We start from the raw sequence: 57,671 nt of genomic DNA, 5'->3' as shown, positions 1-57,671 counted from the left end.
GAGAGACCATCAAGCTCGATACCGGCTGTCTCGTCGCGATGACCTCCTCGGTAGATTATAATATCGAGATGGTCAAAGGTGTGAAAACTGCGCTCTTCGGCGGCGAAGGCCTGTTCTTCGCCACCCTGCGCGGACCGGGCAAGGTATGGGTACAGTCACTGCCGTTCAGCCGGATGGCGGACCGGATTCTGTCCGCAGCCGGACCTTCCGGGCGCAAGGAAGAGGGCAGCATCCTCGGCGGTCTGGGCAATCTGCTGGACGGCAAGTAAATAGAGCGGTAATGAAATAAGCAGGCATTTCAAATTCAACCGTAACAATTGGCCGCCTCGCCGGATTTCCTGGAATGCAGCCGCAACCTCGCCAGGTTCTCCGGTATGTGCAGCCGCCGCCTCACCGGATTCCCGGGAGGCGGCTGTTTGGTCTGTTGAGGGAAGCGGACTGAGATTCCCCTATTTCGCGAATAAGCCTTCTTTTACGGCTGAAACGGACTGAGATTCCGTTATCTTGCTCTTTTTAGCTCAAAATGAGGGATAACCGCACCCATAACGGAATCTGAGTCCGCTTGCCCCGTGAAATCACCAGATTTGCACAAATAGCGGAATTTCAGTCCTCCTCACATGCTGATGAGTTATGAAGACCCCGCAACATTGTTTCTCGAATGCTATACCGGCTAATTCTTCACCGCAGACAGCAGCAGGAACATCGGGCGGCGGGTTTCCTCCTGCCAGGCGGCATTGTTCTCCAGCATATCCGCAGTCGGCTGCAGCTCGGAGATCCGGGTCAGGCTGAAGCCGCATTCGATCAGCGTATTAATGTAGGTGGCGGCATTACGGTGGTATTTGGTGACTTCATGATCGAGGAAACTAGCCTGCCTCGGCCCTTCGAGATGATAATTGTCAACAGGCCAATGCTGCTTCCCGCCTTCAGGGCTGTAATGCCAATCCTGCGCGGCGAGCGCGGTGAAGATGGGATGCTCGACCGAGAACACGAAGGCTCCGCCAGGCTTCAGGCAATAGTAGACCTGGCGGCAGAGGCTGGCGAAATCCTCTACATAGTGAATGGCAAGTGAACTGATGACTGTATCAAATTCATCCGCACCGAAAGCGGCATCTTCAATTGCCAGCTGGAGGTATTCAATCTTCGGATCGCGGGTCATTGCCCTGGCCCGCTCCAGCATATTCGCAGAAAGATCGATGCCCACGACAGAGACAGCCCCCTGCTCACGGGCATACCGGCAGTGCCAGCCGAAGCCGCAGCCCAGATCCAGTACCCGCTGACCCTGCAGGTCAGGCAGCAGCGTGCGGAAGGTCCCCCATTCTCCGGCAGCCTCAAGCCCGCCTGTGGAGCGGGGCATCAGGCTGTAATTTTCAAAAAAACTGGCCTCATCATATTTGTTTTGCTTCATCTGGCGTACCTCCGTAACGGATTTTGAGCCCGTGATTTCTCGGAACAGGAATTGCATCTGCATACAGGCTTCCCGGAAAGTATACCGCAGATTTGACTGAAAGGCAGGTACTGTATATATTATGGGGCAAACCCCTTAGACTATTAAGGCGGCAACCGGAGGGCTACGATGTTCAAAATATTTATTATTGAGGATGACAAGGGACTGGTAACCCTGCTCCAGGACTACTTACATAAGTTTGGATACGAAACACGGGCGGTGCATGATTTTGAAGCAGTACGGACCGAGTTCGAGGCGTTTGCCCCGCAGCTGGTGCTGCTGGATGTGAACCTGCCCAAATTCGACGGATATTATTGGTGCCGCCAGATCCGCTCGGTCTCGACTTGTCCCATTCTGTTCATCTCCGCACGCGACGGGAAGATGGATCAGGTCATGGCGCTGGAGAATGGAGCGGATGATTATATTACGAAACCTTTTGATTACGAGATTGCTATGGCCAAAATCAAAAGTCATCTGCGCCGCGCCTACGGCTCCTACGCCGGGGGCGGCACTGAACGCAGCCTCACAGTTTCGGGACTGATGCTGGATGTAGAACGCCTGATTCTCACGCGGGGTGGAGACAGAATCGATCTCAGCCATACCGAGGCCAAGATTCTCGATGAACTGATGCAGAAATCCGGTACCATTGTTACGCGGGACCGGCTGCTGGAGAAGATTTGGGATACCGAAGCTTTTGTGGATGACAATACGCTTAACGTCTATGTGACCCGGGTGCGCAAGAAGCTTGCTGCTCTGGGTATTATGGAGGGACTGCAGACGGTGCGCGGTCAAGGATACAGGCTCACCGGGAATTGGGAGGAGGGGTAACATGAAGCTGTTCATGCGGGAACAGACGCCTTTGATCATAGTCTATCTGGCTCAGCTTATGATGATCACGCTGGTCTACCGGCTGGACGGGGGCAGCGGAGTCACGGTGAGCCTGTATGCGGCGCTGCTCAGTACGATTCTGCTGCTGGGTTATCTTGCCTACCGCTATCTCGCAAACCGTACATTCTATGAGCGGCTTATGACGGTACCGGCGTCGCTGGAGGATTCCGGCGGGCCGGCGCAGAACACGCCGCTGGCCGCGAGTCTGCGCATGCTGCTGGCACAGCAGTTCCGGCTGTACCAGAACGACCTGCACAATTACCGCCATAAACTGGAGGAGCATATCCACTTCATCAACCAGTGGGTGCATGGCATGAAGACGCCGCTCTCAGTAATCCATCTGATTATTCAGGATAAGGACGGCTCTCCGTTCACAGCTATCGGCGATGAGCTGGACCGGCTGAAGAAAGGGCTGGAAACTGTACTTTACACCGCCCGGCTGGATACTTTCGAGCATGATTTCTACGTGGAGCGTCTGGACCTTGGTGCAGTGGTGCGGAGTGTAACGTCGGAGCAGAAGCGGCTGTTCATCCGCAAGCGGGTGTTTCCGGTTATTTCCGTGGAGAGCGGTATTTCAATTACCTCGGACGAGAAATGGCTGTCATTCGTACTGACCCAGCTGATAACCAATGCCCTGCGCTATACAGTGGAGGAGGGGAAGTTTGTGCATTTCCACGGGTATCTCCAGGAGCAGGGCAGGGCTGTGCTGGAGGTGCGCGATGAAGGCGTGGGCATCCCTCCGGGTGACCTGCCGCGGGTATTCGATCCTTATTTTACCGGCGTCAACGGGCGCAGCTTTCAGGAATCCACCGGCATGGGCCTGTATCTGGTGAAGCAGATCTGCGGCAAGCTGGAGCATGAGGTGGAGATAACCTCTGAGGTGGGCAAGGGGACGACAGTGCGGATTGTTTTTTGACACAGGGGGCGGCGGTGCTGCCTATTTACTGCTTGCCCGGTAGCGGATAATCAGGAGGACGACCGTGGTCACAACCGCCATCGACAGGGAATTGGTGATCAGAAAAGCAAGCCCAACCCCGTGGGCGGCCAGATTAACCGCATAGGCCTCCATCAAGGCAATGCCCAGAAGCATCAGCAGGTAGGATTTCAAGCTAAGGTCTGTGACAGACCGGGTCTTGATAATTTGCAGAATTTGTGGAATCCAGCCTACAGAGAGAATGATACCGCCAATCAGCTGCATTACCGTGAATAACATGCGTGCACCCTCTATTCTTCGTTTAGTACGTTGTATGCACAGGGGGCGGGTGAGGTTCGGTTCATATCAAAAAACCCGGGCGCCCTTATAAGGGACGCCCGGGTTCACTTCACCCGGCAGGCTCTCTGCCCGGGTCTATTGCTGCTTCAGCTGTACAAGCTGTTCCAGCAACTGCTGCGTATCGGCTATAGGAAAGGCCTCCTGTAGCACTTCTTTTACGGTCACCTGTGCACGGTCCACCTTATTCTGACCGATGTCAGTCAAAGAGGTATAGATGCTTCTGCGGTCATCGTCACAGACCTTGCGCTCCAGCGCGCCGCACCCTTTGGCTTCGAACCGGCTGACCAGCCGGGATACAGCGCTCTGGCTCAGCCCGACCATGGACTCAAGCTGCTGCAGCTTCAGCTTCTTCTCAGGTGCCTCGGACAGAAACAGCAGGACGTAGAACTCCTTGAGCGATAACTGATAGTTCTCTGTCAGCTTCGCTTCAAGTGCAGCGGCAACATTCATTTGTATATGAGAGAGTGACAACCAGCTGGTTATCAGGTCATTTGCAGGGGTGTTCTTCATGTCTTCAATCCTCCCGGTGCATGCCATTCATGAATATATATTTCACTTTAGTATATCATCTGGAAGAAGAGAAGGACATCTCAGAGAATGCTGAATTATTTGGCGGCCCGGGGAAAACCGAACTCATACTGCTTGGGAACGCCCGCGTCTTTGCCGAGCACTACACCCGCTTCCAGCGTCCAGTAAGGGTTTCTCAGCATGCCCCGTCCAACCGCTACGAGATCAGCCTCTTCATTGCCGATGACCGCATTGGCGAGTACCGCTTCATCCAGCCGGCCGACGGCAATTACCGGTACATTCAGCTCCTGCTTGATAGCTCTGGCCAGCGGTACCTGATAGGCTGCATGTGTGCCCGGTCTGCCGGCGGCAGCAATCGGACCTTCACCGCCTGCGCTAATGTGGAAGATATCAGCTCCGGCTTCCTTATAAGCTCTGCTGATTTCCAGGCTCTCGGTGATGCCATAGCCGCCTTCAACATATTCCTGCGCGGAAATGCGCATGATCAGCGGCATATCCTCAGGCATTACACTCTTCGCGGCAGCAATCACTTCCCGGCCGAACAGCGTCCGGTCCTGTCCGTACTCATCCGTTCTCTGGTTGGTCAGCGGCGAGTGGAACTGGTGAATCAGATAGCCGTGGGCACCATGCAGCTCAATGACATCGAAGCCGGCCTGGACAGCCCGCTGCACTCCAAGCTTGAATTTGCCCACCATAGCTTTCACTTCTTCCGTAGTCAAGGCATGCGGAGTAGTGGACTTGTCGTCAAAAGGAATAGCGGAAGAGGAGACAGGAAGCACAGCATCCTCGGCCTTGCGTCCGGCATGGGCGACCTGAATCCCCACTTTGGCACCGTAGGCGTGGCTGGCCTCTACGATACGAGCCAGAGCAGGAATCTGTTCATCAGACCAGAGTCCAAGATCATAGTCGGTGATACGGCCATCCGGGTCAACATCAGCCATCTCTATAATAATCAGTCCGGCACCGCCGACTGCACGGCTCACATAATGGTTATAATGCCAGTCTGTAGCGATTCCATCTTTATTGGTGACCGAATACTGGCACATGGGCGGCATAACTACCCGGTTCTTCAGCTTCAGGCTCTTAAGCTCATAGGGGGTAAACAGATCCTTCATTATTCGTCGCGCTCCTTCGTTCAATCTGGAATTGGCATGCGGCAGAAGATGATCAGGTTACAAAATCAGCTCCCGATAATTTAAATGCATGCTCATGCATCTAAATATAAGCTTTTACTTCTGCACTGTCAACTGTCAACTATAACTGTGCTTACAATACTGTAAGGAAGCTGTAAGTTTCAGAAATAGCAGCACGAGTTTACAGTTTGTATAATGTAAGCAATCCAGGTGAAAGAGGAGCGGTAGCCCTTGCCACTATTAGACGTACACAATTTATCCAAAATATATGAAGGCAAGGTATCGATTCACGCGCTGAACCATATCCGGTTCGCTGTGGAGAAGGGGGAATTCGTCGGAATTATGGGCCCGTCCGGCAGCGGCAAAACCACGCTGCTGAATGTCATCGCCACGATTGATGAACCCACCTCGGGCCAGGTGATGATCAGCGGCAGGGATCCGAATCTGCTGGCGCGCAAAGAGAAGGCGCTGTTCCGCCGCAAGGAGCTGGGATTTGTGTTCCAGCATTTCAATCTCCTCGACACACTTACGGTGGAAGAGAATGTAGTACTGCCGCTGACGTTAAGCGGGAGTTCCGTTGCGGAAATGGAGAAGCGGCTGGCTGAAGTAGCCTCCAGGCTGGATATTGCTGAGCTGCTGCACAAACGCACCTATGAAATCTCCGGCGGCCAGATGCAGCGGGTAGCGATTGCCCGGGCGATGATCCACCGCCCTTCACTGATTCTGGCGGATGAACCTACCGGCAGCCTGGATTCCAAGGCATCGGAAGAGGTGATGGGGCTGCTGGCTGAAGTGAATGAAGCCGAAGGAGCGACAGTGCTGATGGTTACGCATGACGCGGTGGCGGCCAGCTTTTGCCACCGGGTGATTTTTATCAAAGACGGACGTTTCTACAGTGAGATGTACCGGGGCAGCAGCAGAGCCGCATTCTTCCAGAATATTATCGACATGCTGTCACTGCTGGGGGGAGCGGGCCATGACCTTTCGGCAATTCGCCTATAGGAATGTAACCCGGAGCAAGCGCAAGTATGCCGCCTACTTCGTCAGCAGTGCTTTTTCGGTGATGATTTTCTTCCTGTGCGCGTTGTTTATCTTTCATCCGGTTATTTCAGGAGATCTGATTCTGGATACCGCAGCCAAGACAATGATGATGGCGGAAGGAATCATCTATGTATTCTGCTCTCTGTTCGTCCTGGTATCAGTGGGCTCCTTCCTGCAGTCCCGCAAGCTGGAGTTCGGGATCCTGCTGATGCATGGCATGACCAAGCAGCAGCTCAACAAGATGGTTTTCCTGGAAAATATGCTGATTGGCGGCTCGGCCATCTTCACCGGCACACTGCTCGGGATGCTGCTCGGCAAGCTGTTCCTGATGATCGGCTCCGCCTTTCTCGGCATCCCTCCGCTGGAGTTTTATTTCAGCTGGCAGGCACCTGTGCTGACCATTATCAGCTTTGCACTGCTGTTCGTGCTGATCTCGCTGTGTACCTTCGTCTTTATCGGCAATGAGTCGCCGCGGGGAATGTTCCAAGGGGGACGTAGAGGAGATGCAGAGCGGCGCGTTCACCGCTGGCAGGCGCTGCTCTCCGCCTTGCTGCTGCTTGGCGGTTATGTGCTGGCAGTGCTGACTACAGCCACCTCGGTTGAGGTGATGATGTTCCCGGTAGTGGCTATCACGGTTGTCGGCACTTACCTGTTCTATACACAGCTAAGCCTATACGTGGTGGAACAGCTGAGAAGATTCCGGCGCTTCTATTGGCAGCGGATGCGGATTATTACCTTCTCGGGCTTATCCTACCGCTGGAAGGATAACGGGCGGATGTTCTTCATGGTGACGATCGTCTCGGCGGTATCCTTCACTTCGGTGGGCGTTTTCGCTTCGATTCATACCCTGTCCCGTGAGCTGAAGCTGGATTATCCCGCAGCCGTAGGCTACGTCGCCAAAGGCGGAGCGGGCAGCTCCACGGCAAGGCAGGATTTGGACGGCATCGAGTCAGAGCTGAAGCAGTTGGGACTAGCGTATGATACCTTGTCGATCCCAGTGAAATATGCCGATGTGGCCTCACAGAGCGGACCGGACCATACCGAACGGCTGCCGCTCATGGCGTATAGTGACTACAGGCTGGCTCTGCAATATGCCGGATTCGATTCCTCTGAACCTCCGCTTGAGGGAAACGACGGTCTGGTGATGATCGGTTCCCAGCGGGACCGCAGCCTGATCAGTGAGCGTGTCAGAGCCACGTATACGCTGGAGCAGGGAACAGATATCCGGGAAATTGGCTACACACAGCATGTGCCCGTTGCCGAATATCTGTTGCCGGAGCTGGACGGGCGGGGCGGAGGGGATTTCAGCGGCCTGGTGGTCAGCGACAGTCTCTATAACTCCATAGTTCCGGTCCAGCAGGACATGTACTATGGCTTTTACATGGAGGATTTCCCCCAGACGTTAGGCATTGCTTCAAGTCTTGCGGACGGCGGCAAGGTCGCCTATGAGCATAAGGCAAATTATGCTGTAGTGGTCAGCGGAACACTGTTTGAGATTCAGCGGACGCTGTACAGTACGATGCTGTTTGCTTCCCTCCTGGTGGGGACCGTCTTCTTCATCGCGGCAGGAAGCTTTCTGTATTTCCGGCTGTACATGGATCTGGAGCATGACCGCTTCCAGTATTCTGCGTTGTCCAAAATGGGCTTCACCGATCAGGAGCAAGACCGCAGCGTCACCCAGCAGCTGGCCCTGATGTTCTTCGTTCCGGTGCTGCTGGCCATTCTGCACAGTGTCTTTGCTTTCATAGCCCTGCAGCGCCTGTTCTATCTGTCGATTGCAGCCGAGACAGGGGCGGTGCTGGCCGGTTATCTGGCAGCCCAGGGAATCTATTTCTTCTTCATCCGCAGCCGTTATTTACGCAATCTCAAGAAAAATCTGCTCTAAACAGGAGGCCCGCATATGCAAACATGGATTACGGAGTTTATGGAGCAGTTCGGATACTTTGGCATCTTTCTGATGCTGGCGCTGGAGAATGTTTTTCCGCCCATTCCCTCAGAGGTCATTCTCCCCTTCGGCGGATTCATGACCACTACGACTGACATGACGATTCCCGGTGTGCTGGTCGCATCGACCGCCGGCTCGCTGCTGGGTGCAGTGATCCTGTACTGGATCGGACGGATGCTGGATGTGGAGAGACTGGAGCGGATCGTAGACCGCTGGGGCGGCCTGCTGCGGATCAGCGGGAAGGATATCCGCAAGGCGGACGCCTGGTTTGACAAATACGGCTACTGGACCGTGCTCTTCTGCCGGATGATTCCGCTGGTACGCAGTCTGATCTCCATCCCCGCAGGGATGTCCGGTATGAAATTCGGCGTATTCATGCTGTTTACAACGATCGGAACGCTGGGCTGGAATGTGCTGCTGGTTCTGCTGGGGGCCGCACTGGGGGAATCCTGGGAAGATATTGCTGGTATTATCGGCACTTATTCCAGTGTCGTATACGCGATTATTGCCGCAGGACTATTGTTGCTCGGATTTCTGTACTACCGTAAAAGACTGAACACCGGCAAGGCACGGGGATAATTTTCATCAACTAAAGGAGGATAACCATGGAGCTTCTGACTATTATCAAAGCAGTAATACTGGGAATTGTAGAAGGACTGACTGAATTTGCTCCGGTATCCTCAACAGGCCATATGATCATCGTGGATGATATGTGGCTTAAATCGCAGGAATTTCTGGGAAAATATACGGCGAACACGTTCAAGGTAGTTATCCAGCTCGGCTCCATCCTTGCTGTAGTGATCATTTTCCGTAACCGGTTCATCGATCTGCTCGGGCTGAAGAAATTCAGCCGCAAGGAACTGACGGTGGTGCCTGAGGGGCAGCCGCAGGCACCTGCCGAAGGCCGTCTGAAGTTAGCCCAGGTGATCGTAGGCCTGATTCCGGCCGGGATATTCGGTTTTCTGTTCGAGGATTACATTGATGAGCATCTGTTTTCCACTTCTACAGTGCTGATCGGACTGGTTGTTGGTGCTGTATTTATGATCTGTGCCGACCGGTTTGCACCCAAAACCATCAAAACAGAGAGTGTTGACCAGATTACATATAGGCAGGCGCTATCGGTCGGATTGATCCAGTGTGTCTCCCTCTGGCCGGGGTTCTCACGGTCCGGCTCGACGATTTCCGGCGGCGTGCTGCTGGGAATGAGCCACCGCGCGGCTGCCGATTTCACCTTCATCATGGCTGTGCCGATTATGGCCGGAGCGAGCCTGATTTCACTGCTGAAGAATTGGCAGTACTTCACGCTGGATGCCCTGCCGTTCTTCATCGCCGGCTTTATTAGCGCCTTCCTCTTCGCGCTTCTGTCCATGCGCTTCTTCCTGAAGCTGATTAACAGAATCAAGCTGCTGCCCTTCGCCATCTACCGGATTATTCTCGCCGGTGTGGTCTATCTGGTCTGGTTCTGAGTCCGTCAGCACGGTTGCCACAGCCGCACCTCCTTCAATGGAGAGTGCGGCTTTAATTATGTTTGTGGGGGAATTTAATTTTGTTATAAGGAATCTGTATAGCCAAACTCCCCGGAATCTGTTGCGGACCGCGGAAAATGTGAAGTAAGATGGCAGCAGATTAAGGACGCAGCACCTAACTTAACCCAAGAGGAGCGGACATAAATGAGCAAAGGGATAAAGACAAGCAGCCTCGGCTATCCGAGAATCGGCAAGAACCGCGAATGGAAAAAGACATTGGAAGCTTACTGGGCCGGGAAAATAGATGAGCAGACTTTCCGCTCGCAGATGGAAGAAATTCAGCTTCAGCATTTGCAGACCCAGCAGCAGGCCGGCATAGAGCTGATTCCGGTGGGCGACTTCACCTTCTATGATCATGTGCTGGATACAGCAGCGATGTTCGGAATTGTACCGGCGCGCTATGGTTATCAGGGCGGAGATATTCCGCTCGACCTGTATTTTTCCATGGCCCGCGGCAATGCGGGAGCTACGGCCTGCGAGATGACCAAATGGTTCAATACGAACTACCATTACATCGTTCCTGAGATTGGCAGCCTGACACCTGTCCTGACAGAGAATAAGCCGCTGGCTGCCTACCGCTTCGCCAAAGAACGGGCAGGCATAGAAGGCAAGCCTGTTATAGTAGGACTCTATACCTTCCTCAAGCTGTCCAAGGGATTCCCGGCTGCCCAAATATCCGCTGTCGCTGCCCGCTTCCTGCCGGTATACGTGCAGCTGCTGCAGGAGCTGCAGCAGGAAGGAGTGGCCTGGGTACAGATCGATGAGCCGGCAATTGTAACGGGCTTAACGGCAGAGGAGATCGCATTGCTTAAGACCATCTATGGAGAGATCGCCGCTTCAGTACCGGGACTTTATGTCATTCTGCAGACGTATTTCGAAGCAGCTGAGCCGCTGGAGGCATTGCTGGAATTGCCGGTGCAAGGCCTTGGACTGGATTTCATCCATGATGGGGGCAAGAACCTGGAGTCCATTGCCCGTCTGGGCTGGCCGAAGGATAAGATCTTGGGTGCCGGAATTATCGACGGACGCAATATCTGGCGTTCGGATATAGATGCCAAGCTGGAGCTGGTTGCCGGGCTGCAGAAATATGTGCCTCAAGAGCAGCTGATCCTCCAGCCCGCCTCGAGCCTGCTGCATGTGCCGGTTACAGTGGAAGGGGAAGACAAGCTGAAACCGGCGGTCAAGAACGCATTAGCCTTCGCCAATGAAAAGCTTGCGGAGCTGGTTCTTATTGCTGCAGCAGCAGACGGGGGGACTGAACGTTATGCAGCGGAGCTGGCCGCGAACCGTGAGGTGCTGGCTGTATTCCGTGCCCTTCCGGAACGCGGGCGTGAGGATGTAGCCGAGCAGGTACGCTCGTTGGAGAAGCTGCCGGACAACCGCAGTCTTCCTTTTGCAGAGCGGGTGAAGGTTCAGCAGGAGAAGTGGCGTCTGCCGCTGCTGCCGACAACCACCATCGGAAGCTTCCCGCAGACGGCTGAGGTCCGCCAGGCCCGGCTGAAGTGGCGCAAGGGGGTATGGACCCAGGAGCGTTATGACGGGTTCATCAAGCGTCAAATCGCTGAGGCCATCACCCTTCAGGAGGAGCTAGGGCTGGATGTGCTGGTACATGGTGAGTTCGAGCGGACGGATATGGTCGAATTCTTCGGAGAGAAGCTGGCCGGTTATCTCTTCACCGGGGGCGGCTGGGTTCAATCGTATGGCTCACGCTGCGTGAAGCCGCCCGTTATCTATGCCGATGTTGCTTTTATCCAGCCAATGACGGTCAAAGAAAGCTTGTATGCCCAGTCGCTGACGAAGCTCCCGGTCAAGGGGATGCTGACGGGGCCGGTCACGATCCTGAACTGGTCCTTTGTCCGCGATGATCTCAGCCGTGAAGCCGTCGCAGGGCAAATCGCACTTGCGCTGCGCCATGAGGTGACAGCCCTGGAAGAGGCGGGCATTGAGATGATCCAGGTCGATGAACCGGCCATCCGCGAAGGCTTGCCGCTGAAGGCGGGAGATCATGAGCATTACCTGAACTGGGCCGTGAAATCGTTCCGGATCGCGACGAACCATGTCAAGGATACGACCCAGGTGCATACGCATATGTGCTATAGCGAATTCAACGACATGATCGGTTCGATCTCGGCGATGGATGCCGATGTCATCTCGATTGAGACCTCCCGCAGCCACGGGGAGCTGATCGTCAGCTTCGAGGAGCAGGAATATGACAAGGGCATCGGACTCGGAGTGTATGATATCCACAGTCCGCGGGTTCCGGTTGTTGAGGAGATGACTTCAGCTATCGAGCGGGCGCTGCGCGCTCTGGATGTGCAGCAGTTCTGGATTAATCCGGACTGCGGATTGAAGACTCGCGGATGGGAAGAGACCACAGCCGCACTGCGTAATATGGTGAAGGCGGCGGTCCTTGTACGGGAGAAGAGCGGGGCAGTCAGCCGGTAAACGTTTTAGCTAATCTGTGGTAGCTGCCTGACATAAATAAATCACTATATCCAGGGTAATCCACTCTGGTTATAGTGATTTATTTTCATTTTTTCGCAAGAAACACTTGATAATAATTATCATTCTTGATAAAATGAGAGAAAGAAAAGAAGGAACCGTGGAGGGTCCCTTCAATATTCTTCAGACATTATTTGCTTTCGAAGGTTTTGCAATCTGTTTCTTCAGACTGAGTAGGTTCTTTCGAGCTGTGGTAAGCAACGAAGATGGACTCAGCTTTGCATTTGTTTTCTTCAGCCCAGTAAGTACAGGAGTTAACTGCACACAATACGTCTTTTGCCATGAGGGTTCACCTCCTCTAATAGTAAGTTGGCATCATAAATCAGTTAGCAATTGAATAGATCTGTCCGGCAAGGTGGAGCTTGTCCGAACAGTACCGTACCCTAATTCCTAGTGAATTGAGGGTATTTGGTGTTTTTTGTCTAATTCAGACACTACAATTGTAACAAATAAAGAGCTATTACGCAAACGGGATCATTCAACTGCTGAGTGGTCCTGTTTGGCATTTTTACCGATATGGGAAAAAACACAAAAAAAGGTTGTCATCCTCCTAATTGTCTGCAACCTTCCAGCTTTTGGAACGTCAAAGGGTATAAGCGCGGAAGAGTTCTATAAATATAACAGCCTTTCGCAATCATACTTTTGGAGGAATGAACATGCGAAAATGGGGTCTGCATTACTTTTTGTGTTTTATTGTTTTGGCAGTGGTTCTGGCGGGCTGCGGTGCGGGGAATAACAATTCCAATTCGGCGGCGGATACAGCAAACAGTGCGATGAATGCTGAATCAGCGGCGGCAGTGGAAGACGGCTCAGCTGCGAGTGTACCGGCGGCGAAGGAAATGACCGAGCAAAGCTTCAACTCCACCACCACGGTGGCTGTGAATGATCAGAATGCGGTGCAACAAGGTGGCGCTGCGAATCCTGCAGTCCCTAATCCGGGAGCAGAGCAGGCGGCAGACGCTACAGCCGGATTCACGGGAACCGATGTGGTGGCAGGGCTGAACAAAAAGCTGATCTATAAGGCTAACCTCAACATGGAGGTAGCCGATTACGGGGCGGCACAGACCGAAGTACGGAATATGATTACACTGGCAGGCGGATATATCATTGAATTCTCAGAGAATATGTCTGAATACGAACAGGGCGGAACCTTCATCCTCAAGGTGCCGGCATCGGGCTTTTCTTCTTTTCTGAACAATCTGGAGAAGGTCAAGCATGAGAAGCTGCAGAGAAGTATTCAGGGGCAGGATGTCTCGGAAGAATACGTGGATCTGGAGTCACGCCTCAAGGCTAAGCAGATGATGGAAACGCAATATATCGATTTTATGAAAAAAGCGACCAAACCGGCAGATCTTGTGCAATTTGCCAACCAGCTTGGTGCAATACAAGAACAAATCGAACAGATCAAAGGCAGAATGCGTTATATCGACCAGAACGTCTCCTTCTCGACTGTGGAGCTTCGCCTCTATCAGACAGAGGAGAGCAATGCCGTCGCGCAGGTGAAGACACAGGGGCCGCTGGGTGAACGGGCTTCGGAGGCGCTGCAGGGCAGCATGAAGGCATTATCTGTGATGTTCCAGTGGCTTGTAGTAGTGCTGGCGGCTGCGCTTCCGGTGCTGATTGTGGCTGCAGTGGTTGTGGCCATCGTGATCTGGGCCCGCAGAATCTATATGCGGCGGGAGCGGGAGCACCTTAATCGGGTACGTCAGGGCAACCGTGAGCAGAACCGTGAGCTGCTGAACCGTGACGTTGAGGCGCCTGTCGCACCAGCTGAAATAGAGAGTGATACTGAGAAAGACAATAAATAAGCAGCTGAATGGTCAGGTTCAGAGTTTGAAGTGATTAAGGGGAAATCGGGCTTTTACAGTCAGTTTGGATTCCGGGAACGGCCTGCCGGGGCACCCGGAATGAGTTTGTTTTTATAAGCGCAATAACAACAAGCATGTAAAAAGCCTCCAAACCCGTTTTTACCGGGCTGGAGGCTTTGTGCTGTAGCGATGACTGACTATGGGTTGATGAGGCGGCCGTTAATCCCCTGCATCAAGCATGCTGAAAAAGAACGCGGTACTCGCCGTAGCCTTCCTTCTCCAAATCTTCTTTGGGGACAAAGCGCAAGGCCGCCGAATTGATGCAGTAGCGCAGTCCGTTTGCACCGGGACCGTCATTAAAGACATGGCCGAGATGGGAATCGGCTGTTTTGCTGCGCACTTCGGTGCGGATCATGAGATGGCTGAGGTCAGTTTTCTCCTTAACCGCATAATCGCGGATCGGACGCATGAAGCTCGGCCAGCCGCAGTCGGAATCGAATTTATCCTGTGAGCTGAACAGGGGTTCGCCGGAAACAATATCCACATATATGCCATCCCCGTGATGATCCCAGAATTCGTTGCGGAAAGGGGACTCGGTAGCGCTGTTCTGCGTAACTTCATACTGCAGCGGAGTCAGGCGCTCCTTCAGGCTTTTTTTGTCTTCCTTGTGGGTCCAGTGGGTCTCGATAAAAGCTTCCCGCCCGGAGCCCTTGCGGTAACGCTTGTAATGGCCGGGATTCTTGTGGTGATAGCCCTGGTGGTATTCTTCGGCAGGATAGAAAGGCTTAGCCGGCAAAATAGGGGTCACAATAGGAGCTGAGAAACGTCCGCTGGCCTGCAGTTCTGCCTTGGATGCTTCAGCCTGCTGCCGCTGCTCTTCGGAGTGAGTAAAGATCGCCGTTCCGTAGGAGGTACCGCGGTCATGGAATTGTCCTCCGGCATCGGTAGGATCTATCTGCTGCCAGAACAGCTCAAGCAGCTTGGTATATGGAAAAATATCCGGATTAAACGTAATCTGCACAGCCTCGACATGTCCGGTCGTTTCCGAGCAGACTTCCTCGTAAGTCGGATTAACGGTATGACCGCCTGTATAGCCGGAGATTACCTCGACAATACCGGGAAGTTCTTCAAACGGGGATACCATACACCAGAAGCACCCTCCGGCGAACGTTGCTTTTTCCGTCTTGACGTTTATAGAATCAGATTGAAATTCACTCATTAATATCCCTCCATCTATAGAATGCAATTAAATAGATCACAATTTATTATAAATCAAATAGCTGCGCTCTGCCAGCTTGATGGGTCCCCCTCAGATTTTAGCGGACCGTGGACACAAGGTGAATCCGGCTGCTGCAAGCACTGCGACATAGAGAATTACAGCAATGGCTGCGCTGCGAGGATGCTGGAACATCTGGCCGCCAAGGAAGGCGTACAGGGTAATTCCAGGGATTTTACCAATACCGGTTGCGGCAAGATAACTCCAGAAAGGCAGTCCGGCAGCGCCTGCGTAGATATTCACGGCCATTTGCGGAATTACAGGTGCCAGCCGGGCGAGAACTACAGAGGCAAACGGACGCCGCTGCACAGCACCGGTGAATTTATCCAGCGCTGAAATTGACTTCAGATAAGTCATGGATTTGCTCTGGAACATATATTTAACCAGACCATACACGATTGCTGCAGCCAATGTGGTTGCGGTCCAGCATATTACAGCGCCTGCCAGACTTCCATACGCATAACCGAACAGGCCGATGATCAGCTTGTAGGGAAGTACCGGAAACAAGGCCAGTACAGTGGCTGCAAGCATGGACAGAAACAGGTTATGGTCCTCTTTGAGCCAGGCCAGAATATCATACCTGTAGATAAACGCGAGGATTATGCACGAAACATATAGAATTACTGTCAGCCATTTTCTCATTTTACTATGCCCTTTCTTCACTCCATACATTTCATCATACTGAAAAAAAAGTGATTATTGAAGCAAAGATCATTGTCCCCGCCGCTTGTCACGGTATAATACACCTATAAGGGATAGAAATCCCCCAATATTTAAGGGAGATACCTCAATGAATATACCTGTACGCAAAAGAGTGGCATTAATTGGCATCGGTGATATTGCCCGTAAAGTCTATCTGCCGCTGCTCTCCCGTCATGATCAGGCGGAAATTGTAGGGGTACTCAGCCATTCATCTGCGACGGTACAGCGGGCCGTTCAGACTTATCGTCTTCAGAAAGGGACAACAGACCTGAATGAGCTGTTATCCTGGGATCTTGATGCTGTATTCGTGCATAGTCCAACACCTACACATTATGAACTTGTTACCCGTTGCCTGGAGCATGGGGTGTCCGTATATGTGGACAAGCCGCTGTCTTATGATCTGGAAGAATCCCGGCGGATGGCTGAGCTCGCAGAGATCAAGGGACTGCTGCTGGGGGTTGGCTTCAACCGCCGCTATGCTCCGATGTATATGGCGGCCAAGTCCTGGCTGCTGAAAGCCGGAGGCATTAGCCAATGCAGCGCAATCAAGCACCGGACGAAGCTGCAGCAGGGTACAAGCCATGAAACCATTCATGATGATCTGATCCATATGCTGGATCTGCTGCTATGGCTGTGCGGCGGCGATTATGAATTGCTTCACAGCAGCCTGAAGACAGATACAGAAGACAGATTGCTGCAGTCAATGGGGCAGCTGGACTGGAAGAGCGGAGCAACCGGAATATACAGTATGGTGCGCGATGCCGGTGCTGATCTGGAGAAGCTGGAGCTGCACGGAAGCGGCAGATCGGTCGAAGTGACAGATATGGAACGGGCGACATTATATGAGCAGGGTTCCCTGCCGCGCACGCAGAATTTCGGCAGCTGGGACACTATACTGGAGCGCAGAGGTTTCAGCGGAGCCGTCAGCCATTACCTGAGTAATATTGCGACCCCGGAGCAATGCGGGATTTCCGCTTCAGCCGTACTGCCAAGCCATGAGCTGGCAGCGAAGCTCGGCCGTTGACAGAACAGATTAGCAGCAGAGAGGAGAACAACATGGAGGATCAGGATTACGGCAAGTCAATGGAAGAGAGAATCATCGAGAGCTACAAACGGGATGAGGAAATGATGATTCTGGTGTTTGCCCAGTGGTGTGTGAATAACAGGCTGGACCCGCATGCCCTTTATTTGCAGGCTTATCCGCAGCAGGAGGGTAATCAGGCGCTCAGCAGAGCGCTGGCACTGACTGTATCTGAGGAAGAAGCCGGATTTATCTCCGATGATACCGTACTCGGTGTGCTGTCACTGTATAGTAATGACGACCTCGCCTACGTAGTAACCGAAGCGATTCATCAGCGGGAGCAGAAAGCAGACACAAGCGATTGACAACGGAGATATAATAGTTATGGTTAATGAACTTTTTTTTGGTAAACGATGTTCATTACAGAATAAATGTGGTAAAATTATATATACTAACTAATAGTAAGCTTCACAAGTGAGAGGTGAAAAACAATGGAAGAACATCAACTGACGATGTGCCCGAGATTTGAGACGGCCTTTTCGTTTTTAGGCAAACGTTGGAATGGACTTATTATTCAGACATTGATGAGCGGCCCCAAGCGGTTCAAGGATATTTCCGGACTGATTCCGACAATGAGCGATAAGATGCTGTCCGAGCGTATGAAGGATCTGGAATGTGAAGGCATTCTGGTACGTCATGTATACCCGGAAACACCGGTGCGCATTGAGTATGAATTAACGGTCAAAGGCCGGGCGCTTGAGCCGGTCATGCAGCAAATTCAATCCTGGGCCGAGAGCTGGGTTGAGTAGTTTACGATTCTTTATCCTAATGACAGCCCCTTGCCGGATTCCGGTTTAAGGGGCTTTTGCTTCGGTTCTGCTAAATAAAGCTTGCACTGTGTCCAAACCTGTGTAATATAATAGAACAAACTAAACTTACGGATGCGTGGAAGCGTTAACAAAACTAGGAAAAGCCCAAGAGCCTGTGAATAAGGCTGCTGCCGTATGCTTTCGAAGCAAGTTTTGCCGTAGTGGACTCTTATGAAGTAACGCTCACAAAACTTTTAGGAGGCGAGGATCATGACCATCACCTTGTTTTCCCGGGAAATAGCCTATGGAAAAAAGGATGTCGCTGAACTGGAGGCCGCTTCAATTAGAGTGCAGCTGATTTATGACAAGGTGTTGTTCATGCTTCATGGCCATCTGCCCGCCTCGTTATGGGATGCTTGGATTGGTGTGCCCTATGAGATCATATCTTCTCTATATAAAGGAGACAATGATAGCGGCAGCGTGTTTCAGAAATGGATTCAAAGTCCGTCCGGCTGGAAATGCATCGGCTGTGAACGGCATTGTCTGGAGCCTGTTGCGGCTGCGGATAGCGATACCACAGGCCCTCAGCGCCGCTTCACCTTTCATAACGGTATTAGTCAGAGCATGATGCTGCAGGCGGTGATCTGGTCGATGTATGAAAATACTCTGCTGCTTCAGCCATACCTGGGAGAAGAGGCTTTTCTGAATGAAGATGATCTGGAGCTTATTTCTGTATATTTCGTGCCCACCTATCTGACGCAGACCCCGTTGATTGAAATGAACAAACAAGCCAAAGAATATAAAGACAAGAATATCAGAGTCTATCAGGAATGGATCGCTGCTCCGGATCTGGTGCTGCAGTGGAATGGCGGACTGACGGAAGGCAGATGGATGACCGGGGTGTATGTGGACCATTCGCGGTTCGCCGGGCTTGGCCCCTATCTGAAAGATGCGCAAGGCAAGCGGACCTATATGCAGGCGACTGTTCAATGAAATCATATCGTTACTACTTTGGGAAACACCTCTTTTGGGGTGTTTTTTGATGTGAGGGGGTGCTGCTATTATAATGCTGAAACCCTGGATGCGGCAGCACTTTGGGAATGATTAAGATTCCTTAGGAATCCGTTATGAGTGCTTACACCTCATCCCGGTTGTTCCTTCTTCTAATATTTAACATTATGTCCACTATACTTTACACTGCGTTTGATTTCTAATCTTCTCGTTCATTAAAATTTGTTATATTCAGTGCGTACAATCACTAGTCTGGCCTTCTGCCGGTGTTAAGGTGTAAAGGTGATCAGCAACAGTAACCTAAACCCATAACATGAGGAGGGGCCACTATGGCGTCCAATCAATTAAAAGATATAAACATTCAACCAGGTTTCACTTCTGAGGAAATGGTCAGAGACATTGTCCTGCAGTTTCCCAAGGCTGCGGATTATTTCAAGTCTAAGCGGATTGATTTCTGCTGTGGAGGTGCGAAGCCGCTGGCTGAAGCTGCTGCCGAGAAGGGGCTTGATCCGGAAGCAATGGTTCAGGAGCTGAATAAGCTGCAGGAGGAGCATCCGGTGCTGGAAGAGGATACAGCCTGGAACGAGGCTTCTTCCGAAGAGCTGGTGAATTATATTGTGAACAAGCATCACCGCTACCTGCGTGAAGAGCTTCCGTTAATCAGCCAGAATGTAACCAAAGTCTTCCGCGTTCACGGCGAGGATTCTCCGCATCTGGGCGAGATGCACCGTCTGTTCAACCTGCTGCGTGAAGAGCTGCTTCAGCATACCGCGAAGGAAGAAGAGTCAGAATTCCCTAAAATGCTGGCGTACACACAGAATCCGAGTGAAGAAGGCCTGTCTGAGCTGCGCGGACTGCTGACTAATCTGGAAGCCGAGCATGATGGTGCGGGTGAAATTCTGCGCGAACTCCGCAGAGTTACCAATGACTATACACCACCAGCACATGCCTGCACGACTTACCGATTAACTTATGCCCGTCTTGAAGAGCTGGAAGGCATGACCTTCGAGCATGTGCATCTGGAGAACAACATCCTGTTCCTGCGTTATCAATAAGATGCGCGGCTTTCTGAAAAGTCCTTCCGGGGACTTTTTTGCGTATAACAGAAATAATTTGAGAACAAGTCCTCTATGCGTTATCCTTAAAGAGTCAGGGATAATACATAAGAAGGCGGTGCCTTGGAATGTCCGCGAAATGGATGTGGCGCTTGCTGCTGAGCTTTGTTGTTATAATCTCAGCCAGCGGCTGCAGCTCGGTTCTGGGGCCGGGAGACAACGGCGGCAGTGCCGGAAGCACAGGATTATCATTGTCAATCCTCGTGGGTGAACGTGAAATGGCCGGAACCTCCGGCAGACTGCTTAGTGAAGCCTATACTGAAGGTAATTCCATCATAGAGCTGCTGAGAAAGAGCGGCATCGTTACTTTTGCAGCAGACGGCTATAGTATTCTTGAGGTTAATAAGGTTGCGCTTAGTCAGGATATGGTGTGGGAAGTACAGGTGAACGGCAAGAAGCTTACAGACTGGAACAGTAAAATTGAGACCGGGGCGGCTATCATCTTTGCGGCAAAGCCGGCCGCAGCCGGGGCTGTATTTCAGCCGGTGCTCCTCACGGTGAACGGCGGAAGCGAGCAGCCTGAGCTGACACATTCGCATGTGCTGTCTTATACGGAAGATATGTCAGTAAGGGGGCTTATGAAGAACAGCGGGATGATTAAGCTTGCTGAAGATAACAAAACAGTTCTTGCCGTAATGGATTATACACCGCTCAGCAGTGAAGAATGGAAGCTGAAGGTTAACGACAAGGGTCTGCTGGGCAATGGAGTGGATATGAAGCTCAGACCGCAGGACAAGCTGGAAATATCATTGGTTCTGAAGTAACTATGAATACCCTAACCCGGTTAGCCGGATTCAAGGATTTCTGTGCCGTGAGCATGGAGGTCCTTTTTTGCGTCTGCTACTTTATGTGAAACCTTTCACATTTAGTGTGACTGGAATCACCATTGGCGGGGAATTTCGGACAGTATAATTTCTCTATCAAGCAAGTTTGTGAAGATAACAGACTTATGAAGGAGGGTCCCACCAGTGACAGCGGAAAGAGAAAAGTTAGTGCTGATTGGCAATGGCATGGCGGGTGTAGGCACGATTGAGCAGATTCTAAAACTGGGCGGCGCTTATGATATTACAGTCTTCGGCAGTGAGCCGCATCCCAACTACAACCGGATTATGCTGTCCTATGTCCTCGAAGGCAGCAAAACCATTGAAGATATTATTCTGAATGACCATCAGTGGTATGAAGATAACCATATTACACTGCATACAGGCACAACTGTCATCCGGATCGATGAGAATAACAGACAGGTGGTTACGGATACCGGGCTGTCGGTTCACTATGATAAAGCTATTATTGCTACAGGCTCAAACTCCTTCATATTACCTGTACCGGGCAGTACGAAGGAAGGGGTTGTCGGCTTCCGTGATATCGCGGATTGCGATGCCATGCTGGCAGCGGCGAAGCAGTACCGCACGGCAGCTGTGATCGGCGGAGGCCTGCTTGGTCTCGAAGCGGCTAAGGGCCTCGTGAATCTGGGGATGGACGTCACCGTTGTTCATCTGCTGGAGGATCTGATGGAGCGGCAGCTGGACCGTACGGCATCTTCTATGCTGCAGGCGGAGCTTGCGCGTCAAGGTGTGAAGTTCGCCATGGGCAAACAGACGGCCGAATTGACTGGAGAAGAGCGGGTTACCGGTCTGCGCTTCAGTGACGGAAGTGAACTGCCGGCAGAATTTGTAGTGATGGCGGTCGGCATTAAGCCCAATGTTCAGCTTGCCAAGGATAGCGGCATTACCGTTAACCGCGGGATAGTAGTCAATGACTATCTGCAAACCTCCATGGCTGACGTATATTCCGTTGGTGAATGTACGGAGCACCGGGGGACCTGCTATGGTCTGGTAGCGCCGCTCTTCGAGCAGGGGATGGTGCTGGCCAAACATTTGTCGGGGGTGCCGACTCCGGGCTATGAAGGTTCGGTTGTTGCGACGAAGCTTAAGATTTCCGGTGTAGATGTATTCTCGGCCGGAGAATTCACCGAAACAGCGGAGCATACTGTCATTTCAGCTAAGGATGAATGGAAGAGAACCTATAAGAAAATTCTGCTCAAAAATAACATTATTGTCGGTGCAGTTCTGTTCGGTGATGTAACAGAATCGGCGAGCCTGCAGAAGCTGGTGAAGCAGGCGACGGAAATGACCGATGAGATTTATGGTGAGGTTATGGGCACAGGCTGCTGCGGCGGAGGCGGGGCCAAGAAGGGACTGTCTGTCGAAGCAATGGCCGATGAAGAAATCGTCTGCGGCTGCAACGGGGTTACCAAAAAGGCGATTGTCGATGCCGTTACAGAGAATGGCTTCACTACAGTGGATGAGATCAAGGCCTGCACCGGAGCGACCCGTTCCTGCGGCGGCTGTAAGCCTGTCGTCGAGCAGATTCTGCAGTTCGTTCTAGGGGACAGCTTCCAGCAAAGTGCCAAACAAGGGATCTGCAGCTGCACCCCGCTCAGCCGGGACGAGATTGTAGCCGAAATTACGGCGAAGGGCCTCAGAACGACCAAAGAAGTGATGCATGTGCTGGACTGGAAGCAGCCGGAAGGCTGTTCCAAATGCCGTCCTGCAGTGAACTATTATCTGGGCATAATTTACCCTGAGACCCATGAGGATGAGAAGGAATCACGGTTTGTCAATGAACGGATGAGCGCCAATATCCAGAAGGACGGGACATATACGGTTGTTCCCCGCATGTATGGCGGAGTTACCACTCCTGAAGATTTGAAGCGTATCGCCGACGTTTCCCTGAAGTATGATGTGAAGGTCGTGAAAGTGACCGGAGGACAACGTCTGGACCTGATCGGTGTCAAAAAAGAAGATGTGCCGAAGGTGTGGGAGGAGCTGGATATGCCTTCCGGCTATGCGTATGCGAAATCCCTGCGTACCGTCAAGACCTGTGTCGGTTCACAGTTCTGCCGTTTCGGTACACAGGATTCCATGGAGATGGGCGCTCAGCTTGAACGCAAATACGAGCGGCTGGATATGCCGGCCAAATTCAAAATGGCGGTCAACGGCTGTCCGCGCAACTGCGCAGAATCCTGCACGAAGGATATCGGTATTGTCGGCAATGACGGCGGCTGGGAAGTATTCATCGGCGGTAACGGCGGAATCAAGCCGCGGATTGCGGATGCCTTCTGTAAGGTAAGGACCGATGAAGAGCTCGTTGAGGTCTGTTCTGCCGTGATGCAATATTACCGGGAAACCGGCAATTACCTGGAAAGAACTTCAGAATGGGTAGAGCGGATGGGCCTTGAGCATATCCAGAGTGTGATTCTGGGCAGCGATGACAACCGGAAGGAACTCGCCGCACGGATTGATTTCGCCCTGGCACAGGTCAGCGATCCATGGAAAAAGATGCTGGATGACAACAGCACCCGCACAGCACTGTTCGAACAGACACGGGTCTAGCCTGAAGGGAAGGGGAGAGAAAATTATGGAACTCAGTAGTCGAGAGTATGCAGTAGGAGCCGCAGATGATTTCATGCTGCAGATTGGCCGGGTAGTAAACGCAGGAGAGGTGGAGTTAGCCATATTCCGCACATCGGACGGCGCTTTCTATGCTGTGGAGAACCACAGTCCACACCCGAAGGGCGGTCCGCTCGCTGAGGGGATTGTCTCCGGCTATTATCTGTATGACCCGCTGCATGACTGGAAAATCGATCTGCGGACCGGAGAGGTTCAGGCTCCGGACCGCGGTCAGGCTACAGTCCATCCGGTTACAGTGGATGGCGGAGTGGTCAAGGTCAGTCTGCCTGAGGCAGTTGCAAGGCTATAAATTAAAGGAAGAGCAGGTGTAGATATGTTTACGCAGAGCGTAGAGAATATCGTTGAGACAGCCGCTGGCAAACGTGACAAGATGAATGAGAGTTTGCCCAAATATTTCTTGGCGGCACTGCTTGCCGGAGCATATGTAGGGATCGGCATTATTCTGATCTTCTCGCTCGGTGCACCGCTGACTGCGATTAAGTCCCCGTTTCAGCCGCTGATTATGGGAGCCTCCTTCGGCATTGCCCTGACCCTGGTGGTGTTCGCGGGCTCGGAGCTGTTTACAGGGAACAATATGTTCTTCACGGTAAGCACGCTTGCCGGCAGAACGACAATCTGGGATACCGTGAAGAACTGGGTGCTCGTATTCTTCGGCAATGTAGCCGGGGCAGTGGTTCTGGCTCTACTGATCCAGGGTACGGGACTCTTCAAGGCAGCTCCTGTGGATCATCTGATCTTCACTGCAGCTGCCAAGAAGATGAGCCTGCCGTTCTCGGAGCTGTTCTTCCGCGGCATCCTGTGTAACTGGCTAGTCTGTCTGGCATTGTGGATGTCCTCCCGTGCCAAGAGTGAAGCTGCCAAGCTGGTGCTGATCTGGTGGTGCCTGTTCGCCTTTATTGCAAGCGGCTATGAGCACAGTGTGGCGAACATGACCTTACTCAGCGTAGCGGTGCTGCTGCCGAACCATCCGGAAACTGTGAGCATCGCCGGCTGGCTGCATAATATGATTCCGGTTACGCTCGGCAATATGATCGGCGGCGGTGTATTCGTCGGGATGGCGTACTGGCTGATCTCACCTGTGCGTACTCCGCGGAGAGAACCTGCTCCCCAGAAGACAAAGAAAATAAGTTAATCCAGAAGGCTCCGCAGATTAAATTGCTGCGGGGCTTTTTTGTCACTGAAAGGAGCAGCCATTCTGTGTTAAGCTGTTCTGGACTCGAACCAAGGAGTGGCTGTAATGGAGAGCTTTAACCATTTTGGCGTATATGGAATCTGTCAGCGGGACGGCAAGCTGCTGGTGATTCATAAAGGAAGAGGCCCGTATACCGGCAGATACGATCTGCCTGGCGGGAGACTTGAAGCAAACGAATCACTGCTTGACGGTCTGGTCAGAGAATTTATGGAAGAGACCGGATTTGCAGTTAAGGTAGAACGGAATCTGGGCATATTCGATTTCTTTGTCCGTTATCAGGAGGATAACTTTACGCATATGCATCATCTGGCAGCCCTGTACCAGGTTGAATTGGCCGGGGAGCAGGCGCCTGCAGGTATTGCAGATTTTGAAGAACAGGATTCGAGCGGGATGGAATGGGTGGAACTGGCAGGGATCACGCTGGATTCGGCTTCGCCGGCAGCAGTACTGGCAGCGAAGTGGCTCAGTGGTGTGGGGCTGACTTTTACGCCGGAATATTATGATGAATGGGAATTGAAGACATTATAGAACAGCTGGCAGCGCGGATATTCGCCCAAAGACATGAAAAAAAGACGCCGGACAAGGCGCCTCGACCACTCTATTAAATTCTTGGGTCATATATGTTTCATTGAGGTGAATAGAGGGTATTATTATTAGGAATTAAATCCGGCAAATTTCATTAGGGCATAATTCGCAGTGGCAGATGTCCTGGAGCATGGACAGATCCTTGATGACAATCATGCCATTCTCATACTCTACAGCGTCTTTTTTACGCAGATCGCTCAGCATGCGGTTAACACTCTCACGGGTAGCGCCAATCATGTTGGACAGATCTGTATGCGTAATTTTTTTATTGATCAGAATGCTGTCGCCGGTCTTCTCGCCATAGGTGTTGCCCAGACGGATCAGCGTAGAGCAGAGTGCACCCGGTTTGCCGTACATCATAAGGTCGCGGAATTTCGTCTGCGTGAGACGGTGATGAATCCCCATCCATTTCATAAAGTCAATCGCGAAATCGCAGTGCTGGCAGATCAGAATCTCCAGATCCTTCTGCTCGATAACGCCGACTTCACTTTCTTCAATCACTTCGGCAGTGAAGCTATGCTTCGTGCTGAAGAACGGGTCTGCCTGACCAACCATGTCACCGGCCTGATACATATACAGGATTAGTTCCTTGCCTTCATCAGTAGATTTGGTTAGTTTCACACGTCCACGTTTGATATAAAACAATTTATCCGAATAGTCGCCTTCCCAGAAGAGGTGAGAGCCTTCAGGTACCATGCGCTCCTTCATGGTGACCAATAGCCGGTTAAAGTTCTGTTCGGAGAAACAGTTTGTATTGCCGCGGGCTTCGATAACATTATAATGTTCCTTTATCATAATCGACATCCCCTTTATTCCCTCAGTTTTTCAGTAAATTTTAAATTAATTATACATGGAAATTCCTCTTTATGGGTAAATATTTTCGCGAAAAAGTGTCGAATTTTTTACATTGTGATAATTTTCACTTCATTTGTGTGAGAAATGATATGTTTTCGGACCATAAGAGGGATCAACAACCTGTATTACAGGATATTATAGCAGCTGTCTCCTATTCTGGATAGATCCTGGGAGCTTGCGGCTTTTTTTGTTTTTACGGGACAAAGCACTGATTGGTTTAAAGTATCGTACCCCACAATGCAGGATTGCATCATTTCCGTAAAAATGCACATAACTCTGTTATAAGCAGACCTTGGTCCTGAAGGCGCTTAGAGATACTCTGGAACTGAGCGTCCGTACCCCCGTGAACAAGTGCGGGGCGGGCTGAACATTTCCCTAGAGAAGGAGAAATCAAATATGGCAAAAGTGGCGGACAAATATCTGAAGGTCGATCCATGGGCAATCATTGAAGACGGCTTTGATCCGGAGCGTAACCGGACTTCGGAATCCATTTTTTCACTGGGCAATGAGTATATGGGCGTGCGGGGTTATGCGGAAGAAGGGTACAGCGGAGATTCTCTGCCCGGCAGCTATTTTAACGGACTAAATGAGCAGATGGATGTCGGCAACCATTACAAGGGCATTATCCGGTCATTGCGTTATATGGTAAATGCGGTGGACTGGCTGTACACCCGGATATCGGTGGATGGTGAGCAGCTGGATCTGGCACACAGCAAGGTATCGCACTATACCCGCAGACTGGATTTCCGTACCGGGACATACCGGAGGGAATTCATTTGGCACCTGGCGGACGGCAAACAGTTGAAGATTGGATTCACGCGGCTGGTCAGTATGACCATGTCTCATCTGGGCCTGCAGCAGATCACCTTTGAACCGCTTAATTTCTCGGGCAGTGCGGAGGTCTGCACTGGGCTTGATTTCAATATGATCCATGAAGAACGCGGCCAGAGCATGTGGAAGCAGCTGCGCAGCGGAGAAGTAGGGAATGTTACAGCAATTCTGGGAAGTACGCTGACAACCGGGAACAAGCTGTTCTCCGGGTTTATGCTTCAGTCCTCCCAGCCTTTAAATACTGAGCTTGTGGAGCATGACCGGTTCATCGGACGGAAGTTCTCGCTTGAGCTGTCACAAGGAGCGCCAGCTTCTTTCACCAAGCTCGTCGTGAATGCGACGGACAGCAGTGCTGCCCGCACCGGGGACAGTCTCTGGTTGGAGGGCATGGAGCTTGCAGCAGCGGCCAGCCAGTTGGATGAGCAGGAGGTGTTCGCTGATCAAGCCTCTTATTGGAGCAACATCTGGACAACCAGCGATATTGTTATTAAAGGTGATCCCGAGAATCAGCAGGGGATCCGTTTCTGCATTTTCCAGCTGTATCAGACCTATCATGGCGACCACCCCGGCTATAACATTGGTGCTAAAGGGCTGACGGGTGAAGCATACCGCGGTCTGGCCTTCTGGGATACGGAGTCCTATTGCCTGCCGTTCTATATGTTCAACAATCCCAAGGCTGCCCGCAGCCTGCTGGAGTTCCGTTACAAGACATTGCCGGAAGCGATGCAGCGCGGGAAGGATGTGGATTGCGAAGGCGCTTTTTATCCTATTGCCACCATTGACGGGACGGAGAGCTGTGATCTGTGGCAGCACTCCAATCTCCAGCTGCATGTCGGAACGGCCGTCTCCTACGGCATCTGGCATTATGTTAAGAATACGGGCGACCGGGAATTCCTCTACAGTAAAGGCGCTGAGATGCTGATTCAGATCAGCCGGTTCTATGCGACCCGCGGCCAGTGGGGACAGCGCAGCGGGGAATATGGCTATTTCGGTGTCATGGGACCTGACGAATTCCAGTTGATGGTCAACAATAACTGCTATATCAATCTGATGGCCAAGAAGCTGTTTGAGTTTACACTCGAAACGATTGCCGAGATGAAGGTGAAGGTGCCGGAAGAATATACAGCCGTTGCTGCCAGAACGCAGCTTCGCAATGAAGAATTGGCCGATTGGGATAACAAACGCGAGCATATGAAGATTCCGCTCGATACAGACAGCGGCATCTATGAGGAACATGACGGATTCTTTGATATGCCGCATATCGATATTCACTCGATACCGGTGACCGAATTCCCGCTCTACTCGAATTGGTCGTATGACCGCCTGTACCGCTATGACATGATCAAGCAGCCGGATGTGCTGATGTTCATGTTCTTATATAACGGACAATTCTCCAGAGAAGCCAAGCTTGCGAATTACGAATATTACGAATCCAGATGTATTCATGAGTCTTCGCTTTCGCCGTCTATTCATTCCATTCTGGCCAGTGAAATCGGCAAACATGAGGAAGCCTATAATTTCTTCGAGTTCGCCACCCGGCTGGATCTGGATAACTACAACCGCAATACCAGAGAAGGACTGCATACAACTTCGATAGCAGCTGCCTGGATGAACATTGTATACGGCTTCGGCGGCATGCGTTCGGATGGTCCGCAGCTGTCCTTCCACCCGGCGCTGCCGCAGAAATGGACTTCTTACAGCTTCCAGGTCATGTACGAAGGCGTGCTGCTGGGTATCATTGTGAACAAAGATTCGGTCAGCTTCAGAGCTATAAATGGTGGAAGCACTGAAGTGATGATCTATGGTCAGCCAGTGAAGGTGGATGCAGCGGGAACGACGCTTCCGCTGGGTGAAGGGATGATGGCGTAATGAACTGGACCGTAAGTGAACGCAGCTTCGAACCTGGCAAGATAACGACGAACGGTAACAAATATATGACCGGGAACGGATATATGGGCTTCCGGGGAATCCTCGAGGAGTTCGGCAAGGAGCAGCTCACGGCTGTTACACTGGCCGGGGTATATGATAGATCAGGGGACAAATGGCGCGAGCCGGTGAATGCCCCGAATGGCCTGTACACTGTGATCAGCTGTGACGGGGAAGTGCTTAGCGTGCTGGAGACGGAACCGCTGGCGCATGTTCAGAGTCTGGATCTCCGCTCGGCACTCCACCGGCGGGAGACGGTGTTCAATATCCGTGACGGCGGCCGGCTGACCCTGACTGCCGAACGGTTCGTAAGCATGGATCAGCTGCATGTAATGGCCGGCAAATGGACAGTGCATAGTACTGTGAATTGCCGGATAGAGATAAAGACAGGTATCGACGGGGAGGTCTGGGATATCAATGGCCCCCATCTGTTTGAACAACGGAATCAGCTACAGGAAGAGGTACTCCTGACAACGGCTGTTACCGGAGAATTGCAGCTGCCGGTAGCGGTTGCTGAGCTGGCGGAATTCGCGTTTCCAGAGCAGGTTGTCGATGAGGCGGCGGCGCTCCGGGCGGTTTCTTTTGACATCAAGGCCGGAGAGACTTATGAATGGTGCAAATATGTGGCTGTGTTCTCGGGACTTAATGGGGAGGGTGACCCTGCTGTACAGGCGGTGCAGACGGTCAGGACTGCGGCAGAAATGGGTTATGCGGAGCTACTGCAAGCCCACCGCCGGAAGTGGGAAGAACGGTGGTCACGCAGCGATGTAGTTATTGAAGGTGATGATGAAGCACAGTTTGCTCTCCGGTACAGCATTTATCAGCTGCTTATTATTGCGCCGACCTTTTCGGAGAAGGTATCTATTCCTGCACGCGGTCTGTCCGGCCAAGTCTATAAAGGTGCCGTGTTCTGGGATACGGAAATGTTCATGCTGCCGTTCTTCCTGCACAGTGATCCCGGCATTGCCCGCAATCTGATGATGTACCGCATCCATACGCTGGACGGTGCCCGCCGGAAGGCAACTGAGTACGGGTATCTGGGGGCTTTTTATGCCTGGGAGAGCCAGGATTCGGGGGATGATGCCTGCACGCTGTTCAATGTAAATGATGTGTTCACCGGACGCCCGATGCGCACGTATTTCCGTGATAAACAGGTGCATATCAGTGCGGATGTCGTGCATGGAATCTGGCAGTATATCCAGTTCACCGGGGATGACAGTATGCTCGCGGACGGCGGGGCTGAAGTCATCTGGGAGTGTGCGCGCTTCTTCTACTCCTATGCTTACTACAATCCGGTGAAGGAACGTTATGAGATTCTGGATGTGACCGGGCCGGATGAGTACCATGAGCGGGTGAACAATAATGCATTCACTAATGCTCTGGTACAGGAGACTCTGGAAATTGCTCTGCGGACAGCAAGCCTGCTGAAGGACAAATATCCGGCGGTGTATGCGAAGCTGGCTGAGCAGTTTGCCGACGGTCCGTTCCTGGCCGAGTTCACAGCTATGCTGGAGCAGTTCTATGTTCCGCAGCCGGATCCTGACACTCTGGTCATTGAACAGTTTGACCGCTATCTGAAGCTGGAAGAGGTTGCGCTGGCTGACCTGAAATCACGGGTAATTAACAAAAATGAATATTGGGGTGGCGGTAACGGGCTAGCCACGACCACAAGAATACTCAAGCAGGCTGATGTCGTGCTGATGCTGAACCTGTTCAAGGGAAAATTCAGCAAGGAAGTGAAGCAGGCCAACTGGGAATTCTACGAGCCGCGCACCGAGCACGGATCAAGCCTTAGCCCGTGCATCTACGCACTTGTTGCCGCAGATATCGGCTCACCGGACTGGGGATATCCGTATTTCATGCGCACGGCTACGGTGGATCTCACCGGTGAATCGAAGCAGTACGTTGGAGATCTCTACATTGGCGGAACCCATCCGGCTGCGAACGGCGGCGCATGGATGGCTGCAGTGCTCGGTTTCGCAGGCCTGCAGTTTGATGGCTTGACCGCCGTCCTGAATCCGGCGCTGCCGAAGGCCTGGAGGTCTGTGGAGCTGCCGGTTGTGCTGCGCGGCGGCAGCTTCCGGCTGCAGATCAGCCGGGAAGAAATTACCGTTACCGCAGCGCCGGACAACAGTATAGCCGTAGCGTTCACCGGATTCGGCGGCGAGCCGGAGCTGTGCCACCCGGGTATGCAGCTGCGCCTGTGGACTCAAGGTAAAGCGCAAGGGGCTGCTGAGGAGAATGCGGACTCCGGAGTCACGACAATCCGGCAGCAGTGAAATTAGAGATGTAATGTATTGCTGGTAATTAAGACTTTTAGACTCTTACGTAAACACTGTACCGGCCTAATTGTTGTACGTATTGCAACTTGTAAACATAATAACTGCCCGTTCAGGCAGATTGTTGTATGAAATACAAGAATTATCCCGTTAAGCGGCTTGAAGGAGGAGAAATGCTTCCTTTCCTGCAACAATTTTGAAATTATGGCCGATATCATGCGGGGAATGTTGTATTTTGGGCAGGAATTCGAAAATATGATCCGGGATGCAGGGCGGGTTTACGCTGAAAATTTAACTCAGCTTGTACAATCAAACAAGAGGCAATTAGGAGGAAATATAACAGATGCTGGAGCAAATGAAAGGTGCAATTTTTGATCTGGACGGTGTGATTGTAGATACAGCTAAATATCATTATCTTGCGTGGCGCTCGCTGGCTGATGAGCTTGGATTCCAGTTCACGGAAGAGCATAATGAGCGGCTCAAGGGTGTCAGCCGGATGAGATCATTGGATATTCTGCTGGAGATCGGGGGCCTGGAGTTCGGCGAACCGGAGAAGCTTGCGATGGCTGAGAAGAAAAACCGCCTGTACGTCGAGTATATCTCCGCGCTGGATGAATCTGAGCTGCTGCCTGGTGTCAAGGCCTACCTGAGCGGTCTTAGAGCGCGTGGCGTCGGGATTGCCCTCGGTTCAGCCAGTAAGAATGCCGTATTCATACTGGATAAGCTTAATATTGCAGGACTGTTCGATGCCGTTGTTGACGGCAATAAGGTATCCCGGGCAAAGCCGGACCCGGAAGTGTTTCAGACTGCATGCCGGGAACTGGGCCTGCAGCCGCAGGACTGCGTGGTATTCGAGGATGCCGAGGCTGGTGTGGCCGCCGGGAAAGCTGCGGGAATGCAGGTCGTCGGCATCGGGAAACGGGAAGTGCTGAAGGAGGCAGATCTGGTAGTATCCGGATTGCATGAACTGTAAGACCTTGATAGAATTGCCTAGAGGAACTTATTTCCTCTACTACCTATTCTATTATAGAAGGAAAGCTTGAGGGATGATGATGGAAACGTTGTTGCTATGGCCTGAAGGTGCGCCTGGGGCGCTGGGGACCAGTGATGAGGACCGGCCCGCGATTACACCTTATTTAGTTGAAGGCAAGCAGAATGCCGCCGTTGTGATTTGTCCGGGAGGCGGCTACGGGATGCGTGCCGATCACGAGGGAGGGCCGGTTGCAGAATGGTTGAATACACTCGGGATTTCAGCGTTTGTGCTGCGCTACCGTGTTGCGCCGTATAAATACCCGAGTGCGCTGCAGGATGCGCAAAGAGCGCTGCGCACGATCCGCTTCCGGGCGGATGAATTCGGAATTGACCCGGACCGGCTGGGCATTCTGGGCTTCTCCGCCGGTGGACATCTCGCTTCTGCAGCCGGTGTGCTGTATGATCTCGGGAATCCGGATCATCAGGAGCCGCTCGAACGGCTGTCCAGCCGGCCGGACCGGCTGATTCTGTGCTACCCGGTCATTTCCATGACCGAAGGGGTAACACATCAGGGCTCCAAGACCAACCTGCTGGGTGAGAGCCCCGATGAGGAATTGGCTCAACGTCTAAGCAGCGAACGCCAAGTAACAGCGGAGACTCCGCCAACGTTCCTCTGGCATACGTCGGATGACGCCTCCGTTCCGCTCGAGAACAGCCTGCTGTTCGCAGGAGCACTGAGCTGCCATCATATTCCGTTCGATCTTCACATATATGCACATGGTATGCACGGGATTGGTTTAGGAGCTGATGAGCCACATACACGGACGTGGACCGATGCCTGTGCATCTTGGCTGGAATTGAACGGCTATACCAGAGCGTGAACTTCTGCTTCTATGTCCGTGCCCAAGGTGACGGCTTGCCGTTTCCGCTTGAAGAGCTAGCGAGAGATTCCGGAAAGGCAGGTACGTTTATGAAGCTTAGATTTCAACATGTGCATACAGTGGAAGAAACTGCTGAGGTTGCCCGATTGGCGGCAGAAATATGGCGCGAATATTATGTCTCCATTATTACCGCTGAGCAGATCGATTATATGCTTGGAAAGTTCCAATCGGTTCCGGCGATTACGCATCAGATCCAACATCAGGGTTATGAATATTACTTAATCCATAACGGCGAAGGCTCCACGGCCGGGTATATGTCGGCCAGACAAGAGGAAGGAAAGCTCTTCTTGAGCAAGTTTTATATAGGCAAGGAGTACAGGGGGCGCAGCTATGCCAGCCAGGCTTTGGCCTTCCTGGAGAAGTTGTGCCAAGACAGAAACCTGACTCATATTTGGCTAACGGTCAATCGTGATAATGAATCCAGTATTGCAGTCTATAAGAGAAAAGGCTTTCTGACCCTAAGGGAACAAATAGCGGATATCGGAAATGGATTTGTCATGGATGATTATATTATGGAAAAAGAGATTCCGGTCCCCTGAGTGAGGAACAGCATATTCATGAATAAGGATTTATCCTGATAAAAACCAGTCTGACACGGTAGGTTCGTGTTAGACTGGTTTTTGTTATGGGTTGATGTAGTGTGGTGAAACTGCATACAAATGAACATAAAAAACTTTGAAATAAACCTATGTAAGCGCTTGTAGGTTTGTTATATTATTGAAACTGGAGGTGTATCCAGATGTTGTCGATGCTTATTAAACCCATCGTTAAGCTGAACGTCAAGCAGCAGCTGATCCTGCTGTTCCTGATTATGATCTCGCCTATCCTGATTCTGAACAGCTACGGCAACTACAAGGCGGAAGAGATTCTCAAGCGCCATGTGACCAATGCCTATGTGGAGCTGAACAAGCAGAATTTCGCCATCATTAACAGAGACATTGATACGGTTAACAAAATAACGACGACCGTCATCCAGAACCCGATCCTGCAGCAGCTGAATATGAGCGGGGATGATCCGGTGCTTGAACGCGTCGAACGGTACGAAACCATTGAGAAGCTGCTGGGCAGCTACTCCCAGGGGGCCGAGCGGGGCGACGGTATTTACTATTCGCTGTACGTGTATGATCCGGACAACTATTTCTTTTTTGCTCCTAATTTCCCGCAGGTGAAGAAGGCGGGGGTTTATTTTTTCTCCAAGGGTGAAATGCCGTATTGGTTCGAGCAGGTGGTGCAGCAGAAAGGCCACGGGTATCTGATGTTCACGGAGAAGCTGAGCCCGCAGGCCGAGGATCTGAAGACCCTCACTTATGTCAGGGCAGTTAATAACATCTACAGAGGTGCAGGAACGATCGGCGTGCTGGTGGTGACCAAGATGGAATCGAAGATCGGCGAGTCGCTGAAATCCATCTCCCTGCCGGACGGGGAAATTTATTTGACGGATATGAACAACCGCGTGCTTGCCTCCACTACGAATTCTACGGGAGAAGTTATCATTTTGCCCGAGGGCTCTGAAGCCGGGGACCCGGAGGGAACCGAGGATATCATCACGGATGACTTCATATATGTAGTCAACAACAATCATGCATTTGAGCAGAAGCTGGTGTATAAGGTTCCGGTCAAGGCGCTGCTCCAGCAGCAGAACGAGATGAAACGTGTCATTCAATACATAACCGTTGCGTATGCGCTGTTTGGGCTGATCATTATCACCTACTTCTGGCGCTCGCTGATGACTCCTTTGCAGAAGCTGGCTTTTTTTGTGCGCAAGTATGAGCCCGGCAACCGCGTTCCCGAGACTCCCCGGAGAGGAAGCAACGATGAAGTAAGTGTGCTGATTGCTTCCACCTATGATATGGCCCGCAGGCTCAACAGCCTGATCATGTACAAATACCAGATGGAGATCAAGCAGAAGGAATCGCAGCTGCAGCTGCTCTATCAGCAGATCAATCCGCATTTGCTGTATAACACCCTGGAGAGTATATATTGGAAAAGCTCGCTGGAAGGCAATCTGGAATCCGCGGAAATGATCAAGGAATTATCCAAGCTGATGAAGATCAGCTTAAGCCGGGGCAGGGAGCTGATCACGCTTGAGGAGGAGCTTGAACATGCCAGTGCGTACATCAAGCTGCAGCAGCACCGGTATGACTATGTGTTTGCCGTCATCTGGAATATCGCGCCGGAAACCAAAACCAATCTGATTCCCAAGATCACCCTGCAGCCGTTAATCGAAAATGCCATTATTCACGGTGTCAAAAATATGGATGAGGACGGCGAAATCATCATCACCTCCGTTCTGCAGGATGACAGGATTCTGATTACCATTGAGGATAACGGCTATAAGCAGGTTGATTATAAGGCTATTGATCTGGTGCTGAATGATGAAAGCCCCAACCCGGCCAGCGGATATGGTATTCGCAATATCAACCAGCGGGTGCATTTACATTTCGGCCCGGATTACGGGATCAGCTATGCGCCGCGTGCCGGCGGAGGAACTGTAGTGACAGTGAGGCTTCCTAAATCAGAGATTATAGAGTAGAGGAGAGATCAAGGTGTTCAATATACTGGTTGTTGATGATGAGCCGCTCATTTGCAAAGGACTCAGCAGCCTACTGGCTGCTTCCGGACTTGATATCGACCATATTTATACCGCGAACAGCGGGTTTGAGGCACTGGATTGCATCCGGATGGAGGAGATTGATCTGCTCGTTACGGATATTCAGATGGGCGCGATGAGCGGAATCGAACTGATGCAGCATGCCAAAATGGCCAAACCCTGGGTGCAGACGATCGTCATCTCGGCGCATGAGACCTTTCAATATGCCCAAATGGCCGTCCGGCTGGGGGCCAAGGATTACCTGATCAAGCCGCTGAACAGCGAGCAATTCCTTGATTCAGTGCGGAGTGTAGTACTCAAGATGGATAAGCCCTCGCCGGAGCTGGCCACGTATATGGACGGGATCAGTGAAAGCTTCCGTCTGGAGGAGCCGTTGCCGGCATACAGCCAGCTGCTGAATTCACTGTTAACCGAAACCGCTTCAGTGCTGGGGAGAGAGGAAGAACTGCGTAAGCTGGATGAATTGAAGCTGCAAGGACCTTTCTTCTCCGTCATCAAAATCAAGCTTCCCTTGCCCGAAGAACGGCGCGAGCAGAAATATACTCCCCGTGACCGCAGTCTGCTGCGTTATGCCGCCCTGAATATTGCCAAAGAACTGCTCCATCAGGAGTGGAATTCCACAGCCTTCTATTCACCAGATGAGGAGATTACAGTGATCATCCAGTGGGATGAGAAAAGCTACGAGGAATCGGCCACCGGCCAGGTAGGCAGGCTTGATGTGCTCGGGCGGAGCCTGCATTTCAATATCCACCGCTATCTGCATCTGAATGCCGTAATAGGAATCAGCCAGATCCTGAAAGGGCTTAGCTTCATGGATGTGCTGAACCGTCAGGCCTCAAAGGCTATTCTGTGGAACAAAGAGCATGCCGATCACTACGTGTTCTACTATGGGGATTTCAACTGGAACAACTATGCCGCAGATCCTTCACCCGAGGAGCTTCATACACACAGTAATCTGATTGTGCAGAAGGCCAAGGAGTATATTGAAGGGAATTATGCCCAGAAGGGCTTAACGATCCATGAGGTCGCCAAGAAGAATCATGTCAGCCCTAACTACCTGAGTTATCTGTTTAAGAAAAATACAGGCCATAACCTGTGGGAATATGTCATCAAGCTGCGGATGGAGGACAGCCGGGAGATGATCCTGAATACCGATCTGCGCCGGTATGAGATTGCCGAGCGGGTGGGGTATGAGTCGCCGGAGCATTTCAGCAAGATTTTCAAAAAATACTATGGAATCAGCCCCAGTGAACTGAAGAAGTAAGAACGCTTACGATTGCCATAGATATAGACATGTTCAGCCTCCCCCTCATTTTCTACAATTAAGGTAGGAAGCACTTTGCGAAAGTGCTGAAAGACGAAAGGAATGAGGGAGCCAGAATGAACCAGTCTGCTGCGTTACACGATCACCTGCCAGCGGAGCTCGAGAGCAAGCCGTACAAACAGAACCGCTGGAAAAAGAATTTTTGGGGCTTTATGTTCCTCGTCCCCGCGTTAATCATCTTTATTATGTTTATGTGGGTGCCCATCTTCAAAGGATTCCTGTACAGCTTCTACACCGTGGATTTCGTAAAAGGAAATACATTCGTAGGCATGGACAATTACGCCAGAGCACTCACGGATCCGGATGTCCTGATCGCTGTGAAGAACACCCTGTACTATATGCTGCTCTGCCTTGTGATCGGCTTTTGGGTGCCGATTGCTTTCGCGATTGCGATCTCCGAGCTGAGAAAATTCGGCGGATTCGTGCGCGTGGCGGCGTATTTGCCTTATGTCATGCCAGCTGTAGTGCTATACGGATTGTGGAGATGGTTGTATGATCCCGTCGGACCGATTAACGCCCTGATAGGCAGCACGGGGGCAGATCAGATCGCCTTCCTGACGGATACCAGGTGGTCGATGATCTCGCTTGTATTCATGGAGACCTGGCAGCAGTTCGGCTCGGGGATGCTGATCTATCTCGCTGCGGTGCTCAGTATTCCCCGGGACTGGTATGAGGCCGCTGAGATTGACGGAGCCGGTGTCTGGGCCCGCATCCGCCATATTACACTGCCGTCGCTGCGCAATCTTATTCTGCTCATGCTGATTCTGCAGATTATTGCCACCTCTCAAGGGTACCAGTCACAGATGGCCCTGCTGGACGGGGGGCCGAACAATGCGACGCTGACCTATGCGCTGCTCATTGTGAAGTACGCTTTTACAAGACTGGATTACGGTACGGCGACTGCGCTGGGGATGCTGATGTTTGTTGTTCTGGGCGGTTTGGGCATTTTACAGTTCAAGCTTAACAAGGAGGACAACTAGGATGAAGAGCGCAGACAGAGGGATTCTTTCAGAACATGATCTTAAGAAGACCGGCAACAAAATCGTATACGGAATCATGGTATTTTTCATTCTTTTGATGATTTTCAGCATGCTGTATCCCATCTTGATGACGATGTTCAACGGGCTTAAATCCAACGTCGAGGTCAATTCCTTCCCGCCGCATTTCTTCCCGCAGGAGTGGCATTTCAGTAACCTTAAAGATGCGCTTAATTATATCGATCTGCTGATGTTCCTGAGAAACACGATTTACATCTTTGTCGGGAATATGGTAGCTACGCTGGTTGTTCTTGGCCTGGCCTCCTTCAGCATCTCACGGATGAATGTGCCTTACCGTAAGGCTTTCTACTTCTTCTTCCTGATGACGCTGTTTATTCCGGCTACGAGCTATATGATCCCGAACTTTGTCAATCTGAAGGAACTGGGACTGCTCAATCAGTACGCAGCCTTCTGGCTGCCGGCAGGTGCGAATACCTTCTTCTTCCTGCTGCTCAAGAACTTCTTCGACGGAATCCATCCGGAGATTCTTGAAGCCGCGCGGATTGACGGGGCCTCGGAGCCGAGAAGCTTTTTCACCATTGCGGTTCCGCTGTCCATTCCGATTTTTGCTACCCTGGCGATCTTTATCTTCTCCACAGCCTGGAACGACTGGTTCTGGCCGTCACTTGTAATGCACAGCGAAGAGAAGTACACACTTGCCACAGCGATCTATAAGTACGTTATTAATGTAAAAGCACTGAATACGAACATCAAATTTGCCATTCTGTTCCTTGTGTCCCTGCCGCCTATTCTGGTCTTCCTTGTTTTCCAGAAGTTTATTATGCGCGGAGTGTCTCTGTCGGCTGTCAAGGGATGATCAAGTAATGCCTCAGGCAGATGACAGATCGTAAACCTGCACATGAAAGTAATATAAATACACCTCGTTTGTAAACGGTTTCTCTTTTATGATGAATTTGTAAGCTAATTATGAATTGAAAAGGGGAGTTTCAATGCGTAAATATTCCAGCGTATTAGCATGTCTCCTGGTGACGGGATCGTTATTGTCCGCTTGCGGCGGCAATAATAACGGGAACAAACCGGCGGCAAATGGAGGAGAGGCGACAAATGCACCTGCGGCTACCGCAGCAGCAGAAGAGACCACAGCTCCGACTGACGCACCGGCGGATGATATCACCCAGAGAAAAGTAACAATTAAAATTCACTATCCTACCCCTGACCTTACCGAAGTAAGAGCGCAGGAAGATGACAAGATCAAACGGTTCCAGGAAGTCTATCCGAATGTAGAGATTGTCAAGGATGACTGGCAGTACAATGTAAGTGAGATCGGTGTGAAGATGGCCGCGAACGAAGCGCCTACCTTCTTCAATACGTATGCAACAGAAGCGAAATTCCTGGTCGAGAAAGGCTGGGTCGCCGACATTACGGATCTGTGGAACAATTATGAGTTCAAGGATCAGATCAACCCTGTGCTCCAGAACCAGTTCATTATTGACGGCAAAGTGTACGGCGTAACGCAGAAGGGTTATGTCACTACAACGATGATCAATAAGAAGATGCTCGATGACAAAGGTGTAGCCGTTCCTCCATTGGACTGGACATGGGATGACATGCTGAACACAGCCAAAGGAGTAGCAGATACCAAGAAAGGGATCTCCGGTATTGCTCCAATGGGTAAAGGCAACGAAGCTGGCTGGAACTGGACTAACTTCCTGTTCGAAGCAGGCGGTGAAATCCAGAAGATTGAAGGCGGCAAGGTTGTCGCTACGTTCAATACGGATGCCGGTGTGAAGGCTCTGGATTTCTATAAGAAGCTGAGATGGGAAGCCAAAGCTGTTCCTCAGGACTGGGCACTCGGCTGGGGGGATGCGGTAGGCGCGTTCCAGCAGGGACGTACGGCGATGGTTATGGCCGGATCTGACGGTGTTATCGAGCAGGCGCTGAACCAGGGCGGACTCAAGCCTGCGGATGTGCTCACATATCCGATGCCGGCTGCTGAAAAAGGCGGCAAGCATACCGGTGTCCTCGGCGGCGATTATCTGGTCATCAACCCGAATGCTTCCAAGGATGAGCAGGAAATGGCTTTCCGTTATATCACCTTCGATTATTTCTCTGACAAAGGCCTGGAGGCGCTTGATGCGATTCTGCAGCAGCGCAAGGCGGACGGTAAATATTTCATCCCGCCGCTTCTCGACTACTATGCTGCTGATTCTGAGTTCGGCAAGAAAACCAAAGCTGTATATGACAAGTACTCCGACATTGTATATCAATATAATACGGATATTATGGCTCTCTTGGACGGCAAGCCTGAAGCGCAATACAACACTCAGGACTACTATGCAACCATGTCTAATGTAATCCAGGAGCTGTTCTCCAAGGATGGTACGGATTCCAAGGCCCAGCTCGACGCTGCCGCCAAAACTGTACAAGAGAAATTCTTCGATACGATCAAAGTAGAATAGCCGTCGCTTGTAGAAGAATAGGTGCGGTGCTTGATTAAGGATGAACATTGCTTAAGGCAGGAGACACGGTCTCCTGCCTTTTTGCTTGCGGGATTTATATTTATACTTTTAGCAGAGAGAGTCAGGAGGGTGAACGATAGATTTGATTTATCCGGAAGCGGAACGTGATTTCCAATATTTAGAAGGCAAATCTAAAGATGGAGAGGTTGAAATCCACAACGAAGAAGGCCTAAGGGGTGGAGCGTTCGCAAAACGGACAAATATTAACTAAAAATAGCACATAAAATGGAAATAACGCTAGGATATGATTGAATGAAAGCGCTTTGAAAACAAATCAAAAAAAACTTTATACTTTGTGAAAGATTTCACTATACAAGGTGAAAAGTATATGATAAGATAAATGTGTAGAGAAAAACAACCTAAAAATTGACAGGAGGACGAGGGAGATGGCAGTTAAAAACGAAGTCGCCGCCCAAGTGAAACAAACCACCGCTGAAGAATATATTCAGACTTTGGTGGATAAAGCAAAGAAAGCTCATGAAGCGTTCATGGGACTGGATCAAGAGCAAACTAACACAATCGTTCATGCAATGGCGTTGGCCGGACTCGACAAACATATGTACCTGGCTAAGCTGGCCGTTGAAGAAACAGGACGCGGTGTCTATGAAGACAAAATTACGAAGAACATCTTCTCAACTGAATATATCTGGCACGGAATTAAGTACGACAAGACAGTAGGCGTTATTGAGGATAACGTTTATGACAACTTCCAGAAGATTGCTGAGCCTGTCGGAATAATTATGGGTATCACACCGGTAACCAACCCAACATCCACCACGATGTTTAAAGCTTTGATTTCCGCTAAGACACGTAACCCTATTATATTCGGATTCCACCCTTCAGCGCAAGAGTGTAGTGCCGCAGCAGCCAAAATTCTGCATGATGCAGGTGTGAAAGCTGGCGCTCCTGAGAACTTTATCCAGTGGATCGAGCTTCCTACTATGGACAAAACAAACGCACTGATGAACAATCCTGACGTTGCACTGATTCTGGCAACCGGCGGATCGGCAATGGTCAAAGCAGCTTACAGCTGCGGCAAACCGGCACTCGGCGTAGGTCCTGGTAACGTACCTGCTTTCATTGAGAAGAGTGCTGATATTGATCAGGCAGTAACAGACATCATCCTTTCCAAGACATTCGATAATGGTATGATCTGTGCTTCCGAGCAAGCGGTTATTATTGAAGAAGCGATTTTCGACCAAGTGAAGAAGAAAATGATTGCGAACGGCTGCTACTTTGTTAACAAAGAGGAAGCTGCCAAGCTGACTAGCGGCGCAATGAACGTAGAGAAATGTGCGGTTAACCCGGCTATCGTCGGCCAATCCGCTGTGAAGATCGCTGAAATGTGCGGTATTCAGGTTCCTGCCGGAACGAAAATCCTGGTAGCTGAGCTTGAAGGTGTAGGTACTAAATATCCGCTGTCCGCTGAGAAGCTGAGCCCGGTTCTGGCTTGCTACAAAGTGAAGAACGCTGACCAAGGTATCGAACGCGCAGCTGAAATCGTTGAATTCGGCGGCATGGGCCACAGCTCGGCTATCCACTCGAACAACGAAGAAGTAATCATGAAGTTCTCCAACCGTCTGCAAACCGGACGTATTCTCGTCAACTCGCCATCTACACACGGCGCAATCGGCGATATTTACAACACCAATATCCCTTCACTGACACTGGGCTGCGGATCTTACGGACGCAACTCTGTATCGCAAAACGTGACTGCAATCAATCTGATCAACGTGAAAAGGGTGAATCGTCGTACCGTGAATATGCAATGGTTTAAAGTACCTGACAAGATTTACTTCGAAAAGGGATCCACTCAGTACCTGGCCAAAATGCCTGATATCACTCGTGTAGCTATTATCACTGACCCAATGATGGTTAAACTGGGCTATGTTGAAAGAGTAGAGCACTATCTGCGTCAACGCCAGACTCCTGTTGCGATCGAAGTGTTCTCGGAAGTTGAACCGGATCCATCGACAACTACGGTTGAAAAAGGTACGGCTATGATGAACAGATTCCAGCCGGACTGCATCATCGCACTCGGCGGCGGTTCCCCAATGGATGCTGCCAAAGGAATGTGGTTGTTCTATGAACATCCGGATGCAGACTTTAACGGCCTGAAACAGAAGTTCATGGATATCCGCAAACGGGTATACAAATTCCCTAAGCTGGGTAACAAAGCGAAATTCGTTGCGATTCCAACAACTTCCGGTACAGGTTCTGAAGTAACTTCGTTCGCAGTTATCACAGACAAGACAACGGGCAATAATACTAAGTATCCGCTGGCTGACTATGAGCTGACTCCAGACGTTGCTATCATTGATCCGGAGTTTGTATACAGCTTGCCTAGAACTGCTGTTGCCGATACAGGTATGGACGTATTGACACATGCTATCGAAGCTTATGTATCTGTAATGGCCAGTGACTATTCCGATGGTCTGGCAATCAAAGCGATTCAGCTGGTATTCCAGTGGCTGGAAAAATCCGCATTGACTGGCGACAAGCTTGCCCGCGAAAAAATGCACAACGCTTCTACACTTGCCGGTATGGCATTTGCAAATGCATTCCTGGGTATTAACCACAGCTTGGCGCACAAATGGGGCGGCCAGTACCACACGGCTCATGGCCGTACCAATGCCATCCTGATGCCGCATGTTATCCGTTACAATGCCAAGAAACCTACGAAGTTCGCTTCGTTCCCTAAATATTCGCACTTTGTAGCTGACGAACGGTATGCTGAAATTGCCCGTATCCTGGGATTGCCGGCACGTACTACTGAAGAAGGCGTAACCAGCCTGATCAATGCTATCCGCGAAATGAACAAAAAACTCGGCATCGAAGAATCCTTCTCGGCTCTTGGCTTTGATCCTAAGGACTTCGAATCCCGTGTAGATTACCTGGCTGACCGTGCATTTGAAGACCAATGTACAACTGCCAACCCTAAAATGCCGCTGGTATCTGAGCTTGCTGATGTATACCGCAACGCATTCTATGGAAGATTCGATAACTAATATACGATTGCCTGGCAAAGAATAAGGTTAAAGGTTAATATGGAACTGGATGGAAGTGACAAATATCACCGAAAGAGTGATATTTGTCACAGTCCTTTTTCAGAAAATAAACTAAAATGTTTATATAAACAACGATCCCAGTTATGAAATCGCGATTGTGAATTTTATAACAACCAATGGCTACGGGATCACGAGACACGGGATTAACCTTCAAGCCCGCGATCTCTACAAATATACTAAATATAAATGGAGGGATTTAGCATGTCGGTGATTGAAAGAGAAGTACAAGAGGTTAAGTCGGGTTGGAGAAGTTTTACTAAAGGTACATGGGCTAAGAAAGTTGACGTTAATAACTTTATTGCCAAGAACATCAAGCCTTATGAAGGAAATGAAGATTTCCTGGTAGGTCCTACCAGCAACACAACTGAACTGTGGAAGATTATCTCCCAGCTTAGCAAGGAAGAAAGAGAAAGAGGCGGCGTATGGGATGTTTCCCTCGATACTGTCTCCACTATCACTTCCCACAATCCGGGCTACATCGACAAGGACAAGGAACAAATTGTCGGCGTTCAGACTGATGCTCCTTTCAGACGTTCCATTCAACCGTTCGGCGGTATCAAGATGATGATCGATGCTACTAAGGCTTACGGCTTCGAGCTTCCGCAAAATATCGTTGACATGTTCACGAACATCCGCAAAACGCATAACCAAGGCGTATTTGATGCATATACACCAGATATGAGAGCTGTGCGTAAATCCGGCGTAATCACTGGTCTTCCTGATGCTTATGGCCGCGGACGTATCATCGGCGACTATCGCCGTATTGCTCTGTATGGTATTGATTTCCTGATTAAAGACAAGAAGCAACAACTGACTGAGCTTGAAGTGGATTCCATGACAGAAGAAGTAATTCGTCTGCGTGAAGAGCTGTCCGAGCAAATGCGTGCTCTGGGCGAACTGAAACAAATGGCTGCTGCACATGGACTTGATATTTCGAAACCGGCTAATAACTTCAAAGAAGCTACTCAATGGGTATACTTCGGTTATCTGGCTGCAGTTAAAGAGCAAAACGGTGCCGCAATGTCCCTGGGACGCGTATCCTCCTTCCTTGATATCTATGTACAACGTGATTTCGAAGAAGGTACTCTTACTGAAGAACAAGCACAGGAAATCGTTGACCATTTCGTAATGAAATTGCGTATCGTGAAATTCCTGCGTACGCCTGACTATAATGATCTGTTCTCCGGCGACCCTACTTGGGTAACTGAATCCATCGGTGGTATGGCTGAAGACGGAACAACACGCGTAACTAAGAACAGCTTCCGCTTCCTGCATACCCTGTACAATCTGGGACCTGCACCAGAACCAAACCTGACTGTACTGTGGTCGGAAAAGTTGCCTGAAGGCTTCAAAAAATATTGTGCTAAGGTTTCCATCGAAACCAGTGCTATCCAATATGAGAACGATGATGTAATGCGTCCATACTGGGGTGAAGATTACGCGATTGCCTGCTGCGTATCCCCAATGCGTATCGGTAAACAAATGCAGTTCTTCGGTGCCCGTGCCAACCTGGCAAAAGCCCTGCTGTATGCAATCAATGGTGGTAAGGATGAAAAATCCGGCGCTCAGGTAGGTCCTGAATATCCGGCGATCACTTCCGAATACCTTGATTACGACGAAGTGATGAAACGTTTCAAACCAATGATGGAATGGCTGGCTAAGACTTATGTCAACACGCTGAACATCATCCACTATATGCATGACAAATATTCTTACGAACGTATCGAAATGGCGCTGCATGACCGCGACATTCTGCGTACTATGGCTTGCGGTATTGCCGGTCTGTCCGTTGCTGCCGACTCCCTGAGCGCAATTAAATACGCTAAGGTTAAACCGATCCGCAACGAAGAAGGTATTGCTATCGACTTCGAAACTGAAGGTGAATTCCCTTGCTACGGTAACAACGACGACGCTGTTGACGGCATCGCGGTTGAACTGGTTGAAACCTTCATGAGCATGATCCGTAAAAACAAAACTTACCGTGATGCTGTACCAACTCAATCGGTATTGACTATCACTTCGAACGTGGTATACGGTAAGAAGACTGGTACTACTCCTGATGGACGTAAAAAAGGCGAACCATTCGCACCTGGTGCTAACCCAATGCACGGACGCGACAAGAAGGGTGCACTTGCTTCCCTGAACTCTGTTGCTAAACTGCCTTACTCCGATGCACAGGATGGTATCTCCAACACATTCTCGATCGTTCCTAAGGCTCTGGGTAAAGACGAAGAATCCCGTAAGTCCAACCTGGTATTCATGATGGACGGATACTTCCACAACAACGCTCAGCACTTGAACGTTAACGTATTTAACCGTGAGCAGCTAATCGATGCTATGGATCACCCTGAGAACTATCCGCAGCTGACCATTCGCGTATCCGGCTATGCTGTTAACTTCATCAAGCTGACCCGCGAACAACAGCTGGATGTTATCAACCGTACGTTCCACGATTCCATGTAAGAATTGTTCTTGCAGATCAAGAATTGAAATAAATCAAAGAGCTGCCGCCCTTGCAAGAGGGCGGTACACTCTTGTTTAAAAGTAATTAAAATTTTAAGTTTTATTTCGAAAGGATGACATCTCATGCTTAAAGGACATATCCACTCCTTGGAAACTTTTGGAACGGTGGATGGCCCGGGTATCCGCTTCGTGCTTTTTATGCAGGGCTGCCTACTTAAGTGTCAGTATTGCCACAACCCGGATACCTGGGGATTGAATGAAGGCAAGGAAATGACCGTTGAAGAAGTGCTGGCGGAAATTGAACCTTACCTGAATTATTATAAAACTTCCGGCGGCGGACTTACCGTATCCGGTGGTGAACCAACACTGCAGGCACATTTCGTCAAACAGCTGTTCACCGAAGTGAAGAAACGCTGGAATTTGCATACTACGCTTGATACCAACGGCTACAATGATGGTTCGAAAATTAGCGATTTGCTTGATGTAACCGATCTTGTTCTGTTGGATCTGAAGCACATTGATGATGAAGCTCACATCAAACTGACCGGCAAATCCAACGACCGTACCCTGAAGCTTGCCCGCTGGTTGTCAGATAATAACCGCAAAATGTGGATCCGCCACGTGTACGTTCCCGGCATTCATAATAAGGAAGAGGACCTGCATAATCTCGGCCGGTTCATCGGGACACTTAATGGAGTAGAGAAGTTCGAAATCCTGCCTTATCATGTAATGGGAATATATAAATGGCAGGAGCTTGGCCGTCCCTATGAGCTTGAAGGGGTGGAAACGCCATCTGATGAAGAAGTGCAGCGTGCATATCGGCTGATTGAAGAGGGCCGTAAACAGTCTGCTCTGGTATAAATTCATACACGATATCTAACGAAAGCGGAGCTTCCAATCTGAGGAGTTTCGCTTTTTTGATGCCTGGTGAAGTGAATCCGCTTAAATGGGGCTGCTGGATGTCACATATGCATGTGAAAAAAACAAAGTAATGTATAAGTATACTGACATGAATGAACCGAATTTTATGAATCGAAAGATCCATTTGTTATGATACATAACTTGATAAGTCACAAAACACAACTGAATTCGCTTACATTAGAGTATTTTATCCCTATTGTAGATGAATCTTAACCTTACGATTACAAACAGGGTTTTCTATAATAAGAGTTGTAAGGGAAACCATTAAATAGGGAGGGTCACCCGTAATGAGAAAAAGCTTAACAATGCTGTTGTCCCTGATGTTCGTCACCTCAGCGCTGCTGACGGGTTGTGGAGGCAACAATAACAATGCTGCTGCAACGGAAGAACCGGCTGCAACGAATGAGGCCGCTGCTACTAATGCTGCTGCAACTGAAGAGCCGGTTAGTGCTGAACCTTTTGAAATGACGGTCCGTCATACTCAGGTAGGTGCAGATAAACAGAAACGTCTGGCGATTCTGGAGGATGTGGTCGGCAAGGTACAGGAAGAAGTGCCAGGACTGACCTTCAAGCTCGATGGAGTCGATTCGGATGTGAACCGCAAAGAGAAGCTGCGCGGGGAAATGGCAGCCGGTAATCCGCCGGAGATCTTCGACCTGTTCGGCAGTCCGGATTCTAAGATCTATGCCAAAGAAGGTAAGCTGCTCGATCTGACCCCGATCCTCGATGAACTAGGCATTAAAGACAAGTTCTCCAACCTGGATCCATTCACTTATGAAGGAAAGATCTACGGTCTGCCTATCGGCGGTTCAGGTGAAGGATTCTTCTACAATAAAGAATACTATGACAGCAAGGGCTGGAAGGCGCCGGCCACCTTCGCTGAGCTGGAACAGCAGCTGGCTGATATCAAGGCTGACGGCAAAGTGCCGCTTGCCGGTGCTTCCAAAGCTGGCTGGGTACCGCTAATGCTTGCCAACCATCTCTGGTCACGCTATGCCGGACCGGATGTTACAGCGAAGTTCGCTACGGGCGAAGCTAAGTGGAATGATCCTAATGTAGTCAAAGGCTTCGCGAAATACAAGGAATGGGTAGACAAAGGCTACTTCAAGAAAGGCGAACTCGGCTTCGAGTATGCTGAGTATACCACCCAGTTCACCAGCGGTGAAGCAATCCTGATGTATGACGGCACTTGGAAGTCCTCCGTATTCAAAGCCGGACAATCCGGTGAAGGCCTGATCGGCAAAGTTGGATTCTTCAATATTCCAGCGGTAGACGGCGGAGTGGGTGATCAGACGGCACTCATGCGTGATGTGAACAACGGCTATGGCTTCTCGGCATCTGCGGGTGATGATGAACGTCAACTGGCTGCAGTGAAATCATTCATTAAGAATATGTTCAATGAAGAAATGCAGCTGCGCGGACTGGTGGAAGACGGCGTATTGCCGGCTATGAAGATTGACCAGGCAGTGCTGAATGAGAATATTACCGATGATCTGATGAGTGAGATTGTTGCAGTACTCAACAGCTCCCAGTCTTCCTTCCCGGCATTTGACTCTCTGGTGCAAGCGGATGTGACTACCGAGATCAGTAATATCCAAATTCAAAGCCTGATTGGCGGACAGACCACTCCTGAGAAGATGGGCGATGCCCTGCAGAAGATTCAGGAAGAAGCCAACGCAGCAGTAGAATAAGATGCGGTAAATTGAATGTACCCTGGTGCTTGCTCCAGGGTACATTTTTAAAGAGATATAGGTTTCAAGGTCCCCGCAAAGTACCTGAGTAAGCCTCGAAGCTATAGCCCCACTTTGTGGGGGAGAGTGATGTCTAAGCAATTTGGAGGTAGTCATGAATAAGGCACTAAGAAATCCTCTGGTGTTCATTCTGTTCGTTATACCGGCACTGGTTCTGTTCATTATGTTCTTCATTTATCCCATCTTCAGCTCCATCTACTACAGCTTCACCAGCTGGAACGGTGTATCCGATACTGTGAAATACGCCGGACTGGACAACTTCAAAAAAGCCCTGGGAGATGAACGCTTCTGGGTTTCTGTTAAAAATAACGGCTGGTTCATTCTGTTCTCCGTATGTATCCAGGTACCGTTGATTGTGTTCTTCTCCTTATTGATTGCCAATGTGAAGAAACTGAAGGGGTTATACAAGACGGCTGTGTTCATGCCATCCATTATGTCAACAGCGGTTATCGGTATTCTCTGGGGCTTCATCTATGAGCCGAATATTGGCCTGTTCAACAAAGTGCTTGGTCTTGTCGGCATAGAACCTGTCTACTGGCTGTCGGATGAACGCTTCGCGATGCTGTCGATTCTGATTACGAATGCCTGGCAGTGGACCGGATTCTACATTGTAATGGTGCTGGCCGCCATTCTCTCGATCCCCGCAGAGCTGGATGAAGCTGCGGCCATTGACGGCGCTACGGGCTTCCAGCGGGCTACACGCATCACTCTGCCGCTGATTGTCCCGATTATCTCGGTAGTCATTATGCTCTCGATTGCCGGAGCGATGAAAGCCGCGGATATCGTCATAGTTATGACCAAAGGCGGTCCGGCCGGTTCAACCGAGGTTATGGCCACCTATATGATTAAATATGCGATCACCAACTTCAAATATGGGTACGGCAATACCATTGCAGTTCTGATCTTTATGTTCACGCTCGTGGTTACAGCCCTCTATCAGCTGCTGTTTGCCCGTCGTAATGAAAGGATTGAATACTGATGCCGCGCCTGAAGAAAAGCTTACCTCACGTTGCCCTGCTGGGATATCTGGTCGTTGTGCTCTTCCCGTTTCTCTTTGTCCTGTTCTCCTCGGTGAAGAAGGACAATAATGCGATCGCCCTCAATCCATTCGGGATTCCGAAGACCTTCGAATTTTCGAACTATGTTGAAGCCTGGGTGAACGCCAAGATCAGCACATACTTTTTTAACAGCTTATATATTTCGATCCTGTCATCAGTGGTCTCCATTCTGCTGGCGTCCATGTTTGCCTTTGCGGTGACGCGGATGCGCCAGGGGCAATGGAACAAGATATTGTTCTCGCTGGTCCTGATCGGTATGCTGATTCCGAACAATGCGCTGATGCTGCCAATCTACACGATTGTCCGTAAGCTTCATATTCTCAATACGCACTGGGCACTGATTATTCCTTATATCGCCAATGCGATTCCGTTCACGATTATTATCCTGGCGGCATTCATGCGCTCACTGCCCAGTGAAATTGAAGAAGCAGCGGTCATGGATGGCTTGAAGGCTCCGGGTATCTTTGCTAGAATTATTGTACCTTTGACAGTTCCGGCCATGGTTACAGTCTTCATTGTTAATTTCCTGGGAAATTGGAACGAGTTCCTGCTGGCTAACTATTTTCTCTCTAATGACGAGCTGCGCACGCTTCCGGTGGGCATGGTTCAATTCCGTGATCAATATCAGATGAACTACGCGCAAATGTCAGCGGGTATTGTCTACAGCGTGGTCCCGGTTATCGTCATTTATGCTATTTTGCAGGAGAAGATTATTGAAGGCGTAACAGCAGGCAGTGTAAAAGGATAACACTATTCATGTCAGGAGCATGGGCCGATGAATTTGCGCTACAAATTATTTACGGCATTTCTGGGCCTGATTATCATTCCCTTATTCATTCTTGGCATGATTATGTTCTTCGTCACTTATAATTCGATAGAGAAGAAGTACAGCCAGCAATCCGAATACTCGCTTAAGGCGATCAGTTACAGCATTTCTAATGTTTTTAAGGATATGGACAATGTGACAGACAACGGAATTGCCACCTCGGTGTTTCATATGGCGCTCAGTGCGGATGATCCCTCCAAACAGGATTTGACCGATGCCGAGCAGCTAAGCCTGAATGCCAGCCAGCGCAATTTCCGTAGTCTGCTCTATAACCATCCGTCGATCAGCTATGCGTTTCTGTATAATTTTAATGGAAAAGGCAGCTCGGAGATCGTATCGGTATTCAACAAAGAAAATTTCCGCACACTCCCCTATGATAAGTTCAAAGGAAGTGATCTCTACCAGGAGGTTATGAAGCTTAACGGCGTTCCGAAATGGCTGGCTCCGCATGAGTATCCCGAACTGACGGGAACGGAGGCTGTATTTACGCAGATCCGGCTTATCAAGGAGCTTAGCTTTTTTCAGAACATCGGTATTCTGGTAGTCCAGATCAAGAACTGGGAGTTCGAATCGATATTCCGCAATCTCAAGATCGGGGACAGCAATCAGAAGGTGTCTTTTATGCTGGTCAACGATGACGGTATGATCCTGCTTGACCCGGACAGGAAGCTGGACGGACAGGATTTCCGCGATTTCACTACGAAGGATATTACGTTCAAGCCGGGCTTCCAGAGCTACAGAACCCAATTTGACGGTGAAAAGAGTATTCTGTCAGTCTATCACCTGAAGGAATATCCCTGGAGTCTGGTTTCTGTGACCTCGTGGGGCTCGTTGTCTCATGAAGTAACCGTATTTGCCCGCTGGTTTGTGGTTGTGATGTTCCTGTGCTTACTGGGTGCAGTGATCTTCAACCTGTTCTTCATGAACCGGATTACGGGCGGGATTGCTGTGATCGTGCGCTTCATGCGGCGGGTGGAGGATGGTGACCTGACAACCCGGGTTGAAGAGAAGGGCAGTGACGAAATGACGCTGCTGGCCCGGGGCTTCAATGATCTTATGGACAAAATCAATTCGCTCTTTAACCGGGTCCATGAAGAGCAGCGGCGCAAAAACCAGGCGGAAATGCGCGTGCTGCAGGCGCAGATCAAACCGCATTTTCTGTTCAATACACTGGAGTCCATTAATGTGCTGGCCGTGCAGAATGAAGGGCGAAAGGTCAGTGAGATGGTCTACAGGCTGGCCAGTATTCTACGGATCAGCATCCAGGACAGGGACGAAATTACGCTGGAGGAAGAGGTTAAGCATCTGCGCAATTATCTCGATATCCAGAAATTCCGGTTCGAGGATCTGTTTGACTATGAGCTTGAGGTTCCGGAGGAGCTGCTGGGCTGCGGGATTCTGAAGCTTACGCTGCAGCCGCTGGTAGAGAACAGTATTCAGCATGGTTTTGAAGGTATCAGTTACAAAGGTCTGGTAAGTGTTAAGGTCTGGGAAGACCGGGGGAATCTGATCCTGCGGATTCAGGATAACGGGATCGGCATGACTCCGTCCCAGCTGTCCATGTTTCAGTATATGGTTAACGATCCGGCAGAGCAGAAGCCTGAAGGCAAACCGGAACACGGAATTCACCTGGAGCGGAGGGGGCTTGGCGTACGCAGTGTAGCAGACCGCATCCGTATAGAGTACGGCGGCAGATATGGGATTTTCATCTGTGCGAGTCCTGGTGAGGGAACGATTATCCAGTGCGTCATACCTAAATACGGGCAGGGGGAAGATCATTATGCTAAAAGTATTATTGGTTGACGATGAGGCGCCTATCCTGAACAATCTCAACAAAGTACTGCCTTGGCAGGACATGGGGATGGAAGTAACGGGGATGGCCCGCAGCGGTATGGAAGCACTGCGCCTCGCTGAAGAGGAAGCGCCGGATCTGGTGCTGTGTGACATCCGGATGCCGGTGATGGACGGACTTACGTTCATCGGCAAGCTGCGTGAGATGGGGCTGGAGAGTGAAGTGCTGCTGCTCAGCGGGTATCAGGAGTTTGATTATGCGCGCGAGGCCATCCGTCTCGGGGTGAAGGAATATATCTGCAAGCCGATACATTATGAGGAGCTTGGCAACAAGGTGAGGGAGATCGGAGCACGGATCCGCAGTAAACAATACAAGGATAAACTGTATAACAGTATTCCCTTGTTTCAGGAGATGCCTGTTCCCGAGGATTCCGCCAAAAAAACACCGGATCAATTGATGAACCAGGCTGCACAATATATTACCGAACGGCTGAACTATGACCTTGGCATTGAAGAGGTGGCGAATAGAATTGGTATCAGCAGCAGCTATTTCTGCCTGCTCTTCAAGAACCGCTTTGCGATGACCTTCGTGGAGTATGTTACCTTACAGCGGATTGAAGCCGCCAAATTCATGCTCGCCAGCAGCGATAAAAGCATCACTGCCATCAGCTCCGGAGTGGGCTATCAGGAACGGCGTTACTTCACCAAGGTGTTCCAGAAACAGACGGGAATGTCCCCCAAGGAATACCGCGATAAATACAAAGCAGCCGAAGTCCGTTAATGGTAAAGGCAATTTCGGCAGCGTACACTAAGATTGTCCCGGGAAGGGGACGATCTTTTTTTATGAAGATGGATAGCCAATAGAAATAAATGGATAATGCTTGATTTTTCTTTACACAGAATGAAACTTTTCGGAGTTGCTTGCGTCTAATACTATGTTTTGTAAAATGAACGTGGCAAAAAATTCTGCCGTCCTGTAGAGGACGGTTGCGTTTTTGCGGGGAATATAAGGTGAAGAAAGAAAGATAACGCCTTATACACTACAATTGGGAGCAGAAGGAGTCGTACAATGAATTTGAAAAAAATGATCTTAGTGGCAGTATTGGCCGTGTCACAAACCGCAGCAGCGGTTCCGGCCTTTGCAATCCCTGCCAGCACACAAAGTACCACTGGCAACGTTGCCGCAGCGGTGAATACCACACAGACGGTTGTAACACAGGAGGAGCCCTCGGCTACAGATCCGTTGCCTCCATTAGTTACTGAGGCGCCTGCAGGTACGGTTACGCCAACACCAACACCGGTCCCGGCAGCAACAGCAGTTCCTGCAGTGCCGGCAGCAACTGCAACACCAATTCCGGCAGTGACCCAGGCTCCTATTGATGGCGCTGTTTCAACAGACGCGGCTGTTCCAACGGCTACCCCGCTTCCTGGCAGTACTCAAGTGTTGCAGCCGACAACAACTGCAGGTCTGACCACCTCCGCCACTGGCGGCCAGCTCATCCTGATGATGAACAGCAACAAAATGTACAGAAACGGTACACCGTATACTGCCAACCAGCCGATGGCTGTCAAGAACGGGGTCTCGTATGTATCGATCCGTGCAATGGTGGAAATGGTCGGAGTAAGCTATACCTACGACTACAAAACCAAGGAAGTTATTGTTACTAAAGGTACCAGTATTATGCGCTTCAAGACCGACAGTAAGATCTATACGGTAAATGGCGCCAAGAATACAATGAAAGGCCCGGCCTACCAGTTCAAGGGCACCTTCATGGTTCCTTTAACCTCCATTACGTATGCGCTGAATATTCCTTATACGGTGGACAATGTACAGAAGCGTGTCATTCTTACGCTGAATACAAAGCCGACCGCTTCTTTCAAGGTTCAGCCGACTGAAATTTATGCCGGTCAGACAATAGTGAATTATGTAACTTCCTATTCTTCACCAAATGGCACGCCGATGGCTGAAGAACAATGGGGCGGCAACAAGCTGGATATGTACGATCAGCCGGGATTCTATACCGTTACGTATTCTGTACGTGATGCAAATAATCTGTGGAGTGATCCTTATTCTGTAACGATCCAGGTGCTGCAGCCGAATCAGCCGCCTGTGGCTCAGTTCACGACTGACAAAGATGAATACAAAATGGGTGAGCCGGTAATTCTGACGGATACCAGCTACGACCCCGAATATGAAGAATTGACCACCACTTGGAGCAACCGTGGCCTGGCCTACTTTAACCCGGGTCCTACGTCCATCCAGCTGACGGTAACGGATAAGCATGGTCTTAGCAGTACTTTTGAGAAAACGATTAACATTACAAGCGAACAGCTGTATACCCAGGATGAAGTAGCAAAGCTGTTCACTATTCCCGGCGATGTGCTGACGTTTGATGGTGGACTAATCCCGGGACTTCCGAACCTGCCGTATAATCTGTCGTCTGACAGCTATACGCTGATCCGCAGTAACAGCCCTGAAACGGTTAATACCGAAGGCGTTCTGTATCGCGAGACTTCCGTAGGGAAGACACGTTTCCTGGTGCATCATATGAACAATATGACTACACGACAGAAGCTGTATGTGATCGCTACGAACAACGGCATATATCCGGCGACGATTTCGACCGAATACTCAGGTATTGCCGGTCCGGTAACTTCTCCGGAATATACGGGCAGAATTTCGATTCAGAAATACTACAATTCCATGATTACAGGTTCAAGCAAAGCCCAAATCATCCTGCAGCCGGGTCAAAGTGTACCTATTCTGACAGATCTGAATAAGATTGCTATGAAACCGAAAGAAGTGCTTTCACTCAGCGCCGATCTGGTTAGTGATTACCCTATTCTATATAATGTGGTAATGGTTGAAGAGACTAAAGATCCGGTAGCTGTGCTGCCGACACTGCCAATTCTTGACCGCGATGGTGTGCATAACCGGGGAACGTATCCGGATTCAACACGCATCATTAATGTGACTGATCTGGTTGGCACAACGCAATCCAAGCTGATTCTGGGGGATAATAAAAATGACCTCAATCTGATTGGTATTGACCCGATGACTGGAACCGAAGCTTCCAATTCCGGCAACTTCGGTGTACTGTACAAAATCGTTCTGGACCGTGTGGCAGCGAACACACTGATCACCTTCAACCCGCGTGGAGGTAATTATCTGGGTTCTGTACTGGTGAACGGAACGATTGTGAATCTGCCGAATAAGGGAAGCTTATCCAGCTCGGACATGAATGCAGTAATATTCCGCACCGGCGAATATGAAGGTCCGGTTGATATTACCTTCTCCGTAGCTTCCGGCAGTAATCTGCCTGTAAACTTTGTGTTTACTCCGCTTCCGGCCAAAAAATAAATAAAAGCACCTGTTAGACAGCCGTTCCTGATGGAGCGGCTGTTTCTTTGGATTATGATCATCTTTACATGAGGAAGGGCCGTTCCTTAAGGGCCGGAGGCACACTTCATTGACGGGGCAGTGCTTTTGGGGCATTATAAAGAGAGTGCAATACAAACGACCTATGTTATGGGAGATGAGCGAATGCTGTCGACAGAACAAATACTGGAAGCCATGTCGGGGCAGGGACTGCGAATCACCGATCAGCGCAAAACGCTTGCCAGGTTATTCGGCGAGAATACGGGATATTTGTCTGCGAAGGATGTATATGAGCATATGGGCCGCAAATACAGCGGACTCAGCTTCGATACGGTCTACCGCAACCTGCGTGTCATGGAGGAGCTTGGTGTGCTGGAGCAGATTGTCTTTGAAGACGGCGTCAAATTCAAAGCAAGCTGCAGTCAGGATCACCATCATCATCATATGATTTGTCTTCAATGTATGAAGACTTACCCTATTCATTTCTGTCCGATGAATTTAACAGATACACCGGATCAATTCCGGGTGGTCAAGCATAAATTTGAGGTGTTCGGTTACTGCAAGGACTGTGAACAGGGCCGCGAAGAAGAGTCAGCCGTAGCTGCTCACGGCAAAGAAGGCCGCTGAATATGACTACCTTAAGAAGAACGGTTCAGGCTCCAATCCGGGTCTACCGCAGGTTCATATCGCCGCTTAAGCCGGCAACCTGCCGGTTTTATCCGACTTGTTCAGCCTATGCGCTTGAAGCTATTGAGGTCCATGGACCGCTGAAGGGTTCGTGGCTGGCTGCAAGGCGGATTGCCCGCTGCCATCCCTTTCATCCGGGAGGGCTGGACCCGGTGCCGCCGCGGAAAGAGCAATCACCAGGAGATAAGCCTGTTCATACGACTTGACATGAGCCGCTGTGATGGGTATATTTTGAATAATAAGCAATATTCCGAGGAACGGATGAGTAAATGTGGACAACCATTACAGAGAGCCGGGGCTGATGGAAGCCGGTATGGGACGCCAGATTGAATATGGTCCGGGAGGAACTGTGTTCGAGCGGAAGCTGGAAGTTGCGGCTTGCGTAAGATAACGGCGTGTTCCAGCGTTAATGGACAGTTCCGCAAGGGACTGGCGAAGCCTGTGCTCTGTGAGGAGCCGGGGAACTTTGGGTGGTATCGCGTGAGTTTACTCTCGCCCCATATAGGGGCGGGAGTTTTTTGCGTCAGGATGTGTAAATATGAGAAGGTATAATGAAGGGATGACAAGAGAATGAGTGAGAACAAAACCTTTTATTTAACTACACCGATCTATTATCCGAGCGACAAGCTGCACATTGGACATGCGTATTCGACAGTAGCCGGTGATGCAATGGCCCGCTACAAGCGTCTGCGCGGCTATGAGGTGCGCTATCTGACAGGAACAGACGAGCATGGGCAGAAGATTGAAGAGAAGGCAGGCAAGGCAGGCAAGACCCCCCAGGAGTTCGTTGACGGGATTGTGGTGGGCATTAAGGACCTGTGGAAGAAGCTGGACATCTCCAATGATGACTTTATCCGTACCACCGAGGAGCGTCACAAGAAAGTGGTGGCGGATATTTTTGACCGCCTGCTGAAGCAGGGCGACATCTACAAAGGGGAATACGAAGGCTGGTATTGCATTTCGGATGAGACCTTCTACACCGAGACACAGCTGGTGGACATTGAACGCGATGCTGACGGCAATATTACCGGCGGCAAAAGTCCGGACAGCGGACATCCGGTTGAACTAGTCAAGGAAGAAAGCTACTTCTTCCGCATGAGCAAATATGCGGACCGCCTGCTGCAGTTCTACGAGGAGAATCCGGAATTTATCCTGCCGGAATCGCGCAAGAATGAGATGATTAACAACTTTATCAAGCC

The 57,671-nt window shown here is 50.5% G+C and carries 49 protein-coding genes (2 of these 49 only partly in view); 41 read left to right on the top strand and 8 right to left on the bottom strand.

The window, feature by feature from the left end; genetic code table 11:
* A protein-coding gene (locus PBOR_RS23990; RefSeq protein ID WP_042216060.1) for a TIGR00266 family protein crosses the window boundary here: on the top strand, nucleotides 1-269 show its 3' end. The gene continues 529 nt to the left of window position 1, outside the view; 269 of the gene's 798 nt are visible here — the last part of the coding sequence; the start codon falls outside the window, past its left edge; its stop codon occupies nucleotides 267-269.
* A gap of 401 nt (nucleotides 270-670) precedes the next feature.
* On the opposite strand, the gene PBOR_RS23985 is transcribed toward PBOR_RS23990, so the two are convergent.
* On the bottom strand, nucleotides 671-1,405 hold the full coding sequence (locus PBOR_RS23985) for a class I SAM-dependent methyltransferase (protein WP_042219847.1): 735 nt from the start codon (nucleotides 1,403-1,405) through the stop codon (nucleotides 671-673).
* A 168-nt stretch (nucleotides 1,406-1,573) separates the two neighbouring features.
* Between PBOR_RS23985 and PBOR_RS23980 the strand changes: the two genes are divergently transcribed.
* Both PBOR_RS23980 and PBOR_RS23975 read left to right on the top strand, forming a co-directional pair.
* Nucleotides 1,574-2,272: a response regulator transcription factor gene (locus PBOR_RS23980; RefSeq protein WP_042216058.1), complete on the top strand. Its 699-nt coding sequence runs from the start codon at nucleotides 1,574-1,576 to the stop codon at nucleotides 2,270-2,272.
* Between the two features lies 1 nt (nucleotide 2,273).
* The gene (locus PBOR_RS23975) at nucleotides 2,274-3,248 is read left to right on the top strand and encodes a sensor histidine kinase (RefSeq protein WP_042216056.1); all 975 of its coding nucleotides are present in this window, start codon (nucleotides 2,274-2,276) and stop codon (nucleotides 3,246-3,248) included.
* A 21-nt stretch (nucleotides 3,249-3,269) separates the two neighbouring features.
* Here PBOR_RS23975 and PBOR_RS23970 read toward each other — a convergent pair whose 3' ends face one another.
* From PBOR_RS23970 to PBOR_RS23960, 3 genes are all read right to left on the bottom strand, one after another.
* A complete protein-coding gene (locus PBOR_RS23970; RefSeq protein ID WP_042216054.1) occupies nucleotides 3,270-3,545 on the bottom strand; it encodes a PQ-loop domain-containing transporter in 276 nt (91 codons plus the stop codon).
* 135 nt (nucleotides 3,546-3,680) lie between these two features.
* Nucleotides 3,681-4,115 (bottom strand): MarR family winged helix-turn-helix transcriptional regulator, encoded by a 435-nt coding sequence (locus PBOR_RS23965; protein ID WP_042216053.1) that lies wholly within the window; start codon nucleotides 4,113-4,115, stop codon nucleotides 3,681-3,683.
* A gap of 95 nt (nucleotides 4,116-4,210) precedes the next feature.
* A complete protein-coding gene (locus PBOR_RS23960; RefSeq protein WP_042216051.1) occupies nucleotides 4,211-5,248 on the bottom strand; it encodes an NADH:flavin oxidoreductase/NADH oxidase in 1,038 nt (345 codons plus the stop codon).
* A 249-nt stretch (nucleotides 5,249-5,497) separates the two neighbouring features.
* Here PBOR_RS23960 and PBOR_RS23955 point away from each other — a divergent pair, with 249 nt between their 5' ends.
* The 5 genes from PBOR_RS23955 to metE all read left to right on the top strand — a co-directional run bounded on the left by PBOR_RS23955 (nucleotide 5,498) and on the right by metE (nucleotide 12,223).
* Nucleotides 5,498-6,268, top strand: a complete 771-nt coding sequence (locus tag PBOR_RS23955) for an ABC transporter ATP-binding protein (RefSeq protein WP_042216049.1) — start codon at nucleotides 5,498-5,500, stop codon at nucleotides 6,266-6,268.
* Complete coding sequence (locus PBOR_RS23950) at nucleotides 6,243-8,192, top strand: FtsX-like permease family protein (RefSeq protein WP_042216047.1); 1,950 nt, start codon at nucleotides 6,243-6,245, stop codon at nucleotides 8,190-8,192. Before PBOR_RS23955 ends, PBOR_RS23950 begins: the two co-directional genes overlap by 26 nt.
* A gap of 15 nt (nucleotides 8,193-8,207) precedes the next feature.
* Nucleotides 8,208-8,831, top strand: coding sequence for a DedA family protein (locus PBOR_RS23945; protein ID WP_042216045.1), 624 nt, complete (start codon nucleotides 8,208-8,210; stop codon nucleotides 8,829-8,831).
* A 26-nt stretch (nucleotides 8,832-8,857) separates the two neighbouring features.
* Nucleotides 8,858-9,718, top strand: coding sequence for an undecaprenyl-diphosphate phosphatase (locus PBOR_RS23940; protein ID WP_042216043.1), 861 nt, complete (start codon nucleotides 8,858-8,860; stop codon nucleotides 9,716-9,718).
* A gap of 204 nt (nucleotides 9,719-9,922) precedes the next feature.
* Nucleotides 9,923-12,223 carry a 5-methyltetrahydropteroyltriglutamate--homocysteine S-methyltransferase gene (gene metE / locus PBOR_RS23935; protein WP_042216041.1) on the top strand — a complete coding sequence of 767 codons (2,301 nt, stop codon included), beginning with the start codon at nucleotides 9,923-9,925 and terminating at the stop codon, nucleotides 12,221-12,223.
* A gap of 187 nt (nucleotides 12,224-12,410) precedes the next feature.
* On the opposite strand, the gene PBOR_RS36395 is transcribed toward metE, so the two are convergent.
* On the bottom strand, nucleotides 12,411-12,563 hold the full coding sequence (locus PBOR_RS36395) for a DUF1540 domain-containing protein (protein WP_081972158.1): 153 nt from the start codon (nucleotides 12,561-12,563) through the stop codon (nucleotides 12,411-12,413).
* Between the two features lie 373 nt (nucleotides 12,564-12,936).
* Between PBOR_RS36395 and PBOR_RS35100 the strand changes: the two genes are divergently transcribed.
* Nucleotides 12,937-14,088, top strand: coding sequence for a DUF4349 domain-containing protein (locus tag PBOR_RS35100; RefSeq protein WP_047171603.1), 1,152 nt, complete (start codon nucleotides 12,937-12,939; stop codon nucleotides 14,086-14,088).
* A 232-nt stretch (nucleotides 14,089-14,320) separates the two neighbouring features.
* On the opposite strand, the gene msrA is transcribed toward PBOR_RS35100, so the two are convergent.
* Together msrA and PBOR_RS23920 are read right to left on the bottom strand one after the other, a co-directional pair.
* A complete protein-coding gene (gene msrA, locus PBOR_RS23925) occupies nucleotides 14,321-15,307 on the bottom strand; it encodes a peptide-methionine (S)-S-oxide reductase MsrA (RefSeq protein WP_042216039.1) in 987 nt (328 codons plus the stop codon).
* Nucleotides 15,308-15,397: 90 nt separating this feature from the next.
* Nucleotides 15,398-16,006, bottom strand: coding sequence for a TVP38/TMEM64 family protein (locus tag PBOR_RS23920; protein WP_042216037.1), 609 nt, complete (start codon nucleotides 16,004-16,006; stop codon nucleotides 15,398-15,400).
* Nucleotides 16,007-16,154: 148 nt separating this feature from the next.
* Between PBOR_RS23920 and PBOR_RS23915 the strand changes: the two genes are divergently transcribed.
* The 10 genes from PBOR_RS23915 to PBOR_RS23870 all read left to right on the top strand — a co-directional run bounded on the left by PBOR_RS23915 (nucleotide 16,155) and on the right by PBOR_RS23870 (nucleotide 25,215).
* Complete coding sequence (locus PBOR_RS23915; protein ID WP_042216035.1) at nucleotides 16,155-17,090, top strand: Gfo/Idh/MocA family protein; 936 nt, start codon at nucleotides 16,155-16,157, stop codon at nucleotides 17,088-17,090.
* A gap of 32 nt (nucleotides 17,091-17,122) precedes the next feature.
* Nucleotides 17,123-17,452 carry a protein YxiS gene (locus PBOR_RS23910; protein ID WP_042216033.1) on the top strand — a complete coding sequence of 110 codons (330 nt, stop codon included), beginning with the start codon at nucleotides 17,123-17,125 and terminating at the stop codon, nucleotides 17,450-17,452.
* 126 nt (nucleotides 17,453-17,578) lie between these two features.
* Nucleotides 17,579-17,896 carry a winged helix-turn-helix transcriptional regulator gene (locus tag PBOR_RS23905; protein WP_042216031.1) on the top strand — a complete coding sequence of 106 codons (318 nt, stop codon included), beginning with the start codon at nucleotides 17,579-17,581 and terminating at the stop codon, nucleotides 17,894-17,896.
* 270 nt (nucleotides 17,897-18,166) lie between these two features.
* Nucleotides 18,167-18,889 (top strand): hypothetical protein, encoded by a 723-nt coding sequence (locus PBOR_RS35675; protein ID WP_052429618.1) that lies wholly within the window; start codon nucleotides 18,167-18,169, stop codon nucleotides 18,887-18,889.
* A gap of 347 nt (nucleotides 18,890-19,236) precedes the next feature.
* Nucleotides 19,237-19,962, top strand: a complete 726-nt coding sequence (gene ric, locus PBOR_RS23895) for an iron-sulfur cluster repair di-iron protein (protein WP_099052489.1) — start codon at nucleotides 19,237-19,239, stop codon at nucleotides 19,960-19,962.
* A gap of 128 nt (nucleotides 19,963-20,090) precedes the next feature.
* On the top strand, nucleotides 20,091-20,786 hold the full coding sequence (locus PBOR_RS23890; RefSeq protein WP_042216029.1) for a hypothetical protein: 696 nt from the start codon (nucleotides 20,091-20,093) through the stop codon (nucleotides 20,784-20,786).
* A gap of 204 nt (nucleotides 20,787-20,990) precedes the next feature.
* Nucleotides 20,991-23,417: a nitrite reductase large subunit NirB gene (nirB, locus tag PBOR_RS23885; protein WP_081972156.1), complete on the top strand. Its 2,427-nt coding sequence runs from the start codon at nucleotides 20,991-20,993 to the stop codon at nucleotides 23,415-23,417.
* Nucleotides 23,418-23,442: 25 nt separating this feature from the next.
* Nucleotides 23,443-23,784 (top strand): nitrite reductase small subunit NirD, encoded by a 342-nt coding sequence (gene nirD / locus PBOR_RS23880; RefSeq protein ID WP_042216027.1) that lies wholly within the window; start codon nucleotides 23,443-23,445, stop codon nucleotides 23,782-23,784.
* Between the two features lie 24 nt (nucleotides 23,785-23,808).
* The gene (locus tag PBOR_RS23875; protein ID WP_042216024.1) at nucleotides 23,809-24,627 is read left to right on the top strand and encodes a formate/nitrite transporter family protein; all 819 of its coding nucleotides are present in this window, start codon (nucleotides 23,809-23,811) and stop codon (nucleotides 24,625-24,627) included.
* A gap of 105 nt (nucleotides 24,628-24,732) precedes the next feature.
* Nucleotides 24,733-25,215, top strand: a complete 483-nt coding sequence (locus PBOR_RS23870) for an NUDIX hydrolase (RefSeq protein WP_042216022.1) — start codon at nucleotides 24,733-24,735, stop codon at nucleotides 25,213-25,215.
* A gap of 132 nt (nucleotides 25,216-25,347) precedes the next feature.
* On the opposite strand, the gene PBOR_RS23865 is transcribed toward PBOR_RS23870, so the two are convergent.
* Nucleotides 25,348-26,067 (bottom strand): Crp/Fnr family transcriptional regulator, encoded by a 720-nt coding sequence (locus tag PBOR_RS23865; protein WP_216626496.1) that lies wholly within the window; start codon nucleotides 26,065-26,067, stop codon nucleotides 25,348-25,350.
* Between the two features lie 456 nt (nucleotides 26,068-26,523).
* Between PBOR_RS23865 and PBOR_RS23860 the strand changes: the two genes are divergently transcribed.
* From PBOR_RS23860 to metG, 22 genes are all read left to right on the top strand, one after another.
* A complete protein-coding gene (locus tag PBOR_RS23860) occupies nucleotides 26,524-28,827 on the top strand; it encodes a glycoside hydrolase family 65 protein (protein ID WP_042216021.1) in 2,304 nt (767 codons plus the stop codon).
* Nucleotides 28,827-31,163, top strand: a complete 2,337-nt coding sequence (locus PBOR_RS23855; protein WP_042216018.1) for a glycosyl hydrolase family 65 domain-containing protein — start codon at nucleotides 28,827-28,829, stop codon at nucleotides 31,161-31,163. Before PBOR_RS23860 ends, PBOR_RS23855 begins: the two co-directional genes overlap by 1 nt.
* Nucleotides 31,164-31,506: 343 nt before the next feature.
* Entirely contained in the window at nucleotides 31,507-32,136 is a 630-nt protein-coding gene (gene pgmB / locus PBOR_RS23850) for a beta-phosphoglucomutase (RefSeq protein WP_042216015.1), read from the top strand.
* 79 nt (nucleotides 32,137-32,215) lie between these two features.
* Entirely contained in the window at nucleotides 32,216-33,016 is an 801-nt protein-coding gene (locus PBOR_RS23845) for an alpha/beta hydrolase (protein ID WP_042219839.1), read from the top strand.
* Nucleotides 33,017-33,105: 89 nt separating this feature from the next.
* Nucleotides 33,106-33,615 carry a GNAT family N-acetyltransferase gene (locus PBOR_RS23840; RefSeq protein ID WP_042216013.1) on the top strand — a complete coding sequence of 170 codons (510 nt, stop codon included), beginning with the start codon at nucleotides 33,106-33,108 and terminating at the stop codon, nucleotides 33,613-33,615.
* A gap of 200 nt (nucleotides 33,616-33,815) precedes the next feature.
* Nucleotides 33,816-35,609, top strand: a complete 1,794-nt coding sequence (locus PBOR_RS23835) for a cache domain-containing sensor histidine kinase (protein ID WP_042216011.1) — start codon at nucleotides 33,816-33,818, stop codon at nucleotides 35,607-35,609.
* A gap of 13 nt (nucleotides 35,610-35,622) precedes the next feature.
* Nucleotides 35,623-36,951: a response regulator gene (locus PBOR_RS23830; RefSeq protein ID WP_042216009.1), complete on the top strand. Its 1,329-nt coding sequence runs from the start codon at nucleotides 35,623-35,625 to the stop codon at nucleotides 36,949-36,951.
* Nucleotides 36,952-37,163: 212 nt separating this feature from the next.
* Nucleotides 37,164-37,991, top strand: coding sequence for a carbohydrate ABC transporter permease (locus PBOR_RS23825; RefSeq protein WP_099052557.1), 828 nt, complete (start codon nucleotides 37,164-37,166; stop codon nucleotides 37,989-37,991).
* Between the two features lies 1 nt (nucleotide 37,992).
* Entirely contained in the window at nucleotides 37,993-38,865 is an 873-nt protein-coding gene (locus PBOR_RS23820; protein ID WP_042216003.1) for a carbohydrate ABC transporter permease, read from the top strand.
* Between the two features lie 133 nt (nucleotides 38,866-38,998).
* Nucleotides 38,999-40,468 (top strand): ABC transporter substrate-binding protein, encoded by a 1,470-nt coding sequence (locus PBOR_RS23815; protein ID WP_042216001.1) that lies wholly within the window; start codon nucleotides 38,999-39,001, stop codon nucleotides 40,466-40,468.
* Nucleotides 40,469-40,914: 446 nt separating this feature from the next.
* Nucleotides 40,915-43,536, top strand: coding sequence for a bifunctional acetaldehyde-CoA/alcohol dehydrogenase (gene adhE / locus PBOR_RS23810; RefSeq protein WP_042215999.1), 2,622 nt, complete (start codon nucleotides 40,915-40,917; stop codon nucleotides 43,534-43,536).
* Nucleotides 43,537-43,797: 261 nt separating this feature from the next.
* Complete coding sequence (pflB, locus tag PBOR_RS23805; RefSeq protein ID WP_042215997.1) at nucleotides 43,798-46,059, top strand: formate C-acetyltransferase; 2,262 nt, start codon at nucleotides 43,798-43,800, stop codon at nucleotides 46,057-46,059.
* 123 nt (nucleotides 46,060-46,182) lie between these two features.
* Nucleotides 46,183-46,920: a pyruvate formate-lyase-activating protein gene (gene pflA / locus PBOR_RS23800; protein ID WP_042215996.1), complete on the top strand. Its 738-nt coding sequence runs from the start codon at nucleotides 46,183-46,185 to the stop codon at nucleotides 46,918-46,920.
* A gap of 347 nt (nucleotides 46,921-47,267) precedes the next feature.
* On the top strand, nucleotides 47,268-48,671 hold the full coding sequence (locus PBOR_RS23795; protein WP_042215995.1) for an ABC transporter substrate-binding protein: 1,404 nt from the start codon (nucleotides 47,268-47,270) through the stop codon (nucleotides 48,669-48,671).
* 154 nt (nucleotides 48,672-48,825) lie between these two features.
* On the top strand, nucleotides 48,826-49,710 hold the full coding sequence (locus PBOR_RS23790) for a carbohydrate ABC transporter permease (RefSeq protein ID WP_042215994.1): 885 nt from the start codon (nucleotides 48,826-48,828) through the stop codon (nucleotides 49,708-49,710).
* Nucleotides 49,710-50,537, top strand: coding sequence for a carbohydrate ABC transporter permease (locus PBOR_RS23785; RefSeq protein ID WP_042215993.1), 828 nt, complete (start codon nucleotides 49,710-49,712; stop codon nucleotides 50,535-50,537). The genes PBOR_RS23790 and PBOR_RS23785 overlap by 1 nt, the downstream gene beginning before the upstream one ends.
* Nucleotides 50,538-50,564: 27 nt before the next feature.
* Nucleotides 50,565-52,418 carry a cache domain-containing sensor histidine kinase gene (locus tag PBOR_RS23780; RefSeq protein ID WP_042215992.1) on the top strand — a complete coding sequence of 618 codons (1,854 nt, stop codon included), beginning with the start codon at nucleotides 50,565-50,567 and terminating at the stop codon, nucleotides 52,416-52,418.
* A complete protein-coding gene (locus PBOR_RS23775; protein WP_042215991.1) occupies nucleotides 52,396-53,187 on the top strand; it encodes a response regulator transcription factor in 792 nt (263 codons plus the stop codon). Before PBOR_RS23780 ends, PBOR_RS23775 begins: the two co-directional genes overlap by 23 nt.
* A gap of 288 nt (nucleotides 53,188-53,475) precedes the next feature.
* On the top strand, nucleotides 53,476-55,767 hold the full coding sequence (locus PBOR_RS23770) for a copper amine oxidase N-terminal domain-containing protein (RefSeq protein ID WP_042215989.1): 2,292 nt from the start codon (nucleotides 53,476-53,478) through the stop codon (nucleotides 55,765-55,767).
* Nucleotides 55,768-55,950: 183 nt separating this feature from the next.
* A complete protein-coding gene (locus PBOR_RS23765) occupies nucleotides 55,951-56,412 on the top strand; it encodes a Fur family transcriptional regulator (RefSeq protein ID WP_039295454.1) in 462 nt (153 codons plus the stop codon).
* Between the two features lie 2 nt (nucleotides 56,413-56,414).
* Complete coding sequence (gene yidD / locus PBOR_RS23760; RefSeq protein WP_042215987.1) at nucleotides 56,415-56,678, top strand: membrane protein insertion efficiency factor YidD; 264 nt, start codon at nucleotides 56,415-56,417, stop codon at nucleotides 56,676-56,678.
* Nucleotides 56,679-57,042: 364 nt separating this feature from the next.
* A protein-coding gene (metG, locus tag PBOR_RS23755; protein ID WP_042215985.1) for a methionine--tRNA ligase crosses the window boundary here: on the top strand, nucleotides 57,043-57,671 show its 5' end (the start). The gene runs 1,405 nt beyond the window's last position; 629 of the gene's 2,034 nt are visible here — the first part of the coding sequence; it begins with the start codon at nucleotides 57,043-57,045; its stop codon lies beyond the right edge, outside the window.

It is taken from the genome of Paenibacillus borealis (assembly GCF_000758665.1).
In the GTDB taxonomy this organism is placed as follows: domain Bacteria; phylum Bacillota; class Bacilli; order Paenibacillales; family Paenibacillaceae; genus Paenibacillus_AQ; species Paenibacillus_AQ borealis.
The sequence above is the reverse complement of the archived record's forward strand: the minus strand, read 5'-3'. Positions and strand labels throughout refer to the sequence as shown.

What these genes read in the sequence shown, in the direction of transcription:
- PBOR_RS23985 (WP_042219847.1), bottom strand. Translation starts at nt 1,405, where the DNA reads ATGAAGCAAAACAAATATGATGAGGCCAGTTTTTTTGAAAATTACAGC.
- PBOR_RS23980 (WP_042216058.1), top strand. Translation starts at nt 1,574, where the DNA reads ATGTTCAAAATATTTATTATTGAGGATGACAAGGGACTGGTAACCCTG.
- PBOR_RS23975 (WP_042216056.1), top strand. Translation starts at nt 2,274, where the DNA reads ATGAAGCTGTTCATGCGGGAACAGACGCCTTTGATCATAGTCTATCTG.
- PBOR_RS23970 (WP_042216054.1), bottom strand. Translation starts at nt 3,545, where the DNA reads ATGTTATTCACGGTAATGCAGCTGATTGGCGGTATCATTCTCTCTGTA.
- PBOR_RS23965 (WP_042216053.1), bottom strand. Translation starts at nt 4,115, where the DNA reads ATGAAGAACACCCCTGCAAATGACCTGATAACCAGCTGGTTGTCACTC.
- PBOR_RS23960 (WP_042216051.1), bottom strand. Translation starts at nt 5,248, where the DNA reads ATGAAGGATCTGTTTACCCCCTATGAGCTTAAGAGCCTGAAGCTGAAG.
- PBOR_RS23950 (WP_042216047.1), top strand. Translation starts at nt 6,243, where the DNA reads ATGACCTTTCGGCAATTCGCCTATAGGAATGTAACCCGGAGCAAGCGC.
- PBOR_RS23945 (WP_042216045.1), top strand. Translation starts at nt 8,208, where the DNA reads ATGCAAACATGGATTACGGAGTTTATGGAGCAGTTCGGATACTTTGGC.
- PBOR_RS23940 (WP_042216043.1), top strand. Translation starts at nt 8,858, where the DNA reads ATGGAGCTTCTGACTATTATCAAAGCAGTAATACTGGGAATTGTAGAA.
- metE (WP_042216041.1), top strand. Translation starts at nt 9,923, where the DNA reads ATGAGCAAAGGGATAAAGACAAGCAGCCTCGGCTATCCGAGAATCGGC.
- PBOR_RS36395 (WP_081972158.1), bottom strand. Translation starts at nt 12,563, where the DNA reads ATGGCAAAAGACGTATTGTGTGCAGTTAACTCCTGTACTTACTGGGCT.
- PBOR_RS35100 (WP_047171603.1), top strand. Translation starts at nt 12,937, where the DNA reads ATGCGAAAATGGGGTCTGCATTACTTTTTGTGTTTTATTGTTTTGGCA.
- msrA (WP_042216039.1), bottom strand. Translation starts at nt 15,307, where the DNA reads ATGAGTGAATTTCAATCTGATTCTATAAACGTCAAGACGGAAAAAGCA.
- PBOR_RS23920 (WP_042216037.1), bottom strand. Translation starts at nt 16,006, where the DNA reads ATGAGAAAATGGCTGACAGTAATTCTATATGTTTCGTGCATAATCCTC.
- PBOR_RS23915 (WP_042216035.1), top strand. Translation starts at nt 16,155, where the DNA reads ATGAATATACCTGTACGCAAAAGAGTGGCATTAATTGGCATCGGTGAT.
- PBOR_RS23910 (WP_042216033.1), top strand. Translation starts at nt 17,123, where the DNA reads ATGGAGGATCAGGATTACGGCAAGTCAATGGAAGAGAGAATCATCGAG.
- PBOR_RS23905 (WP_042216031.1), top strand. Translation starts at nt 17,579, where the DNA reads ATGGAAGAACATCAACTGACGATGTGCCCGAGATTTGAGACGGCCTTT.
- PBOR_RS35675 (WP_052429618.1), top strand. Translation starts at nt 18,167, where the DNA reads ATGACCATCACCTTGTTTTCCCGGGAAATAGCCTATGGAAAAAAGGAT.
- ric (WP_099052489.1), top strand. Translation starts at nt 19,237, where the DNA reads ATGGCGTCCAATCAATTAAAAGATATAAACATTCAACCAGGTTTCACT.
- PBOR_RS23890 (WP_042216029.1), top strand. Translation starts at nt 20,091, where the DNA reads ATGTCCGCGAAATGGATGTGGCGCTTGCTGCTGAGCTTTGTTGTTATA.
- nirD (WP_042216027.1), top strand. Translation starts at nt 23,443, where the DNA reads ATGGAACTCAGTAGTCGAGAGTATGCAGTAGGAGCCGCAGATGATTTC.
- PBOR_RS23875 (WP_042216024.1), top strand. Translation starts at nt 23,809, where the DNA reads ATGTTTACGCAGAGCGTAGAGAATATCGTTGAGACAGCCGCTGGCAAA.
- PBOR_RS23870 (WP_042216022.1), top strand. Translation starts at nt 24,733, where the DNA reads ATGGAGAGCTTTAACCATTTTGGCGTATATGGAATCTGTCAGCGGGAC.
- PBOR_RS23865 (WP_216626496.1), bottom strand. Translation starts at nt 26,067, where the DNA reads ATGATAAAGGAACATTATAATGTTATCGAAGCCCGCGGCAATACAAAC.
- PBOR_RS23860 (WP_042216021.1), top strand. Translation starts at nt 26,524, where the DNA reads ATGGCAAAAGTGGCGGACAAATATCTGAAGGTCGATCCATGGGCAATC.
- PBOR_RS23855 (WP_042216018.1), top strand. Translation starts at nt 28,827, where the DNA reads ATGAACTGGACCGTAAGTGAACGCAGCTTCGAACCTGGCAAGATAACG.
- pgmB (WP_042216015.1), top strand. Translation starts at nt 31,507, where the DNA reads ATGCTGGAGCAAATGAAAGGTGCAATTTTTGATCTGGACGGTGTGATT.
- PBOR_RS23845 (WP_042219839.1), top strand. Translation starts at nt 32,216, where the DNA reads ATGGAAACGTTGTTGCTATGGCCTGAAGGTGCGCCTGGGGCGCTGGGG.
- PBOR_RS23840 (WP_042216013.1), top strand. Translation starts at nt 33,106, where the DNA reads ATGAAGCTTAGATTTCAACATGTGCATACAGTGGAAGAAACTGCTGAG.
- PBOR_RS23835 (WP_042216011.1), top strand. Translation starts at nt 33,816, where the DNA reads ATGTTGTCGATGCTTATTAAACCCATCGTTAAGCTGAACGTCAAGCAG.
- PBOR_RS23825 (WP_099052557.1), top strand. Translation starts at nt 37,164, where the DNA reads ATGTTCCTCGTCCCCGCGTTAATCATCTTTATTATGTTTATGTGGGTG.
- PBOR_RS23820 (WP_042216003.1), top strand. Translation starts at nt 37,993, where the DNA reads ATGAAGAGCGCAGACAGAGGGATTCTTTCAGAACATGATCTTAAGAAG.
- PBOR_RS23815 (WP_042216001.1), top strand. Translation starts at nt 38,999, where the DNA reads ATGCGTAAATATTCCAGCGTATTAGCATGTCTCCTGGTGACGGGATCG.
- adhE (WP_042215999.1), top strand. Translation starts at nt 40,915, where the DNA reads ATGGCAGTTAAAAACGAAGTCGCCGCCCAAGTGAAACAAACCACCGCT.
- pflB (WP_042215997.1), top strand. Translation starts at nt 43,798, where the DNA reads ATGTCGGTGATTGAAAGAGAAGTACAAGAGGTTAAGTCGGGTTGGAGA.
- pflA (WP_042215996.1), top strand. Translation starts at nt 46,183, where the DNA reads ATGCTTAAAGGACATATCCACTCCTTGGAAACTTTTGGAACGGTGGAT.
- PBOR_RS23795 (WP_042215995.1), top strand. Translation starts at nt 47,268, where the DNA reads ATGAGAAAAAGCTTAACAATGCTGTTGTCCCTGATGTTCGTCACCTCA.
- PBOR_RS23790 (WP_042215994.1), top strand. Translation starts at nt 48,826, where the DNA reads ATGAATAAGGCACTAAGAAATCCTCTGGTGTTCATTCTGTTCGTTATA.
- PBOR_RS23785 (WP_042215993.1), top strand. Translation starts at nt 49,710, where the DNA reads ATGCCGCGCCTGAAGAAAAGCTTACCTCACGTTGCCCTGCTGGGATAT.
- PBOR_RS23780 (WP_042215992.1), top strand. Translation starts at nt 50,565, where the DNA reads ATGAATTTGCGCTACAAATTATTTACGGCATTTCTGGGCCTGATTATC.
- PBOR_RS23775 (WP_042215991.1), top strand. Translation starts at nt 52,396, where the DNA reads ATGCTAAAAGTATTATTGGTTGACGATGAGGCGCCTATCCTGAACAAT.
- PBOR_RS23770 (WP_042215989.1), top strand. Translation starts at nt 53,476, where the DNA reads ATGAATTTGAAAAAAATGATCTTAGTGGCAGTATTGGCCGTGTCACAA.
- PBOR_RS23765 (WP_039295454.1), top strand. Translation starts at nt 55,951, where the DNA reads ATGCTGTCGACAGAACAAATACTGGAAGCCATGTCGGGGCAGGGACTG.
- yidD (WP_042215987.1), top strand. Translation starts at nt 56,415, where the DNA reads ATGACTACCTTAAGAAGAACGGTTCAGGCTCCAATCCGGGTCTACCGC.